The 53628-nt window shown below is 67.7% G+C and carries 62 protein-coding genes and 1 pseudogene; 39 read left to right on the top strand and 24 right to left on the bottom strand.

Annotated elements, in window-relative coordinates; all coding sequences use genetic code 11:
* Window positions 1-114: 114 nt before the first annotated feature.
* Complete coding sequence (locus HCA44_RS12815) at window positions 115-1515, top strand: guanine deaminase (RefSeq protein WP_169648962.1); 1401 nt, start codon at window positions 115-117, stop codon at window positions 1513-1515.
* 57 nt (window positions 1516-1572) lie between these two features.
* Window positions 1573-2886, top strand: a complete 1314-nt coding sequence (locus HCA44_RS12810) for an amidohydrolase family protein (protein ID WP_169648961.1) — start codon at window positions 1573-1575, stop codon at window positions 2884-2886.
* A gap of 70 nt (window positions 2887-2956) precedes the next feature.
* On the opposite strand, the gene HCA44_RS12805 is transcribed toward HCA44_RS12810, so the two are convergent.
* Complete coding sequence (locus HCA44_RS12805) at window positions 2957-4162, bottom strand: MFS transporter (protein ID WP_169648960.1); 1206 nt, start codon at window positions 4160-4162, stop codon at window positions 2957-2959.
* Between the two features lie 178 nt (window positions 4163-4340).
* Here HCA44_RS12805 and HCA44_RS12800 point away from each other — a divergent pair, with 178 nt between their 5' ends.
* Window positions 4341-5231, top strand: a complete 891-nt coding sequence (locus HCA44_RS12800; protein ID WP_169648959.1) for a LysR family transcriptional regulator — start codon at window positions 4341-4343, stop codon at window positions 5229-5231.
* Between the two features lie 232 nt (window positions 5232-5463).
* Complete coding sequence (gene mihF, locus HCA44_RS12795; protein WP_169648958.1) at window positions 5464-5775, top strand: integration host factor, actinobacterial type; 312 nt, start codon at window positions 5464-5466, stop codon at window positions 5773-5775.
* A gap of 121 nt (window positions 5776-5896) precedes the next feature.
* Here mihF and HCA44_RS12790 read toward each other — a convergent pair whose 3' ends face one another.
* Window positions 5897-6487 (bottom strand): TetR/AcrR family transcriptional regulator, encoded by a 591-nt coding sequence (locus HCA44_RS12790; RefSeq protein ID WP_169648957.1) that lies wholly within the window; start codon window positions 6485-6487, stop codon window positions 5897-5899.
* Window positions 6488-6576: 89 nt separating this feature from the next.
* Here HCA44_RS12790 and HCA44_RS12785 point away from each other — a divergent pair, with 89 nt between their 5' ends.
* The gene (locus tag HCA44_RS12785; RefSeq protein ID WP_169648956.1) at window positions 6577-7710 is read left to right on the top strand and encodes an acyl-CoA dehydrogenase family protein; all 1134 of its coding nucleotides are present in this window, start codon (window positions 6577-6579) and stop codon (window positions 7708-7710) included.
* Between the two features lie 48 nt (window positions 7711-7758).
* Here the strand turns inward: HCA44_RS12785 and HCA44_RS12780 are convergent, their stop codons facing one another.
* The 5 genes from HCA44_RS12780 to HCA44_RS12760 all read right to left on the bottom strand — a co-directional run bounded on the left by HCA44_RS12780 (window position 7759) and on the right by HCA44_RS12760 (window position 11484).
* Window positions 7759-8559 carry a mycofactocin-coupled SDR family oxidoreductase gene (locus HCA44_RS12780; protein ID WP_169648955.1) on the bottom strand — a complete coding sequence of 267 codons (801 nt, stop codon included), beginning with the start codon at window positions 8557-8559 and terminating at the stop codon, window positions 7759-7761.
* Window positions 8560-8732: 173 nt separating this feature from the next.
* Complete coding sequence (locus tag HCA44_RS12775) at window positions 8733-9422, bottom strand: CE1759 family FMN reductase (RefSeq protein WP_169648954.1); 690 nt, start codon at window positions 9420-9422, stop codon at window positions 8733-8735.
* Window positions 9423-9435: 13 nt separating this feature from the next.
* Window positions 9436-9867: a MarR family transcriptional regulator gene (locus HCA44_RS12770; protein WP_169648953.1), complete on the bottom strand. Its 432-nt coding sequence runs from the start codon at window positions 9865-9867 to the stop codon at window positions 9436-9438.
* Window positions 9867-11048 carry an LLM class flavin-dependent oxidoreductase gene (locus HCA44_RS12765; protein ID WP_169648952.1) on the bottom strand — a complete coding sequence of 394 codons (1182 nt, stop codon included), beginning with the start codon at window positions 11046-11048 and terminating at the stop codon, window positions 9867-9869. Before HCA44_RS12765 ends, HCA44_RS12770 begins: the two co-directional genes overlap by 1 nt.
* 211 nt (window positions 11049-11259) lie before the next feature.
* Window positions 11260-11484: a hypothetical protein gene (locus tag HCA44_RS12760; protein WP_169648951.1), complete on the bottom strand. Its 225-nt coding sequence runs from the start codon at window positions 11482-11484 to the stop codon at window positions 11260-11262.
* A 136-nt stretch (window positions 11485-11620) separates the two neighbouring features.
* Here HCA44_RS12760 and HCA44_RS12755 point away from each other — a divergent pair, with 136 nt between their 5' ends.
* Complete coding sequence (locus tag HCA44_RS12755; protein WP_169648950.1) at window positions 11621-12007, top strand: SMR family transporter; 387 nt, start codon at window positions 11621-11623, stop codon at window positions 12005-12007.
* A complete protein-coding gene (locus tag HCA44_RS12750; protein WP_169648949.1) occupies window positions 12004-12327 on the top strand; it encodes a multidrug efflux SMR transporter in 324 nt (107 codons plus the stop codon). The genes HCA44_RS12755 and HCA44_RS12750 overlap by 4 nt, the downstream gene beginning before the upstream one ends.
* Here HCA44_RS12750 and HCA44_RS12745 read toward each other — a convergent pair whose 3' ends face one another.
* Window positions 12328-13206 (bottom strand): sigma-70 family RNA polymerase sigma factor, encoded by an 879-nt coding sequence (locus HCA44_RS12745; RefSeq protein WP_169648948.1) that lies wholly within the window; start codon window positions 13204-13206, stop codon window positions 12328-12330.
* Window positions 13207-13296: 90 nt separating this feature from the next.
* Between HCA44_RS12745 and HCA44_RS12740 the strand changes: the two genes are divergently transcribed.
* The 3 genes from HCA44_RS12740 to HCA44_RS12730 all read left to right on the top strand — a co-directional run bounded on the left by HCA44_RS12740 (window position 13297) and on the right by HCA44_RS12730 (window position 16060).
* A complete protein-coding gene (locus HCA44_RS12740) occupies window positions 13297-13755 on the top strand; it encodes a carboxymuconolactone decarboxylase family protein (protein WP_169648947.1) in 459 nt (152 codons plus the stop codon).
* Window positions 13756-13839: 84 nt separating this feature from the next.
* Entirely contained in the window at window positions 13840-15198 is a 1359-nt protein-coding gene (locus tag HCA44_RS12735; RefSeq protein WP_169648946.1) for a cation:proton antiporter, read from the top strand.
* A 55-nt stretch (window positions 15199-15253) separates the two neighbouring features.
* Complete coding sequence (locus HCA44_RS12730; RefSeq protein WP_169648945.1) at window positions 15254-16060, top strand: NAD(P)H-binding protein; 807 nt, start codon at window positions 15254-15256, stop codon at window positions 16058-16060.
* An 11-nt stretch (window positions 16061-16071) separates the two neighbouring features.
* Here the strand turns inward: HCA44_RS12730 and HCA44_RS12725 are convergent, their stop codons facing one another.
* Window positions 16072-17424 (bottom strand): FAD-dependent oxidoreductase, encoded by a 1353-nt coding sequence (locus tag HCA44_RS12725; protein WP_169648944.1) that lies wholly within the window; start codon window positions 17422-17424, stop codon window positions 16072-16074.
* Between the two features lie 217 nt (window positions 17425-17641).
* Here HCA44_RS12725 and HCA44_RS12720 point away from each other — a divergent pair, with 217 nt between their 5' ends.
* Both HCA44_RS12720 and HCA44_RS12715 read left to right on the top strand, forming a co-directional pair.
* Window positions 17642-18469 (top strand): mycofactocin-coupled SDR family oxidoreductase, encoded by an 828-nt coding sequence (locus HCA44_RS12720; protein WP_169648943.1) that lies wholly within the window; start codon window positions 17642-17644, stop codon window positions 18467-18469.
* 59 nt (window positions 18470-18528) lie between these two features.
* A complete protein-coding gene (locus HCA44_RS12715) occupies window positions 18529-19197 on the top strand; it encodes a hypothetical protein (RefSeq protein WP_169648942.1) in 669 nt (222 codons plus the stop codon).
* Window positions 19198-19335: 138 nt separating this feature from the next.
* On the opposite strand, the gene HCA44_RS12710 is transcribed toward HCA44_RS12715, so the two are convergent.
* From HCA44_RS12710 to HCA44_RS12685, 6 genes are read right to left on the bottom strand one after another with little or no spacing between them, the layout of a single operon-like run.
* On the bottom strand, window positions 19336-19971 hold the full coding sequence (locus tag HCA44_RS12710; RefSeq protein ID WP_169648941.1) for a TetR/AcrR family transcriptional regulator: 636 nt from the start codon (window positions 19969-19971) through the stop codon (window positions 19336-19338).
* A 41-nt stretch (window positions 19972-20012) separates the two neighbouring features.
* Window positions 20013-21158: an acyl-CoA dehydrogenase family protein gene (locus HCA44_RS12705; protein WP_169648940.1), complete on the bottom strand. Its 1146-nt coding sequence runs from the start codon at window positions 21156-21158 to the stop codon at window positions 20013-20015.
* 13 nt (window positions 21159-21171) lie between these two features.
* Window positions 21172-22362, bottom strand: a complete 1191-nt coding sequence (locus HCA44_RS12700) for an acyl-CoA dehydrogenase family protein (protein WP_169648939.1) — start codon at window positions 22360-22362, stop codon at window positions 21172-21174.
* A 10-nt stretch (window positions 22363-22372) separates the two neighbouring features.
* Window positions 22373-24043 (bottom strand): AMP-binding protein, encoded by a 1671-nt coding sequence (locus HCA44_RS12695; RefSeq protein WP_169648938.1) that lies wholly within the window; start codon window positions 24041-24043, stop codon window positions 22373-22375.
* Between the two features lie 52 nt (window positions 24044-24095).
* On the bottom strand, window positions 24096-24833 hold the full coding sequence (locus tag HCA44_RS12690; RefSeq protein WP_169648937.1) for an SDR family oxidoreductase: 738 nt from the start codon (window positions 24831-24833) through the stop codon (window positions 24096-24098).
* 11 nt (window positions 24834-24844) lie between these two features.
* Complete coding sequence (locus HCA44_RS12685; protein ID WP_169648936.1) at window positions 24845-25639, bottom strand: enoyl-CoA hydratase-related protein; 795 nt, start codon at window positions 25637-25639, stop codon at window positions 24845-24847.
* A gap of 306 nt (window positions 25640-25945) precedes the next feature.
* Here HCA44_RS12685 and HCA44_RS20790 point away from each other — a divergent pair, with 306 nt between their 5' ends.
* The 4 genes from HCA44_RS20790 (at window position 25946) to HCA44_RS12665 (ending at window position 28072) form a co-directional block, all read left to right on the top strand.
* A complete protein-coding gene (locus tag HCA44_RS20790; RefSeq protein ID WP_206038084.1) occupies window positions 25946-26458 on the top strand; it encodes an excalibur calcium-binding domain-containing protein in 513 nt (170 codons plus the stop codon).
* Window positions 26459-26803: 345 nt separating this feature from the next.
* Window positions 26804-27400, top strand: a complete 597-nt coding sequence (locus tag HCA44_RS12675; RefSeq protein WP_169648935.1) for an excalibur calcium-binding domain-containing protein — start codon at window positions 26804-26806, stop codon at window positions 27398-27400.
* Window positions 27397-27675, top strand: a complete 279-nt coding sequence (locus tag HCA44_RS12670; protein ID WP_169648934.1) for a hypothetical protein — start codon at window positions 27397-27399, stop codon at window positions 27673-27675. Before HCA44_RS12675 ends, HCA44_RS12670 begins: the two co-directional genes overlap by 4 nt.
* 91 nt (window positions 27676-27766) lie before the next feature.
* Window positions 27767-28072, top strand: a complete 306-nt coding sequence (locus tag HCA44_RS12665) for a hypothetical protein (protein WP_169648933.1) — start codon at window positions 27767-27769, stop codon at window positions 28070-28072.
* Between the two features lie 18 nt (window positions 28073-28090).
* On the opposite strand, the gene HCA44_RS12660 is transcribed toward HCA44_RS12665, so the two are convergent.
* Both HCA44_RS12660 and HCA44_RS12655 read right to left on the bottom strand, forming a co-directional pair.
* Window positions 28091-28315 carry a hypothetical protein gene (locus HCA44_RS12660; protein ID WP_169648932.1) on the bottom strand — a complete coding sequence of 75 codons (225 nt, stop codon included), beginning with the start codon at window positions 28313-28315 and terminating at the stop codon, window positions 28091-28093.
* A 280-nt stretch (window positions 28316-28595) separates the two neighbouring features.
* Entirely contained in the window at window positions 28596-29177 is a 582-nt protein-coding gene (locus HCA44_RS12655; protein ID WP_169648931.1) for a hypothetical protein, read from the bottom strand.
* A 329-nt stretch (window positions 29178-29506) separates the two neighbouring features.
* On the opposite strand from HCA44_RS12655, the gene HCA44_RS12650 reads away from it, so the two are divergent.
* The 3 genes from HCA44_RS12650 to HCA44_RS12640 all read left to right on the top strand — a co-directional run bounded on the left by HCA44_RS12650 (window position 29507) and on the right by HCA44_RS12640 (window position 31551).
* A complete protein-coding gene (locus HCA44_RS12650) occupies window positions 29507-29941 on the top strand; it encodes an RDD family protein (protein ID WP_169648930.1) in 435 nt (144 codons plus the stop codon).
* Window positions 29942-30093: 152 nt separating this feature from the next.
* Complete coding sequence (locus HCA44_RS12645) at window positions 30094-30363, top strand: hypothetical protein (RefSeq protein ID WP_169648929.1); 270 nt, start codon at window positions 30094-30096, stop codon at window positions 30361-30363.
* Window positions 30364-31053: 690 nt separating this feature from the next.
* Entirely contained in the window at window positions 31054-31551 is a 498-nt protein-coding gene (locus HCA44_RS12640) for a hypothetical protein (protein ID WP_169648928.1), read from the top strand.
* 7 nt (window positions 31552-31558) lie between these two features.
* On the opposite strand, the gene HCA44_RS12635 is transcribed toward HCA44_RS12640, so the two are convergent.
* Window positions 31559-32221, bottom strand: a complete 663-nt coding sequence (locus HCA44_RS12635) for a hypothetical protein (protein ID WP_169648927.1) — start codon at window positions 32219-32221, stop codon at window positions 31559-31561.
* A gap of 223 nt (window positions 32222-32444) precedes the next feature.
* Here HCA44_RS12635 and HCA44_RS12630 point away from each other — a divergent pair, with 223 nt between their 5' ends.
* Genes HCA44_RS12630 through HCA44_RS12620 form a run of 3 tightly spaced genes read left to right on the top strand, consistent with a single transcriptional unit; the run spans window position 32445 to window position 33945 of the window.
* Window positions 32445-32840, top strand: coding sequence for a hypothetical protein (locus HCA44_RS12630; RefSeq protein WP_169648926.1), 396 nt, complete (start codon window positions 32445-32447; stop codon window positions 32838-32840).
* Window positions 32841-32857: 17 nt separating this feature from the next.
* Complete coding sequence (locus HCA44_RS12625; RefSeq protein WP_169648925.1) at window positions 32858-33394, top strand: DUF3558 family protein; 537 nt, start codon at window positions 32858-32860, stop codon at window positions 33392-33394.
* Window positions 33391-33945 (top strand): DUF3558 family protein, encoded by a 555-nt coding sequence (locus HCA44_RS12620; RefSeq protein WP_169648924.1) that lies wholly within the window; start codon window positions 33391-33393, stop codon window positions 33943-33945. The genes HCA44_RS12625 and HCA44_RS12620 overlap by 4 nt, the downstream gene beginning before the upstream one ends.
* Window positions 33946-33996: 51 nt before the next feature.
* Here the strand turns inward: HCA44_RS12620 and HCA44_RS12615 are convergent, their stop codons facing one another.
* Entirely contained in the window at window positions 33997-34830 is an 834-nt protein-coding gene (locus HCA44_RS12615; RefSeq protein WP_169648923.1) for a hypothetical protein, read from the bottom strand.
* 18 nt (window positions 34831-34848) lie between these two features.
* On the opposite strand from HCA44_RS12615, the gene HCA44_RS12610 reads away from it, so the two are divergent.
* The 9 genes from HCA44_RS12610 (at window position 34849) to HCA44_RS21265 (ending at window position 41428) form a co-directional block, all read left to right on the top strand.
* Window positions 34849-35244 carry a hypothetical protein gene (locus tag HCA44_RS12610; RefSeq protein ID WP_169648922.1) on the top strand — a complete coding sequence of 132 codons (396 nt, stop codon included), beginning with the start codon at window positions 34849-34851 and terminating at the stop codon, window positions 35242-35244.
* Window positions 35241-35798, top strand: a complete 558-nt coding sequence (locus HCA44_RS12605; RefSeq protein ID WP_169648921.1) for a DUF3558 family protein — start codon at window positions 35241-35243, stop codon at window positions 35796-35798. The genes HCA44_RS12610 and HCA44_RS12605 overlap by 4 nt, the downstream gene beginning before the upstream one ends.
* A gap of 20 nt (window positions 35799-35818) precedes the next feature.
* Complete coding sequence (locus HCA44_RS12600) at window positions 35819-36343, top strand: DUF3558 family protein (RefSeq protein WP_169648920.1); 525 nt, start codon at window positions 35819-35821, stop codon at window positions 36341-36343.
* Between the two features lie 153 nt (window positions 36344-36496).
* Complete coding sequence (locus tag HCA44_RS12595; RefSeq protein WP_169648919.1) at window positions 36497-37027, top strand: hypothetical protein; 531 nt, start codon at window positions 36497-36499, stop codon at window positions 37025-37027.
* 413 nt (window positions 37028-37440) lie between these two features.
* Window positions 37441-38352 carry a phosphate/phosphite/phosphonate ABC transporter substrate-binding protein gene (phnD, locus tag HCA44_RS12590; protein ID WP_169648918.1) on the top strand — a complete coding sequence of 304 codons (912 nt, stop codon included), beginning with the start codon at window positions 37441-37443 and terminating at the stop codon, window positions 38350-38352.
* A 22-nt stretch (window positions 38353-38374) separates the two neighbouring features.
* Window positions 38375-39196, top strand: a complete 822-nt coding sequence (locus HCA44_RS12585) for an ATP-binding cassette domain-containing protein (RefSeq protein WP_169648917.1) — start codon at window positions 38375-38377, stop codon at window positions 39194-39196.
* Window positions 39196-40056: a phosphonate ABC transporter, permease protein PhnE gene (phnE, locus tag HCA44_RS12580; protein WP_169648916.1), complete on the top strand. Its 861-nt coding sequence runs from the start codon at window positions 39196-39198 to the stop codon at window positions 40054-40056. The genes HCA44_RS12585 and phnE overlap by 1 nt, the downstream gene beginning before the upstream one ends.
* The gene (locus HCA44_RS12575) at window positions 40053-40826 is read left to right on the top strand and encodes a tyrosine-protein phosphatase (RefSeq protein WP_169648915.1); all 774 of its coding nucleotides are present in this window, start codon (window positions 40053-40055) and stop codon (window positions 40824-40826) included. Before phnE ends, HCA44_RS12575 begins: the two co-directional genes overlap by 4 nt.
* Window positions 40823-41428 carry a TetR/AcrR family transcriptional regulator gene (locus tag HCA44_RS21265; RefSeq protein ID WP_169648914.1) on the top strand — a complete coding sequence of 202 codons (606 nt, stop codon included), beginning with the start codon at window positions 40823-40825 and terminating at the stop codon, window positions 41426-41428. Before HCA44_RS12575 ends, HCA44_RS21265 begins: the two co-directional genes overlap by 4 nt.
* 18 nt (window positions 41429-41446) lie before the next feature.
* On the opposite strand, the gene HCA44_RS12565 is transcribed toward HCA44_RS21265, so the two are convergent.
* On the bottom strand, window positions 41447-41953 hold the full coding sequence (locus HCA44_RS12565) for a hypothetical protein (protein WP_169648913.1): 507 nt from the start codon (window positions 41951-41953) through the stop codon (window positions 41447-41449).
* Between the two features lie 163 nt (window positions 41954-42116).
* Between HCA44_RS12565 and HCA44_RS12560 the strand changes: the two genes are divergently transcribed.
* From HCA44_RS12560 to HCA44_RS12545, 4 genes are read left to right on the top strand one after another with little or no spacing between them, the layout of a single operon-like run.
* Window positions 42117-42638, top strand: a complete 522-nt coding sequence (locus HCA44_RS12560; RefSeq protein WP_169648912.1) for a YbaB/EbfC family nucleoid-associated protein — start codon at window positions 42117-42119, stop codon at window positions 42636-42638.
* Window positions 42635-42949: a type VII secretion target gene (locus tag HCA44_RS12555; protein WP_169648911.1), complete on the top strand. Its 315-nt coding sequence runs from the start codon at window positions 42635-42637 to the stop codon at window positions 42947-42949. Before HCA44_RS12560 ends, HCA44_RS12555 begins: the two co-directional genes overlap by 4 nt.
* On the top strand, window positions 42950-43870 hold the full coding sequence (locus HCA44_RS12550) for a hypothetical protein (protein WP_169648910.1): 921 nt from the start codon (window positions 42950-42952) through the stop codon (window positions 43868-43870).
* The gene (locus HCA44_RS12545; protein ID WP_169648909.1) at window positions 43867-44433 is read left to right on the top strand and encodes an RDD family protein; all 567 of its coding nucleotides are present in this window, start codon (window positions 43867-43869) and stop codon (window positions 44431-44433) included. Before HCA44_RS12550 ends, HCA44_RS12545 begins: the two co-directional genes overlap by 4 nt.
* A gap of 6 nt (window positions 44434-44439) precedes the next feature.
* On the opposite strand, the gene HCA44_RS12540 is transcribed toward HCA44_RS12545, so the two are convergent.
* Complete coding sequence (locus tag HCA44_RS12540; protein ID WP_169648908.1) at window positions 44440-45189, bottom strand: SGNH/GDSL hydrolase family protein; 750 nt, start codon at window positions 45187-45189, stop codon at window positions 44440-44442.
* Between the two features lie 534 nt (window positions 45190-45723).
* On the opposite strand from HCA44_RS12540, the gene HCA44_RS12535 reads away from it, so the two are divergent.
* Both HCA44_RS12535 and HCA44_RS12530 read left to right on the top strand, forming a co-directional pair.
* A complete protein-coding gene (locus tag HCA44_RS12535; RefSeq protein WP_169648907.1) occupies window positions 45724-47028 on the top strand; it encodes an HNH endonuclease signature motif containing protein in 1305 nt (434 codons plus the stop codon).
* Window positions 47029-47218: 190 nt separating this feature from the next.
* Window positions 47219-48487 (top strand): annotated as a pseudogene (locus tag HCA44_RS12530) (polysaccharide biosynthesis tyrosine autokinase); the annotation flags it as partial.
* 127 nt (window positions 48488-48614) lie between these two features.
* On the opposite strand, the gene HCA44_RS12525 reads toward HCA44_RS12530, so the two are convergent.
* From HCA44_RS12525 to HCA44_RS12515, 3 genes are all read right to left on the bottom strand, one after another.
* A complete protein-coding gene (locus tag HCA44_RS12525; RefSeq protein WP_169648906.1) occupies window positions 48615-49151 on the bottom strand; it encodes a protein tyrosine phosphatase in 537 nt (178 codons plus the stop codon).
* Window positions 49152-49322: 171 nt separating this feature from the next.
* Entirely contained in the window at window positions 49323-50657 is a 1335-nt protein-coding gene (locus HCA44_RS12520) for a phosphotransferase family protein (RefSeq protein ID WP_169648905.1), read from the bottom strand.
* Window positions 50654-51286: a TetR/AcrR family transcriptional regulator gene (locus HCA44_RS12515; protein ID WP_169648904.1), complete on the bottom strand. Its 633-nt coding sequence runs from the start codon at window positions 51284-51286 to the stop codon at window positions 50654-50656. The genes HCA44_RS12520 and HCA44_RS12515 overlap by 4 nt, the downstream gene beginning before the upstream one ends.
* Window positions 51287-51471: 185 nt before the next feature.
* Between HCA44_RS12515 and HCA44_RS12510 the strand changes: the two genes are divergently transcribed.
* The gene (locus tag HCA44_RS12510) at window positions 51472-52722 is read left to right on the top strand and encodes an acyl-CoA dehydrogenase family protein (RefSeq protein WP_169648903.1); all 1251 of its coding nucleotides are present in this window, start codon (window positions 51472-51474) and stop codon (window positions 52720-52722) included.
* Entirely contained in the window at window positions 52719-53561 is an 843-nt protein-coding gene (locus HCA44_RS12505) for an enoyl-CoA hydratase-related protein (protein WP_169648902.1), read from the top strand. Before HCA44_RS12510 ends, HCA44_RS12505 begins: the two co-directional genes overlap by 4 nt.
* Window positions 53562-53628: the final 67 nt, after the last annotated feature.

Raw genomic sequence — 53628 nt, 5'->3', positions numbered from 1 at the left:
GCCGTCTCCCCGTCGTCGCAGTCCCTGCCTCCACCGCTTCAGTATCCAGCGGGCGGCTGAGAACCTCCTGAGCACGCGCTGCGGCCTGGGCGCGGGTGTGCTTCACTGCCGCGAGTGAGTCGGGTTCAGCAGGTACACCGCGGTCATGTCTTCCACGTCGCGGGTGCGCCGTCGCTCGCCGATGCCGCGTCGTCACTCGTGTCGATTCCCGACGGCGCGCTCGTGGTCGACGAGGCAGGCGTCGTCGCCTGGTGTGGTCGGTTCGCGGACCTGCCCGACGCCCTCCGCACGGCCGATGTGCGCGACCACCGGCCCGGTTTCCTGTTGCCCGGTTTCGTCGACACCCACGTGCACTTTCCGCAGACCTTCTCGTACGACGCGTACGGCGGCGAGCAACTGCTCGAATGGCTCGACAGGTGCATCTTCCCGGCCGAGGCGCGGCTGCGCGACCCCGAGTTCGCGGAGCTCGCGGCGGGCGCCTTCTGCGATCGCCGGATCGCGGCGGGCACGACGTCGGCGATGGTGTTCGGGTCGGCGTTCCCGGACGCGCAGGACGCGCTGTTCCGGGAGACGCGGCGACGCGGGCTGCGGATCGTCAGCGGCCGCGGCATCCAGACCGACGGTCCCGAGGCCGCATCGGCGCTCGTGACGAGCGAGGACGACGCGCTCGCGCTGACCCGCGACGAGATCGACCGGTGGCACGCCGTCGACACGGGGGACCCGGCCACCGCGCGTCTCCAGGTGGCGGTGGTGCCGCGTTTCGCGCTGTCGGTCACCTCACGCACGCTGCGCGGGCTCGGCGAGCTGTACGACGACGTCCGTGGGCGCGGCGTGTACTTCCACACGCACCTGAGCGAGAACGATCGGCCCGGCACCGGCGAGATCGCGCAGACGACGCAGAAGTTCGGGTGCCGACGCTATCTCGACGCATACGACGGGCGGTTCCTGCCGGACTCGGCGCTCGGCGGCGCGAGTCTGCTCGGAAGGCGCAGCATCTTCGCGCACGCGGTGCACTGCTCCGACGGCGAACTCGCCAGGCTCGCCGCGACGGGGTCGTCGATCGCGCACTGCCCGACGTCGCAACAGTTCCTCGGTTCGGGCACGATGCCGTGGCGGCGCACCGCGCGCTCGGGCGTCACGATCGCGATCGGCACCGACGTCGGCGGCGGCGACGAATGGCTGATCCCGCAGGTGCTCGCCGATGCCTACAAGGTGCACATGTCCGAGCCTGCCGCCGTGGCCCTGCACCCGGCGCAGCTGTTGTTCTCCGGCACGCTCGCCGGTGCGCGGGCTCTCGACCAGGAATCGCGCATCGGCAACTTCGACGTCGGCAAGGACGCCGACTTCGTGGTCGTCGACCCCAGCCGCTGGCCACCGTTGGACGCTGCCCTCGACTACGGAATCCGTTCGTCGGATGCCGAACTCGCACGCGATCAGACGCTGTTCACCCTCCTCACCGCGATGCGCGAGCCGGCGATCGCCGAGGTGTACGTCGCGGGCTCGCTCGTGGCGTGAGCGCGTCCCGGCCGCATGCGCTGCGGGCGGCCGCTGCGTCGGCTAGCTTGACCGTTCATGCTGACCTTGCAGGGAGCGCTTGCCGTGTTCGCGGGCGACGGGCGCGAGTTCCCCGGTGCGCACCCCGGCGACGTCCACACCGGCGGCGGCCGTATCCAGGCCGAGCGGGCCGAGGGGTCTGCGGTGCTCGACGTGTCCGGGTGCGTCGTCACGCCGGGGCTGGTCAACGCGCACCATCATCTGTTCCAGACCGCGTTTCGCACCCTGCCCGACGCCAAGGGCGTGCCGATGGCGCAGTGGCTGCCGACGATGGCCGCCGCGTACTCCCGCGCCGGGGTCGATCCCGAGATCGGGAATGCCGCTGCGCGAGCGGGACTCGCGGAAGCACTGCTGTGCGGCGTGACGACGGTCGCCGACCATCACCTCACGTGGCCGGGCCTCACGCCGGCGGCGGGTGTCGAGTTCGCGGACGCGGTGCGCTCGGCCGCGGCGGAGCTCGGTGCGCGGCTCGTGTTCGTCCGCGGCAGCGCGAACGACGACCCGCAGATCGTGGGTGAGTCCGCCGAAGCGATTGCGGCGCAGTGGTTCGTACCCGAGGACGGTGGTGTCACGCTCGACGGCATGGTGCAGCTCGCGGTGGGGCCCGCGGGCGTGCACAGCGACCGGCGCGAGACCTTCGACGCGCTCGCCGACGTCGCGCGCCGGTACGGGTTGCGCAGACGTACGCAAGCGAACGAGCAGGTCGACGTCGCGGTCGCCGCGCAACGGTACGGTCGTCGTCCGATCGAGTTGCTCGACGAATGGGGCTGGCTCGCACCGGATGTCACGCTCGCGCACCTGTGCGCTGTCACCGACGGCGAGATCGCACGGCTCGCATCGGCGGGAGTGAGTGCCACCCACGCACCGGGTTGCGACCTGCCGATGGGGTGGGGTGTCGCCCCGGTCGGGGCACTGCTCGACGCGGGCGTGCCGGTCGGGATGGGGACGAGCGGCGGCGGCAGCAACGACGCCGGTCACCTGCTCGCGGACGGGCGCACCGCGATGCAGGTCGCGCCGCTCGCGGGGCGGGAGCTGCCGGCGCGCGACGTGCTCACGGCGCTCACGCGCGGTGGTGCGGTGGGCCTCGGCCGTCCCGAACTGGGCATCGTCGAGGTCGGCGCGGCCGCGGACCTGTGCGTGTGGGACGTCACCGGCGTCGCGGACGCGGGCGTCGCCGATCCCGTGGCGGGTCTGCTGTGGGCGTCGCCGGGCCGTCGGCCCCGACATGTGCTGGTGGGCGGCGAACTGGTGGTCCGCGACTACCGGCTCGTGACGGCCGACGAGCGTGCCGTCGCCACGCACCTGCGTGGCGTTCTGGCCGACCGCGGGTGAAACCGTCGCCGAGCGGGCTGTTTTCGGGAAAACCACTCGGGCGATGGTCGCGAAATCGCCCATTCGACGGCTACGAGCGCACCGCCCGCGCGGTACACGCGGCGACGACGGCGAGCGCGATCACGAACCACGCGAGCGCATTCCACCCGAAGGACTGGAACACGAGACCGCCGAGCCAGCCGATCACGCTCGACCCCGCATAGTAGAAGAGGTTGTAGAGCGACGTCGCCTGCGCGCGGCCGACCGTCGCACGCGCCCCGGTCCAGCCCGACGCGATCGAGTGGGCACCGAAGAATCCGAAGGTGAGGACGACGAGGCCGGCCAGCGCCGCGATCAGTGACGGGATCATCGTCACGAGGAGTCCGGCGATCATCACGGCGGTCGACGCGGCCAGCACGCGACCGCGTCCGACGCGCGTCGCGGCGTGCCCCGCGAGGCGCGACGACACGGTGCCCGCGAGGTACGCGAGGAAGATCAGGCTGATCACCGACTGTGGCAGCCCGAACGGCGCGCCTTCGAGTCGGAAGCCGAGATAGTTGTAGACGGCGACGAATCCGCCCATCAGCAGGAAACCCTGCGCGAAGAGCGCCAGCATCGCCGGATCGGACAGGTTGTGGCGCAGCCTCTCTCGCAGTGACGTCATCGGTTTGCCGGGGCGTACCGCGCGCGGCGCCGGGACGAGCGAGACGAACACGACGGCGGCGGCGAGTGCGACCAGCGAGACAGTGAGCGACCCGATCCGCCAGTTGCTGTGTTCGGCAACGGGTCCCGCGACGATGCGGCCGAGCAGCCCGCCGAGCGTCGTGCCGGACACGTACGTACCGGCAGCGAGGGCGGCGTGCCGCGCGTGCACTTCCTCGCTCAGGTAGGCCATCGCGATCGCCGGTAGGCCCCCGAGCGCGAGACCTTCGGCGAAGCGGATCCCGACGAGCATCGGCAGCGACGTACTGAGCGGAACGACGAGGCCGAGCACGGTGGCAGCGACGATCGAGGCCGTCATCGCGCGCACCCGGCCGATCCGGTCGGCGGCCACCGACCACGGGATGACGGCGACCGCGATGCCGACCGTCGCCGCCGACACCGCGAGGCTCGACTGCGACGGGCTCACGCCGAGACCGCTCGAGATGAGCGGCAGAATCCCCTGTACCGAGTACAACTGGGCAAATGTCGCAATCCCGGCGCACAGCAGCGCGACGAGGATGCGGCGGTACTCGCGCGACCCACGCGGGTGTCCGGTCCATTCGGCGACGCCCGTACGCGTCGCGGCTGCATCCATGCGGACGACCGTAAGGTTGCGCGATCCGGGGCAACCAATGACGTCGCGGGATGAGGTTATGCCTCACGTGCATGAATGCAGGTCGTCTGTGCTGCGGCGGTCTTGTTCTGTGAGCTTCTGCACCCACGGGCGCCACGGTTTCGTCCGATTCATGCGTCCGGCGCATAAGCTCGGGCGCATGGAGGTGCGCGATCTGCGATGGTTCCTGGTGCTCGCGGAGTACGAGCACGTCACCGACGCGGCCGCGGTGGTGTCGGTGGGGCAGCCGACGCTCTCCCGGGCGATCGGCCGGCTCGAGCGCGAGCTCGGCGTCGCGTTGTTCGATCGCGTGCACGGCCGGGTACGCCTGAACAAGTACGGCGAGGTGTTCCGTGCGCACGCGGTGCGTGCGGTGGGTGAGCTCGACAGTGCGAGCGAACGCATCGCCTCGCTCGTCGACCCCTCGACGGGGACGGTGGTGCTCGGCTTCACCCAGTCCTACGGCACATGGCTCGTCCCCGAGCTCGTCGCGGGCTACAAGGAGCTGGCACCCGGCGTCGACTTCGAACTGCACAGCGACGCGGCCGACCGCGTCGTCGACGACCTTCGGCACGACCGTGTCGACATCGCGTTCGTCAGCCCGCAACCCGCGGGCAACGATGTCGTGTGGGCCGAGCTCGCGGAAGAAGAGCTGTTCGTGCTGTTGCCGTCGTCGCACTCGCTCGCACGAAGGAGCGAGATCGCGCTCACCGACGTCGCGGCCGAGCGGTTCGTGGGCCTCAGCCCCGAGTACGGACTACGCCAGATCGCCGACCGGCTTTGTGCGGATGCGGGTTTCGCGCCGCACTGGACGACTACGTGTTCGGAACTGCCCACTCTTCGGGCGCTCGTCGCGGCCGGGCAGGGCATCAGTATCGTGCCTGCCGCGCACGGCGAACAGTCCTCGCGGGATACGGTTCTCGTCCGCATCGGCGGGGTGCGGGCACGACGGTCGATCGGCATGCTCACGACGGCCGGGCGTCCCTACCCGCCCGCAGTGCAACGTTTCCGCGACTACGTGCTCGCGCGGGCCGGGTCGGCAGCGAGGTGATCGCGCGGCACGCGGCGGCGGCGTCCCGGCTGTACCTCTGCGCGCGAACAGGGTAGAAAGATCGGGCAGGGCACCCGGCTCGGCGGCATGTACCTCTCGTGGGCGTCCGAATTCGCTACGAAAGTGCTCGTTGCCGCCGTTTCGCGACACTCCGATGCCGGTTTCCCCGCGATCGACCGATGTGGTCTACGTTCCCAGAGAAGACCGAACCCGTCACACGAGGAGCTTTGTAATGGCACTGCCGACTTTGACCCCGGAACAGCGCGCTGCCGCGCTCGAGAAAGCAGCCATCGCCCGGCGTACTCGCGCGGAGCTTCGCGACGAACTCAAGGCGGGCAACCAGTCGCTCGCCGACGTGCTCGAGCGTGCCGACAAGGACGAGCTGATCGGCAAGACGAAGGTGCTCTACGTGCTCGAGTCGCTGCCCAAGGTGGGCAAGATCAAGGCGCGCACGATCATCGAGGATCTGGGCATCGCCGAGACCCGCCGCCTGTCGGGTCTGGGCCCGCGTCAGCGCACGGATCTGCTGGCTCGCCTGTCCTGAGTCTTTCGACACCGCCGGTGTGGCGGGCCTTCGGGTCCGCGGCACCGGCGGTGTCGTGTGTGCAGGGTGACGCGAAAGATCTTGGTGTGACGGCGATCTTGTTCTGATCCCTGCGCAGCTGCTACGCGAAGATGCCGCGTGTGAGGATGCCGGCCAGTTCGCGGTACGCGTCGGCGTCCGCGAGCCCTGTCGAGGCGCGTACGCCGCGGGTCTGGATACGCGCCATCATCGTGGCCGTCAGGTCGGCCGCGAACGACGCGTCGACGTCGCGGAACTCGCCCGCGCGCACGCCGTCGTCGATCAGTGCCTCGACGCGCAGTGCGGCCAACCGCGTGTTCTGCTCGTAGACCTCGCGTGCGGGCGCGAACCCCGCGAGGTCGGTCATGAACTGTTCCGACGCGGGAGTGAGCGCGACGCCCACCGCGGTCAGGTACGCGGTGATACGGGCACGGGGGTCGTCCTCGCGTGCCACCGCCGCCTCGACGTCGTCGGTGGCACGCCGGAAGAAGTGCACGGTCGCGGCGCGGACCAGCTGTTCCTTGCTCCCCGCGAGCGTGTAGAGAGTCGACTTCGAGCAGCGCAGCCGCGACGCGATGCCGTCGAGCGTGAGGTGCGCGAACCCCTCGGCGAGCAGCAGCGCCACGAGGGCGTCGAACAACTCGGTACGACGCGACGTCGCGAATGCGCCGCGGGTGCTCTCGGGAGTCGCCATACGCTTGACAGTACTGCAGGCTGGTCGATAGTACTGTCGGACGTACGGCTCGTGCGGTGCGAGCCGGTCCGTGCGAGAAGAGGTCCCTGGTGCCCGTCGACCGTCTGTTGCCCACTCCCGAGGCGCGCGAGCTGATCGAGCTCACGCGCGACATCGCCGACAAGGTGCTCGCACCGATCGTCGACGAGTGCGAGAAGACCGAGACCTACCCGGACGGCGTGTTCGCGACGCTCGGCGACGCCGGCCTGCTGAGCCTGCCGTACCCCGAGGAGTGGGGCGGCGGCGGTCAGCCCTACGAGGTGTACCTGCAGGTGCTCGAGGAGATCGCCGCGCGATGGGCCGCGGTGGGCGTCGCGGTCAGCGTGCACAGCCTCTCGTGCCACCCGCTCATGACATTCGGCACCGAGGAGCAGAAGCAGCGGTGGTTGCCCGACATGCTCGGCGGCGCCACCATCGGCGCGTACAGCCTGTCCGAGCCGCAGGCCGGGTCCGACGCGGCCGCGCTCGCATGCCGTGCCCGCCGTGACGGCGACGATTACGTGATCGACGGGACGAAGGCGTGGATCACCCACGGTGGCGTCGCGGACTTCTACAACCTGTTCGCGCGTACCGGCGAAGGCTCCAAGGGCATTTCGTGCTTCCTCGTGCCGAAGGACACCGAGGGACTCGAGTTCGGCAAGCCCGAGGAGAAGATGGGTCTACGCGGCGTGCCCACCACGTCGGCGTTCTACGACGGCGCGCGTGTGCCTGTCGAACGGCGCGTCGGCGAAGAAGGGCAGGGTCTCCAGATCGCTTTCAGTGCACTCGATTCCGGTCGTCTCGGTATCGCCGCGGTCGCGACGGGCATCGCGCAGGCCGCGCTCGACGAGGCCGTCCGGTACGCACACGAGCGCGAGACCTTCGGCAAGAAGATCGCCGATCACCAGGGCCTCGGCTTCCTGCTGGCCGACATGGCGGCGGCCGTCGACTCGGCCCGCGCCACCTACCTCGACGCCGCCCGCCGACGCGACGCGGGCCTGCCGTACTCGCGTCACGCGTCGGTCGCGAAGCTCGTCGCGACCGACGCCGCGATGAAGGTCACGACCGACGCGGTGCAGGTGTTCGGCGGCTACGGGTACACCACCGACTTCCGTGTCGAGAGGTTCATGCGCGAAGCCAAGATCACCCAGATCTTCGAGGGCACCAACCAGATTCAGCGTTTGGTCATCAGCCGCGCCCTGTGAGCACTTAACGAGTCCCTGTACGCCTTTTTCACGCACAGGGTGGCGCGGTCAGCGGATCGTGGCGCCCGCGTCGACCGGGAACGCGGTTCCGGTCACGTAGCGGGCTTCGTCGGACGCGAGGAACATCAGCGCGTGGGTGACGTCGATGCTCTCGATCCGGGAGACGGGCAGGCTGTTCGTGAACACGGCGCCGAGGTCGGGCCGTCGGTCGAGCAGCGACGGCAGCACCGTCGAATGTCCTTGCGGCGTATCCACCCCGGTCGGGAGAACGAGGTTCACGCGCACGTTCCGGTCGGACAGTTCGAGTGCGAGCGAGCGGCACACCCCGACGAGGGCGTGTTTCGCGGCGACATACGGCAGGTAGAACGGCAGGCCGACGACGCTGCCCGTCGAGCCGGTGATCACGATGCTGCCGCCGCCGGCCGAGACGAGGTGCGGGATGGCGACGGCGCACGTGTTCCACACGCCGGTCAGGTTGACGTCGAGTGTCGTGTCCCAGATCTCGGGTGTGACCTCCTCGAGCGGTTGCACCGAGCAGATCGACGCGTTGGCGCTCACGATGTCGAGCCGCCCGAACCGTGCGACGCCCTCGTCGACGACGGCGCGCAGGGCGTCGCGGTCGCGGACGTCGCAGCGGGCCGCGTGGATCCGGCCGCCGACGGCGTCGACCTGCCGCACCGTCTCGGCGAGCCCGTCGCCGTCGCCCATCGGGTACGGCACGAAGTCGATCTGCTCGCAGATGTCGACCGCGATCACGTCGGCGCCTTCCTCTGCGAAACGTACCGCGTGGCAGCGTCCTTGACTCTGGGCCGCACCGGTGACGAACACGACCTTGCCGGAGAACCTCACACGCTTCCTCTCCCGCGAGCCGGGTGGGGAAAGTCGATCCGTGTCATCGAGGGCCTTCCGTCGTCGGTCCCGCGAGTCAACGTCCGTTCGGGCGCGTGTTCAACACCGCGTCCCGATGGGCGGGAGGCATTCCTCTCGTGAGTGATTCAGGCGTACGGAGACTCGTCAAGTGCTCACAGGGTGCCGCCGGCCGCGAGCCGCATCAGGTCGGTGTCGAGCGCGATGTCGTCGACGCCTTGCTCCGCGCGCGTCGCGTTGCCGCCGAAGGTGTGCTGGTAGCTGCCCCAGGACTGGTCGAGGATGCGGGTGCGCACGCGCGCCGTCATCATCGTCACGAGTTCGCCCGCGACGCGCTCGATGCGCTCCGACAGCGACGTGTGCCCCCAGTCGTCGGGCGCCGCGAACACGGACGTCGGTACCGGCATCGCCCGCATGTACGCGAACAGCGGCCGCAGTTGTTCGTCGGGCACGAGCGCGTGCCGCGCGGTGCCTGCCGTGGCGGCGAGCGCGATGGGCGTCGCGAGCAGCAGGTCGTTGTCGAGCACGTCGACGAACGACTTGAACAGCCCGCTCACGCCCGCCTTGTAGACGGGCGTGCTGACGACGACGCCGTCCGCGGCGGCAAGCGTGTCGATCGCCGCCTGCAGCTTCTCGCCGGCGAAACCAGACACGATCGCGCCCGCGATGTCGCCTGCGAGCGAGCGCAGTTCGATCACGTGGATGTCGACTTTCTCGTCCGCGTCGGCGGCGAGGTCACGCGTCTTCGCCGCGATCTTGTCGGCGAGCATGCGACTCGACGACGGGTCGCTCGTACCCGCGTTGACGACGACGAGGCGCATCGGCCCGGTCTCGGGTGTAGTCATGTCCGTCTCCAGTTCAGTTCGGTGCGGCGATGCGTTCGCACAGCTCCCGCAGCGTCTCGAGCTCGTCGGCCGTCAGGCCCGCGAGCGCGTCGTCCACTTCGCGGGCGTGCCTGCGGCCCAGTGTCTTCTGCACGGAGCGACCCTCGTCGGTCATGCACACGACGACGCCGCGTCCGTCGCCGGGCGCCGGCTTGCGCTCGAGCAGACCGCGCTCGGTGAGCCGGTCGACGAGCCGTGACAAGGCCGGCTGGCTCAGCAACACACTGCGGTTGAGCTTCGAAAGGCGAATGCCGTCAGGATGTTTCGCGACGGTGTAGAGGACGTCGTATTCGCGGATCGAGAACTCGCCCCAGATGTCGTCGTCCGTGAACCGCCGCGTGAGGGCGACCTGCGCGTGCAGGAGCGCCTCCCACGCGGCGTTCGCGGCCTTGACGGTGCCCGCCATCAGAGCGTCGGGTACTGGGCTGCGGATTCGCTGTCCTGGTAGGGCGACGAGCCCGTGACGTTGTCGCCGCGGTTCGCGTTCGGGCGGGGCTGACGCACCTCGCCGTCGCCGTACTTGGCGCGCACCAGGCTTTCGTGCGTCGGCGCGTCGGGTGTGCCGGGGGCCTTGTGCGCCTCGGTCTCCTTGCGCAGCACCGGCACCACCTCTTCGCCGAGCAGGTCGAGCTGCTTCAGCACCGTCTTCAGCGGCAGGCCGGAGTGGTCTTCGAGGAACAGCTGACGCTGGTAATCGCCGAATGTCTCACGGAAGGTGAGGGTCTTGTCGATGACTTCCTGAGGGCTGCCGACCGTCAGCGGCGTCGCCTTCGTGTACTCCTCGAGCGACGGGCCGCCGCCGTAGACGGGGGACTCGTCGAAGTACGGCCGGAACTCGTTCACGGCGTCCTGCGAGTTCTTCGCCATGTACACCTGGCCGCCGAGGCCGATGATCGCTTCCTGCTTGGTGCCGTGGCCGTAGTGCTCGTAGCGCTGACGGTAGAACTCGATGAGCCGCTTGAAGTGCTCCTTCGGCCAGAAGATGTTGTTGGCGAAGAAGCCGTTGCCGTAGTACGCGGCCTGTTCGGCGATCTCGGGGCTGCGGATCGAGCCGTGCCACACGAAAGGCGGCACGTCGTCGAGTGGACGCGGGATGGACGTGAAGCCCTGCAGCGGCGTGCGGAAGTTGCCTTCCCAGTCGACGACGTCTTCGCGCCACAACCGGTGCAGCAGGTTGTAGTTCTCGAGAGCGAGTTCGAGACCCTTGCGGATGTCCTGGCCGAACCACGGATACACGGGTGCGGTGTTGCCGCGGCCGAGCATGAGGTCCATGCGGCCGTTCGACAGGTGCTGGAGCATCGCGTACTCCTCGGCGAGCCGCACCGGATCGTTCGTCGTGATGAGGGTGGTCGACGTCGTGACGATCAGTTTTTCCGTCTTGGCCGCGATGTGCGAGAGCAGGGTCGTCGGCGACGACGAGAAGAACGGCGGGTTGTGGTGTTCCCCGATGGCGAAGACGTCGAGGCCCACTTCCTCGGCGTGCTCCGCGATCGTGACGATGTCCTTGATCCGCTCGGCCTCGCTCGGTGTGTAGCCCGTCACCGGGTCGCGCGTGACGTCGCTGACGGAGAAGATTCCGAACTGCATGAGCGTGTGCCTCCGTGTCGTGCTGTCGACGGCGCCGGGCGGGTGCGCGGCGCCTACACAGGGACACAACCATCATGCGTTTGCATGTATTCCCGCGGGTTTGCCCAGGCTGACCTGGGTGTCGGAGGATATGCGTACGCCCCGGGTCGCGCCGTCACCCCAGCGCGTTCGGTGCGTGGGTTGACGGCGCGCCCCCAGGGCTGGGGTGGGCTCACCAGGGCATCGGGACCCACCAGTTCCAGAACCAGAAGCCGTGGCCGTTCTGCTGAGGCTGCCATTGCTGATGGGGCTGGGGCTGCTGCGGGGCCTGCTGCTGGGCGGGAGCCGGCTGGTTCGGAACCGGCCCGGGATTCGCGCTTGCAACGCCCGCGCCGAGCCCGAGAGCTGCGACGCCGATCGTTCCGGCTGCGGCACCGCGCACCAAAAGCTTCTTCATGGGTGTCCCTTCGTTCCGGCGACCGGTCTTCCGGCCGCACAGAGAAGGCTGCGACCGAAACCTGTTCTGCACTTGATGTTTCGCTGGCAGTGCGCTGACAAGGACGCTGTACCGTCCGGCTGGTACAGTGCCGGGCATGCGTCGCATCCGCGCCTCCGGGACCACGAAGTGGGGGCTGCTCGCGCTCGCCATCGTGTGCGAGGTGACCGCCACCCTGTCGCTGCGGCAGAGCCTCGACCATCCGGCGTGGCTCGTGGTCGTCGTCACCGGCTACGCCGGCGCCTTCGTCGCGCTCGCGCTGGTGCTGCGTACGGGTGTCCCCATCGGCGTCGCGTACGGCGTGTGGGCCGCCATCGGTGTCGCGGCCACCGCCGTGCTCGCCGCCGTCCTGTTCGACGACCCGCTGACGGTGCAGATCGGCATCGGCATCGCCCTGGTCATCGTGGGTGTGCTGCTCGTCGAACTCGGCTCGCATCCCCCGGGGACGGAGCCTCTGGACGCGCCGGAGCGGGACGTGTCATGAGCTGGGTGTTCCTGATCGGCGCGATCCTGTTCGAGGTGTCCGGCACGCTCGCGATGCGCGCGTCCGAAGGTTTCCGCAAGAAGGCGTGGGTCGCGCCCGTCGCCGTGTCCTATCTCGTCGCGTTCGCGTGCCTCGCCGCGAGCCTCGGGCAGGGCATGCCGGTGGGCATCGCCTACGGCATCTGGGCCGCCGCGGGCGTCGCGCTCACCGCGGTGCTCGCGCGCATCCTCTTCCGCGACCCGCTCACCTGGGTGATGGGCCTCGGCATCGTCGTCATCATGGCCGGTGTGCTGGTCATCGAGACCGCCGCACAGCACTGATCACGCGTACGCGCACGACAGATCCCACTGCGCCAGCCGTTCGGGATCGGCCACGATGTTCATCGCGACGACCCGCCCGTCGGCGACCGCGAACGCGGCGACCGACGCCACCCGCCCGCCCTTGAAGGACACGACGCCGATGCCGTCGTTGAGGCGCAGCATGCGGGTGCGCTCGACGAACTGCTGGAATGTGACCGCGCCCCGCGCCGCCGCGTCGGCGCCGACGATGCGCCGCGGAAGCTCGTCGCGTGCGTTGTCGGTACGGATGACCATGTCCGGAGCGAGGACGCTCATCAACTCGTCGAGGTCGCCGCCGCGTGCCGCCGACAGGAAAGCGTCCACGACGCGGCGTTGTTCGGCGAGTGGTACCGGCGCGGGCGCGCCCGACTGCACGCGGGCGCGCGCCCGACTGGCGAGCTTGCGGGTCGCGGCGGGAGTGCGTTCGACGATCGGTGCGATCTCCTCGAACGGCATCGCGAACAGATCGTGCAGCACGAACACGAGCCGCTCGGTGGGCGAAAGAGTTTCCAGGACGACGAGCAGCGCGACGCTCACCGAATCGGCCTGCACCGCATCGTGTTCGGGTCCGTGCGTGTCGAGCGGTGCGAGGACCGGATCGGGCACGTGCACGTCGTCGAGCGACTGTTCCGGATGGGTGCGTCGAGTGCGCAGCATGTTCAGGCACACGCGCGAGGTGACCGTGGTGAGCCAGCCCGCGAGGTTCTCGACGCCGTCGACGCTCGCTGTCGACGCCCGCACCCACGCATCCTGTACCGCGTCCTCGGCATCCGCGAGGGAACCGAGCATGCGGTAGGCGACCGCACGAAGGTGATCGCGGTTCTGCTCGAACGTGCTGGTCAGCGGATCGGTTGTGCTCATCGGTCACATTTCCTCTCGCGGGGGTGTCGTAGTGGTGAACCGCACGAACCGTCGACGTGACAGTACGTCGACGCACCGACAGGAGGACCCATGTCTGCACGGATGACCAATCCCGCCCAACTGCTGCCCGACGCGATGACGGCGATCCCGCACCTGCTCGGTGCGGCCGAACAGGGCGGTTTGTCGAAGGAACTGCGCGAACTGGTGTGCCTGCGCGTCAGCCAGATCAACGGCTGCTCGGCGTGCGTGCACGCGCACGCGAAGACACTGCAGGCCGAGGGCGTGGCCGACGAGAAGATCTTCGGCGTCACGGCGTGGCACGAGTCGCCGTTCTTCGGCGAGGAGGAACGTGCGGCCCTGCGTCTCGCCGAGGCAGCGACCCGGCTCGCCGACGCGCCACGCGAAGCCGTGTCCGATGCGGTGTGGAACGAGGCGGCCGACCTGTTCGACGAGAAGGCGCTCGCGTCGCTCGTGCTCACGGTCGCGACCATCAACTTCTTCAACCGCATCAACGTGACGATCCAGGAGCCCGCGGGCACCGTGTGGTGAGTGCACGCCGAACGTGGCCTCCCCATCCGCGAGCCGCCGAATATAGCCTTGCCTGATTCGACAGGTGGGAAGGGTGGCACGCGGATGGAGACGGCGGTACCGGCGGCGTTGGCTGGCCATTCGTTGCTGGTGCTGCTCGTGCAGCTCGCGGTGCTTCTCGCCGCCGCGGTCGCGCTGGGCCGGCTCGCCGTGCGGGTCGGACTGCCCGCGATCACCGGAGAGTTGTTCGCGGGCGTCGTGCTCGGCCCGTCGCTGCTCGGGCAGTTGCGGCCCGGGATGCACGCCTGGCTGTTCCCGTCCGACACCGCGCAATTCCATCTGCTCGACGCGGTCACGCAGGTGGGGCTGTACCTGTTCGTCGGGCTCGCGGCCGCGCAACTCGACGTCGAGTTCCTCGGCAGGCACCGGCGCACCGTCGCGCTGGTGAGCGTGTGCGCGTTCGCGGTGCCACTCGCGCTCGGTATCGCCACCGGGACGGTGTTGCCCGATTCTCTCGCGGGCGAGGGCATTCCGACGCTCGTGTTCGCGCTGTTCCTCGGCACGGCGATGTCGGTGAGCGCCGTGCCCGTCATCGCCAAGACGCTCGCTGAGCTGAACCTGTTGCACCGCAATGTCGGTCAGCTCACCTTGATTTCGGGTGCCACCAACGACGCGATGGCGTGGATTCTGCTCGCCGTCACCGCCGCGGCGGCCGCGTCGGCGACGGCAGGCGGCTCCGGTGAGGGGTCTGCATCGCACGTCGCGGTGACGGTGGTCGCGATCGTGGGCGTCGCCGTCGCGGCCCTCGTGGTGCGCAAGCCGGTCGGCCAGCTGGTCACGGCCCTGCACAGCCGCGCCGACGACTCGCCGACGCTCGTGCTGCCCGTCGTCGTCGCGCTCGTCCTCGGGTGCGCGGCGGGCACCCAGGCGCTCGGTGTCGAGGCGGTGCTCGGCGCGTTCGCGGCCGGCTTCGTGCTCAGTTCGGTGCCCGCCGCCGCCCTCGCGCCGTTGCGCACCGTCGTGCTCGCGGTCTTCGCGCCGCTGTTCCTCGCGTCGGCGGGGCTGCGCGTCGACCTGTCGGTGTTCCGGCACGGCGAGATCCTCGTCGCCGCACTGGTCGTCCTCGTCGTCGCCGTGATCGGCAAGTTCGCCGGGGCCTACGCGGGCGCCCGGCTCGCTCGCATGCCGCGGTGGGAATCGTTCGCCCTCGGCGCGGGCCTCAACGCGCGCGGTGCGGTCGAGATCGTCATCGCCCTCATCGGTGTGAGCCTCGGTGTCCTCACCGACGAGTCGTACGCGATCATCGTGTTCGTCGCCGTCGCGACGTCCGTCATGGCCGCGCCGTTCCTGCGCGCCGCGATGAAACGCGTCGACGTCACCGTCCTCGAACAACAACGCCTCGAACTCATGGACGGCCCGAATGAACCCGCAGCCGACGACCGCAGCAGCGGCGAGCGGCACTGACTCCACCGGCGAGATTCACGGGCGCCGTCGCGCGCCCGTACGTAGGCTCGGCATCGTGACGATTCTGGTGACGGGCGCGACGGGAAACATCGGCCGAATGGTCGTCGACCATCTGCTCGCACGCGGTGCGACCGACGTGCGGGCACTGAGCAACAAACCCGACCGGGCACGCCTTCCCGACGGTGTGGCGGTGCACAAGGGTTACCTGCGCAATCTCGACAGTCTTGACGGGGTGTTCGACGGGATCGACTCGATGTATCTCGCTCCGACACCCGAGACCACAGCCGAGGTACTGGCGCTCGCGAAGGCGGCGGGCGTGCGCTACGTCGTGGACCTGTCGGGCGAACACGAGAGCCACTGGGGTGACGTGACCCGTGCGGTGGAGGACTCGGGTATCGCGTGGACCCATCTGTGGCCGGGTGAGTTCATGGAGAACAGCACCATGCTGGCCGAGCAGATCGCGAATCACGGTGTCGTGCGCGAGCCCTTTCCCGATGCCGCGGATCCGCTGATCACCATGAACGACATCGCCGAGGTGGCTGCGGCTCTCCTCCTCGACGGCGACGGCACCCACGTCGGGGAGGCGCTGACGCTCACCGGGCCCGAGTCGCTCAGCCGACGCGAGTTGGTGCGTCGCATCGGAACTGCACTGGGTCGTGATCTCGAGTTCCGGCAGGTCTCGGTGGCGGAGGGTATCGAGGCCCTCACGCCCGCGATGGGCGACTACGCGCGCTGGTACGTGGAGCTCAGAGAAGGTGGCGCGTACAGCCTGCCCGCCAACGACCTGGTGCAGCAGATCACCGGGCGCCCGGCCACGAGCATCGACGCGTGGCTGGCGACGCACGCCGACCAATTCCGCTGAGACGTAACGGATCAGCCTGCGAGGACTTCGTTGAAGGCCTCGGTGGTCGAGGGATGCGTGAAGATGGTGTCGCGCAGTTCGGTGGCAGTCACGTGATGCCGCATCGCAAGCGCCACCGTGTTGATCACCTCCTGCGAGTCCACACACAGCAGGGTCGCGCCGAGGATCTCGTCGGTTTCGGCGTCGACCACGGCCTTGATGATTCCCTCCGTGCGGCCCACGATCTTCGGGCGCGGCATCGTCGCGATGTCGGCCACCTTCTTCGCAGTCACCCGAACGGTTCGGCCGGCGTCACGTGCGGCCCGCTCGGTGAGTCCCACCTGGGACAGCGGGGGCGTCACGAACGTGGTGGTCGGCACCGCGACCCGATCGCTCACTCGACGCGTCCCGTCGCCGAGCAGGGTGTCGGCGACGATGCGGTAGTCGTCGAGCGAGAGATAGGTGAACTTCGGCCCGGTGTGGACATCGCCGATCGCGTAGATGTGGGGGGCGGACGTGCGGAGCTGGTCGTCGACGACGATCGCGCCACCCGGGTCGGTGTCCACACCCGCCGCGTCGAGCGCGAGACCGTCGGTCGCCGGAATCCGGCCGGTGGCGACGAGAACGGCGTCGGCGGTCCACGTCCGCTGAGTGCCACTCGACGACGCTGTCACGACGACGCGTTCGCCGTCGTCGTCGAAGCGCGTCACCTCGGTGCTCTCCACGATGTCCACCCCCGCGACGGTCAGGACGTCACGCAGGGCCTCCGCGACGTCCGCGTCGTCGTGGGGTGCGATCCGTGTGTGGTGGCTCAGCAGTGTCACCTGCGAGCCGAAATGCGCGAACAGGGAGGCGAATTCGAGACCGATCGGGCCGTCGCCGAGCACGACCAGATGTTTGGGGAGCGGGTCCACATGCTGGATCGTCGTCGAGTCGTGGATGCGGGGGCCGTCCGCACCGGGCACGGTCGAGCGCGCGGGCCGCGATCCGGTGTTGATCACGATCGTCTCGGCGGAAACCTCGACCGGGCCCTCTGCGGTGGCGACGGAGACGTGGGTGGGGCCGGTGAAGACCGCGCGACCGTCGAGCAGCGTGATGCCCGGTTCGCTGTCGAGCATGTCGTAGTTCTTTTTCCGCATCGCCGCGGTCAAGGCATCCCGTCGCTGCACCGCCGCGGAGAACGCGGCCACGGGAGTATCCGACGGCGACCGGGTTTCGCCGTCGTGCACGAGGGCCTTCGTGGGAACACAGCCGATGTTGATGCACGTGCCCCCGTACATGAGCGCCGACTCCTCGACGACGACCACACTGCGCCCCGCCTTCGCCAGTGCGCGTGCGAGTGTCTTGCCGCCTTTGCCCCATCCCACGATCAGGACGTCGGTCATCGATCCACCTCTCTCCGGTCGGCACCAACGTACCCGGCTGTTCGCTGCGGCACGCTCGGAAACGGGTTATGTGGCTGCGGGTTCCGACAATGCGGTGTGATGGGGAATGGGCCACGAAATCGGGCAAAACGGCGTCCGCGACACGGCTGCGGCCCTAGCCTCGAAGTCACGAGCGGCGTTGCTCCCGGCCTTCGCCGCGTGCACCTGAGGAGTCCCGATGGGCCAGCTCGACGGCAAGGTCGTTTTCGTCACCGGTGCGGCGCGAGGGCAGGGACGAAGTCACGCGGTGCGGCTCGCGCAGGAGGGCGCCGACGTGATCGCCGTCGACGTGTGCCGTCAGGTCGAGACGGTGCCGTATCCGACGGCCACGTCCGACGACCTCGAGGGCACCGTCCGGCAGGTGGAGGCGCTCGGCCGTCGCATCGTCGCGGCGGAGATCGACGTGCGCGACCTCGCGGGTCTGAAGAAGACGGTCGACGCGGCCGTGGACGAGCTGGGCCGGCTCGACATCGTGCTCGCGAACGCAGGGATCTCGGTGCCCGCCCCGACGCTGGAGATGTCCGAGGAAACCTGGTCGACGATGATCGACATCAACCTGACCGGCGTGTGGAAGACGTGCGCGGCGGCGGTGCCGCACGTCGTCGCGGGCGGTCGCGGCGGTTCGGTGGTGCTCACCAGTTCGCTTGCCGCGCTGAAAGCGAACGCCAACACGGCGCACTACACGGCCGCGAAAGCGGGACTGGTGGGGCTTATGCGGGTACTCGCGCTCGAACTCGCACCGCACAACATTCGCGTCAACACCGTGCATCCCACGGCCGTCGCCACCGAGATGATCCTCAACGAACCCACCTACAAGCTGTTCCGGCCGGACCTCGAATCGCCCACCCGCGCCGACTTCGAGGAAGCCGCATTCACCCTCAACAAGCTGCCCATCGCGGCACTCGAGGCATCCGACGTCACGGATGCGGTGCTGTATCTCGTCGGAGACAGCGGCCGGTACGTCACCGGCACGACACACGTCGTCGACGCGGGTGGTCAGCTCTGAGCGTCGGCGTCGGTTAGTCTTCCCGCGGCCGTACCGGCCGACGACAGGGGGAGGACGACATGATTCCGGAGCAGAAACTGGTCGACGAAGCGCGCGAGCGGGCGGTTCAGCTCGTGATGCCGGGCTTCACCACGTTCGACGACGTGCACGCGTCCGTCGCGGAGGTGTTCGTGGACGCGTCCCGCGACGAGGCGCTGCGGCACGCGTACCCGATCGCGCTCGGGGTGTGGGACGCGAAGCTCGCGACCGAGGCCGCGCACGTCGGCCAGGGCGACTACGACCGGCTGGTGGCCGCATTCGACGCCCTCGACGAGCGGGGCATCGTGACACGCATGAACTTCTCGTGCTGCGCCACATGCAGTTTCGAGGAGATCGACGACGAACGCACACCCGCGCAGCCGGACGAGTACGGCTACCCGTGGAAACACTGGGGGTACGCGTACTTTCACGGCCAGGACACGCAGGGTGTCGCGTCCCGCCCGGGTTCGCTGTGGCTCGCGTTCGGTGCGTTCGTGCCGCGTCGTGAGTTCGACGCCGCCGCCTACGACACGGCCCGCGCCGGCTCGCACGAGGCGAACGACCGGGTGTGGGCGCTCGCCGAGGAAGCGGCCGGCCGACTCGTCGTCGAGGCGCTCGAGGCACAGGGCCTGAGGGTCGAGTGGTCGGGCAGCCGCCGCGACCGCATTTCCGTCGTCGACCTCGACTGGCGTAAGCACGTGCCGCGCTGATCCCTCCCCGCCCCCGCCGGTCACGATGTGACACGAAGTGCATCGAACGCACTCGATGTGACATCGTGACCGCCCGAGTTCGCGGCTCTCGTCACCGAACACATCTGCTGAGAGCCGCGAGCGCAGCGGACAGTTCGACTATCCCGACCCGTACACCGTCCTGAGCACCAGCTCGAGTTGTGCGTCGATGTATTCGTCGATGGTGAAGCGTTCGGCGAAGTGCCAGTGTTTGAGCGCCCAGCCGTGGGCGAGCATCATGGCGTCGAACACGACGAGGTCGACGTCGAGGGCCTTCGACACCACACCGGCGTCGACGGCGGCGTCGAGTTCGCGGCGGATCGGCTCCGACGTCTCCACCTCGAGGGTCTTGATGCGTCCGCGGCCTTCGGCGTCGAGGGTGCGGGACTCGCGGTAGGTGAGGACGACGGCGTCGAGGTTTTCGTCGACGATCTGGAAGTAGCGGCGCAGGCCGGCGACGAACCGCTCGATCGGGTCGTCGCCTGCCGCGTCGATGGCGGGTTCGAGCTGGTCGCGGAACGCTTCGAGGATGTCGACGATGGTGGCTTGCAGCACGTCCTCTTTGCCGCCGAAGTACTTGTAGATGAGTCCGACGCTCACCTTGGCTTCGTCGGCGAGGGCCTGCATCGACATCTGGTGGAAGCCGGTGCGCTCCATGACGCGCACTGCGGCATTGAGCACCTGACGGCGCCGCGAGTTGGTGCGGGCCACCCGCACTGCTTCGTCGACGGGCAGGGCCTCACGCTCGACGGACATCACCGACCTCCTTCTTTCTGCCGCTCGGGTCACAGTACGCGTCAGATTCCGAGGTCTTTCGCGACGATCGTCTTCATGATCTCGGTGGTGCCGCCGTAGATCGTCTGGATGCGGGCGTCGACGAACGCCCGCGACACCGGGTACTCGCGCATGTAGCCGTAGCCGCCGTGCAGTTGCAGGCACCGGTCGGCGGTGCGGACCTGCAGTTCGGTGGCCCACCACTTGAGCTTCGCGGCGCGGGCGGCGGTGAGTTCGCCGCGCACGTGTTCGGCGATGCAGTCGTCGAGGAAGGTGCGGGCGATGTCGAGTTCGGTGGCGAGTTCGGCGAGCACGAACTGCGAGTTCTGGAAGCTCGCGACGGGCCGCCCGAACGCCTTGCGTTCGCGCACGTACTCGAGGGTCTTCTCGAACACGCCTTCCGCGGCGGCGACGGCACCGACGGCGAGCGAGAGCCGCTCCTGCGGCAGGTTGTGCACCAGCTGGTAGAAGCCGCGACCTTCGTCGCCGAGCCGGTTGGCGACGGGCACCCGCATGTCGGTGAAGGTGAGCTCGCTGGTGTCCTGCGCGTGCAGCCCGATCTTGTCGAGGTTGCGGCCGCGTGCGAAGCCGGGGGTGTCGGCGTGGACGACGAGCAGCGTGAGGCCCTTGTGCTTGTCGGTTCCGGTGCGGACGGCGACGACGAAAGTGGTGCCGTTCTGGCCGTTGGAGATGAACGTCTTGGAGCCGTTGACGACGTAGTCGTCGCCGTCGCGGACGGCGGTGGTGCGGATGCCGGTGAGGTCGCTGCCGGTGCCGGGTTCGGTCATCGCGATGCCGAGGATCGTGTCGCCGGTGACGGTGCCGGGCAGCCACCGCGCCTTCTGCTCGTCGTTCGCCATGTCCGTCAGGTAGGGCAGGACGACGTCGTTCTGCAGCGAGAAGGCGATCGCGGCGGACGCGGCGCCCGCACGGCTGACCTCGTCGACGACGATCGCGTGGTAGCGGAAGTCGTCGACGCCGGGCCCGCCGAACTGTTCGGGCACGGGGAACCCGAGCAGGCCCTGCTTCCCGGCTTCGGTGAACAGGGCCGAGTCGAGGCGGCCCGCCTGCTCCCACTCCTCGTGCAGCGGAAGGACTTTGTCGCGGACGAAAGCGCGGACGGCGTCGCGGAACTGGATGTGCTCGGGGTCGAGGACGAGCGAACTCATGGCGTGGCTCCTGTCAGCGGAAGGCGTTCTCGCCGGTGAATTTCTGGCCCAGCACGAGCTGATGCATCTCGGGGGTGCCTTCGTACGTGAGCACCGACTCGAGGTTCACCATGTGCCGGATGACGGGGTATTCGAGGGAGATGCCGTTGCCGCCGAGGATGGTTCGGGCGGTGCGGCAGATCTCGATCGCTTCGCGGGTGTTGTTGAGTTTGCCGAAGCTCACCTGTTCGGGCCGCAGCCCCACGGCGTCCTTGAGCCGGCCGAGGTGCACCGACACGAGCTGGCCTTTGTGCAGTTCGACGGCCATGTCGGTGAGTTTGGCCTGGGTGAGCTGGAATCCGGCGAGCGGTTTGCCGAATTGGACGCGCTGCATCGAGTAGTCGCGCGCGGCCTGCCACGCGCTCCGTGCGGCGCCCATCGCGCCCCACACGATGCCGTAGCGGGCTTCGGACAGGCTCGACAGCGGCGCCTTGAGCCCGATCGCGTCGGGCATGCGCAGCCGCTCCGGGATGCGGACGTCGTCGAGGACGATCTCGCCGGTCACCGACGCGCGCAGCGACAGCTTGTGGTGGATCGTGGGCGCCGAGAAGCCCGGTGTGTCGGTGGGGACGACGAATCCGCGGATGCCGTCGTCGGTGTTCGCCCACACGACCGCGACGTCGGCGATGGGGGCGTTGGTGATCCACATCTTGCGGCCGTTGAGGATCCAGTCGTCGCCGTCGCGTTTGGCGAAGGTCTTCATCGACGCGGGATCGGAGCCGGCGTCGGGTTCGGTGAGGCCGAAGCAGCCGATGGTCTCGCCCGCGGCCATGCCGGGCAGCCATTCCTGTTTCTGCTCTTCCGATCCGCAGTTCCAGAGGGAGAACATCGCGAGCGAGCCCTGCACGGACACGAGCGAGCGGATGCCCGAGTCGCACGCCTCGAGTTCGAGGCACGCGAGGCCGTAGTGCACGGCGGACGAGCCGCCGCACCCGTAGCCGTCGAGGTGCATGCCGAGGACACCCAGCTTGCCGAACTCGCGGGCCAGCTCGCGCGCGGTGGGCAGGTCGCCCGCCTCGAACCAGTCGGCGATGTGCGGGGTGACGTGTTCGGCGCAGAAGCCGCGCACCGAGTCGCGCACCGCGATCTCATCGTCGGAGTAGAGGGCGTCGATGTCGAGCGGGTCGAGAGCGTCGAACCGCCGCGGTTTTCCGGTCGTAGTCATGGTCTGATCCTCACGCGGTGGGGGAGGCGAGTGAACTCGGGGTGGTGAATCCGCCGGACGCCATCTCCTCGCGCGCCGACGCGCTCGCCTTGTAGTGCAGTTTCTTGCCGGTGGCCGAGACCGGCAGCGAGTCGACGAACCGGTAGGCGCGGGGCCGCTTGAACGTCGAGAGCATCGGGTGCCGACGGCAGTGCGCGTCGAGGGTGTCGGCGTCGCCGGTGCTCTCGGGGTCGGCCGGCACGATGTAGGCGACGACCAGCTGACCCCACTTGTCGTCGGGCACGCCGACCACGAGGCTGTCGGCGACCGACGGGTGCGCGTTGAGCGCCTCCTCCACCTGCACGGGGTGCACGTTCTCGCCGCCGGAGATGAGCATGTCGTCCTTGCGGCCGACGATCGTGACGAACTCGTTCTCGTCCCACGTCGCGAGGTCGCCGATGTGCAGCCACCCGTCGTGGTACTTCGCCTTCTCCTGCTCGGGCGAGTCGACATAGGCGAGAGCACCTTTGGGGGAGCGGATCGCGACCTCGCCGACGGTGGTGCCGTCGCGCGGCACCGTCTCGTGCGGGTGCGCGAGCCGGTCGCCGAACACCTCGAGTACGAGGACGTCGTCGTCGATGCACGCGCGGCCCGCGGTGCCCGCCATGTCCGGCAGGTCCGACGGCCGCAGGAAGGTGCTCCAGAAGCCTTCGGTGCTGCCGTAGCCGTTGAAGATCCGCGGGTTGAGCACCTGCTGATAACGCAGTGCCGCTTCGCGTTCGAGCGGTGCGCCCATTGTGACGATGCCGCGTAGACTCGACAAGTCTCGTGCCTTCGCCTCCTGCGCGGCGGCGAGCATCGCGAGGTTGGTGGGCGCGCCGATCAGGAACGTGATGCCGTACTCCTGCACCCAGTCGAGCGTCGTCTCGGGGTCGAAGGTGCGCATCGGCACGAGCGACGACCCCAGGTAGAAGGTCGGATTGGGGCCCGCGCAGTACAGGCCGCCGCGGTGGAACCACGGCGTCATGTTCAGCGTCGTGTCCTCGGGGGCGAGGGGGACGTGCATGATGACGTCGTGCGCACTGAGGATCTCGGCAGTGCTGTTGAGTGGCACACCTTTCGGCATGCCCGTCGTGCCCGACGTGAAGAGGCGGGTGGTCTCGTCCCACGCCGTGTGCGGCACCTCCGGCGGGGGAGTCGACGACGCCAGCTCGTCCCAGCGGAGTGACTGTGCGCCCGGTGCGGTGACGGGTTCGCCGTCACCGACCGCGACGAGCACGGCAGGGGTGTGCGACGCGCGCGCGAGCGCGTCCGACACCATCGGCGTCAGATCGGTGTCGTAGACGAACACCGTCGGGGTGTTCGCTTCGAGGATGAACGCCGTCTCGCCCGCCGCGAGACGGAAGTTCATCGGCGACCCGACGGCCGCCGCGGCCTGCGTCGCGAGATAGAGCTGCGCGAACTCGGGCCCGTTGAACAGCTGGTAGGCGACGACGTCGCCGGGGCGCACGCCGCGTTCGGCCAGGCCCGCGGCGATCGCATCGACGCGGTCGCCGAGCTGCCCGTACGTCCACGTCTCGCCCGTGTCGGGCGACGTCATCGCGACGCGGCCCCGGTACCGATGCGTGTTGCGGCGGAAACCGTTGATGTAGGTGAAGTCGTTCTCGAAGTAGGCGCGGTACGCGCGCGCGTCGTACGTCATTGTTCGACCCTGTCTGTGGGTATGAACGAAAGGGGGATGACGAGTCGGCCGGTCAGCCGGCCATCGTGAGGCCGCCGCTGACGCTGAGCACCTGACCGGTGATGAACGACGCGGCATCGGATGCGAAGAACACGACGGGCGCGGCCACTTCTTCCGGCTGCGCGAGTCGGCGGAACGGGATCGCCCGGGTGAGAGCCGCTTTCAGCTTCTCGTCCTGGGCCTGGAACAGCGGTGTGTCGGTCGGGCCGGGGCACACGCAGTTGACGGTGATCTGGTGGCGGGCCATCTCGCGGGCGAGCGACTTCGACAGTGCGATGACGCCGCCCTTCGCGCCCGCATAGATACTCTCGCCCGCGCTGCCGACGCGTCCGGCGTCGGACGCGAGGTTGACGATGCGACCGCCGCCCGCCTCGGTCATCGCAGGAAGGAACGCGCTGCACATGTGGACCGGGCCGAGATAGTTGATCGCGACGACCTTCTCGGCGAATTCGGTGGTGGCGTTGAGAAACTGGTCGGTGCGGTCCCACCCCGCCGCGTTGACGAGGATGTTCGGCGTGCCGACCTCGTTGGCCACCTGCTCGCGCAGTGCGTCGACGGCCGCGCGGTCCGCGACGTCGACCTGCATCGCGACGATGTGATCGGGGTCGACGGCCGCGGTGTTCTTCGCCGCCTCGAGGTCGAGATCGGCGGCGACGACGCGGTCGCCGCGCGCGGCGAGGGCAAGGGTGATCGCCTTGCCGATGCCGGACCCGGCGCCGGTGACGACGGCGATGTTCTGCTGCTCGGTCATGTCGGGTCTCCTTATGCGCGAACGAACTTGCCGAAGTTGGCCGGACGCTTCTCGGCGAAGGCGGCAGCGCCTTCTTCACCTTCGGGCGAGTGCGTGAACAGGTCGAGTGCGCTCATTGCGAGGTTGCTCAGGCCGGCCTGGTGGTCGGTGTCGGCGTTGAACGACTGCTTGAGGAAGCGCAGTGCCGTCGGGCTCTTCGCCGCGATCTCCTCGGCGACCGACTTCGCTTCCGTCAGAAGCTGATCGGCGTGAACGACCCAGTTGACGAGGCCCCAGCGTTCGGCGGTGGCGGCGTCGTACTGCCGGCACAGGAACCACATTTCGCGGGCGCGCTTCTCGCCGACGACGCGCGCGAGGTAGGCGGAGCCGAAGCCGGCGTCGAACGAGCCGACGCGCGGGCCTGCCTGACCGAACTTGGCGGTCTCGGACGCGATCGACAGGTCGCACAGCACGTGCAGCACGTGACCGCCGCCGACGGCGATGCCGTTGACCGCCGCGATGACCGGCTTGGGGATGTCGCGGATGAGCTTGTGCAGGTTGCCGATCTCGAACATGCCCGACTCGGTGGGGCCGTAGTCGCCGGTCTCGGCGCGCTGCTTGACGTCGCCGCCGGTGCAGAAGGCCTTCTCGCCTGCGCCGGTGAGGATGACGGCCTGAACCGAGTTGTCGGCCCACGCGGAGCGGAACGCCTTGATCAGCTCCTCGACCGTCTTACCGCGGAACGCGTTGTAGCGGTGCGGCCGGTTGATGGTGATGACGGCGGCGGCCTTGTCGACCTCGTAGGTGATGTCTTCGTACGTGCTCATCGTGGACTCCTCCAGACGGTGCTCGAACGAGCGGTGAGTGAATGTGTGTTCTGAATAGAATGAACGTACATTCACGCCGGAAGGGGTGTCAAGGGTCACAGCCGGGGAAAGTTCGGGTGCGCGGCCGTGGTGTGCTTCGGCGGAGTGACGCTCCGCCGCGATTTCTGTCATGCAGGATGCATGAAATGTGTTGACGCGCTGTGATACCCAGGCGATTCTGGGCTGATCCGGTTGTGAAACGCTGCGGCCTGTGGCGGCGATCATCGGGCTACAACCTTCACACTCTCGAGAAAACCGGAGAAGCCCATGAGCGGACACGATGTCCAGCCGGGTTCCAAGTCCCCACTCGGTCGGGGCAAGAAAATCGCGATCGGTGTCGGTGGCGCACTCGTCGGCCTGATGGCCATCGGTGCGGTCACGGGCAACGACGACGAGTCGACCCCCGCATCGGTCGAGACGGTCGTGAGCGCGACGTCTCCGGCGCCGACGCGGACCACGATCGTCGCGCCGGTCAAGGCGACCACGACCACTGCCGCCGCGACCACTACTACGACAGTGGCGGTCGTGGAGGTGCCCGTTGCGCCCACCTCGACATACATCGCCCCGGTGGTGTCGGAGGTCGCTCCCGCCCCGGCGCCAGCTCCTGCCCCGGCGCCTGCTCCGGCACCCGAACCGGAGTACGAGGCGCCGCACAGCTCCTCGGTCTACTATCAGAACTGCTCGGCAGTGCGCGCTGCCGGCGCGGCGCCGCTGTACCGGGGCGACCCCGGGTACAGCAGCAAGCTCGACAGGGACAACGACGGCGTCGCATGCGAATGACACCGGTCGCGATGCGCGCGGGGTACGAACATCAGCAGTACATGCAGGGCAACTCGGTCGGGCTCTACGGCAGGTACCAGCCGCCGCACGTGTGATCGAAGATCCGGGTGGGGCAGCGCGTCGCGATCAGCGCTCTCGCTGCTCCACCCGGATCGCGCGGTATCGGAAGGGCGGCGTACTCGACGCCGCCGACGCCCCGGGCGGCTGTTCCTCAGTGTCCCAGCTGTGCAAGATTCCTTGGCTCGGCATCGGGCCATTATGTCCGCTGAGCTGGGATGAAACGTTTCGACGACCCCCGGCGATCTAATGTGATGTACATCACTACCTAGTTCGTCGGAGAAGCCCATGAGCGGATACACGCCGCCGGGTCCCCAGCCTCCGCCTGATGGCGGCACGCCATCACTCGACCGGGGAAAGAAAATCGCGATCGCCGTCGGCGGTGGTGTCGTCGCGTTGGCGGCGATCACCGCGTTCTTGCCGGAGAGCGAGCCCACGCCGGTTCCGGCCGACGCAGAGCAATCGTCGACGCAGACGACTGCCCGCGCCCCGACCACGTCTCGCGCCGACCCGACCACGACACCCGAAGCAGCGACGACGACTCCCGAAGCCGCCGTCACCACGCCGCCCGCTGGGCAGCCCCCGCCGCCGCAATCGACGACGCCGTTCGTCGTGCCCAGCCCGCCCGAGATCCCGTCGACGTCGCCGTTGCCGCTGCCTACGATGCCGGACACGAGCTACCCGACGTACGAGGCGCCGACGTTCACGACACCCGAGCTGACGCCGTATGTGCCGCCACCGCCTGCACCGCCGTCGTCTGTCTATTACGAGAACTGCGATGCCGTGCGAGAAGCCGGCGCTGCACCGCTCTTCATCGGGCAAGACGGATACGACGCAAGCCTCGACCGAGACGGAGATGGGGTGGCCTGCGAATGGACCGGATGAAGCCTCCGAATCCTGGCCTCTGGTACCTGTGGTTCGGCCTGATTATCTTCGGATTGCTCGGCGTCATCGGATTTCTCGACGACGGCGACGTCGGCGGCGCCCTCTTCGCCCTGGTGTGGGCCGCAGCCTTCGGTTACCTGCTCTACCGGCACGGTCGAAAGACGAAGGAAGCCGCAGCCGCGCAACTCGCGGCACGCGCCGAACACGACCACTGGCGGTACGTCTGGGGCAACGGCACCGGACCGTACGGTCCGCCCCGGCCGCCTGCGGGGTAGTGGCGCCGCGTCGCGAGCGCTCAATGATGCGGCCGCTCGGCAGATTACGGGGCTCATCGGCTCGCTCGGACCGCGGGTGACGTTCATGTCGATGAGCAGCTCCGGCACGGAGGGTGACGGACTGTTGACGATCCTTCTCGCCGCGGTCGCGGCAGCTACGCTCGCCGGCTTGCTCATTCGCGGAAAGACGAAGCTCGGCGACCGATGGGCCCCGCCGATCGCGGGAGTGCTGGTGTCGATCATCGCGATCTACGACTTCAACGAGGTCGGCAATCGCAGCGTCGAGATCTTCGAACGCACCGCCTACGCGAGCCTTGGATGGGGGCTGGTGCTCACGCTCGTCGGTGGCGTCACCCTCGCCGTTTCGGGCGGGCTCGTCTTCACGGCTGCGAAGTAGGCCTTCGACACCCGGCAGTCAGACTGGCCGGTCCCACCCGAAGGCGCGGTGGCGGGCCTCGGCGCGCCGGGTGCGCCAGTCGTGTACGAGCCACATTTCGACGAGCTCGGCGGTGGTGTGCGCCTGTGTCGCCCAGCAGTACAGCGACAGCAACGCCGGGCCGACGCCCGGCGCCTTCGGCCACCCGGACCATTCGCGGAACGGGCCGCTGTCGACCGGCCTCGGTGAAGTACTACGCCGCAACCTCGCCAACGGGAGGCTTTGCTCTTCGGTCTCGCCTACACGACGCGCTCGAATCGTGCGAAGGAGCTGACGTCGTACCTGTGCAGCCCGAATCGAACGTGTTCGCGCTCGATCCGAAGCTGGTTGTCGGGGTTGTACGTCAGCAGGCCGTCATCGTCGGCCGCGACTGCCTCGACCCTGATGCATGGCGCTCGGCTGGTTGGTAGCACCGGGAGCCGGGTCGGTCGTAGAGACGTCGCCCCGGTCTGGCACCGCGGGCCTGGGAGCCGATCATCGGTTGCTACGAGACTTGCACGCTGAACGCAACGGCAAGGAGTACCACCGTTGCTACGCAGCAGAGTAGGGACACGATCGCGTACTTCAATGCCTGCGGATCATCGTCGAGGTACCGCGATCCGGACCGAACCGGTCGCCTGGTCCCAGGCGCCGCAGCTCTGTTGCGGACCGCAGTCTTGCGGCTTTGGAGATGCGTCACCACGCACAGAGCGAGGCCGAGTAGAAGCGCGACGGCTCCGATGCACACCAGCCACAGGCCCCAGCCGACAGAGCCAAGAATCTGACCCTCGGCATCGAACATTGCCTGGCCTCGGATCAGGTCGGTGATTCCACCTACCGCGCACAGGCTGCCCGCCAGGGCGGCGATGAGCAGCGGCAGTATGGAGTTCCATGCCGTGCGGAGCAGCAGTGAGGCGCCGGCCACGCACCCGGCGATCAGAATGATCTTGCCGTCGGGAGTATCGGTTCCGCTGACGGCAGCAGACGAGGGGGCCTGGACCACTCCCCACGGGCCGAGGCTGCCCACGATGATCGCGAGGCTCGCCAAGCAGGCGACGCTGAACCCCGCGATGTTCAGGGTGGACATCGGCGATCTGGGAACCGCTGTGGGTGCGCTCATCTCATCCTCCGGGGAGCCGTAGTTGCGAGGATCTTAACGGTTGGCGCAGACCCGTTTTCGGTAGATCAGCGGTCAGAATTGTCCGACCGTCGCGTGTTGGGGCCGCTACGATGACGCGCGGTCGAGGCCGTCGTCATCGTCAGGCTTGTCCCGAGGGTCGGGTCGCCGTGCCTCCGAAGGTTTGTTGCATTGGCGGGCGCGAGTGGGGGGCGCACGGCTCGTAGGTTTCGCCGGTTGCGCCGGTCGACACCGAACGGCGACCGAAGTCGGGATCGTATGCAGGGGGAGATGAGCCGATGAAGCTGAAGACGACGAGGCGGTCGCGACACGAACCGCAGATTCTTCCGCCCGACCCGGACCGTCGAATGATCGCGTTCCTCGTCGACCTCGTGATCCATGCGGCGGGGGCGGCGATCGGCTTCGGCGCCGTGTATCTGGCGATGGCAGACGCCGAGTCCGCCTCCTCCGTACCGATTAACACACTCTGGGGCGCGCTCGGCGGATGGATCGTCGCGTCCTTCGTTCATCGCTGCATCTATCAAGCCGTCTACCAACAGACAGTGGGGAAGCGGATCACCAGTCTGAGAGTGGTTCATCCCCGCACCGGCAGTCGAGTCGGGTTCTGGTACCTCGTAAGGAGTTGGGTCGTCGGGGTGGTCGTGCTGCCGATCGACGGCTGGACAGGTGACGGCCAGGTTGGGATGCCCGCCGTGACGCCTCGACGGATCTGAATCGTTGCGTCGCGGCGAGTGCTCCCCGCGGGAACGGGGCGAGACGTGGTGCAGCTGTCGGACCTGCGGGGCACCATCTACTCGGTGGTACGCGACAGGCGTTGCGCTGGATGCATCGGCACGCCACCGCTGTATGTGTATGAGAAACAAGCATGATGAGCGAACGTAGTCTCGAAGCGATCTTCCCGATGGTCGAGAACGGCGACCGCACAGTTGTTTTCATGCCTTCGCCGAATGGATGCTATGTGCGGGTCATGTGGGCCGTTACGCACGAGCCGGTGGGTTCCTTCCCGTCGATCGAGTCGGCGGTCGCCGCCGGCTTCGCAGCCGTCGGCGCGACCGTGGACGACGAACTGATCGCCGCCGAGACCGCGCGCGTCAGGCGCGCTTTCGCCAGTGGAGACGCCGACATGTGGGGATGAGTCCTGTTCCGACTCGCCGACCGAGTCGGCGAATCGATCTGGTCGGCGGTGTCGGATAAGCGTGCGCGGTTGCACTACGTGGCAGTTGGCGACGATGTCTCGACTTTGTTCCAAGCGCGTCGCTGAGACTGTGGTCGTGCCTACTCAGTAGCTCGATTCGCTACAACCCACTAGATAGGAAGGCCCGGTACGGATGCCCAAGAGTGCGAAGCGGCGTACCAAAGATTCGCGGCACCAGTCTGGAAACCGTCGGACTCGCGCTCAGCGACTTGATCTTGCAGCACCAGAGGTTGTGGCAGTGCGGGCAATCTTCACGCGCGCGCTGATTCCGTCGCGCGGACGTGTCGACAGCGGGATCGAGACCGCCCGCACATTCGCGCAACGGCGTACGAGTCCGAGCCAACCCGAACCAGGGAGTTCGATCGTCCGAGACGACACTGGCTTTTCTCGGCGACAGTCTCCCAGCACGCATCTTCGGCTCCAGTGCTAGACCATTCGCTATTCCCAGCGATGGCTGCGGCCGAAAACCTAACCACGGTTGTCCGTCTGGCCGAAGACATCGACAGGAACGGTCGGACTCGCTTGTTATCACTGGCGACGCTGTGTCGAGCGGCCCTTGAAGCTTCGAGCCGAGCCGTATGGGTACTGTCGCCGACAGACCGCGATGAGCGGCGTAATCGTGCGCTTCGTATGACGAAGTCGGAGGTGCAAGCTAAGAAGAGGTACGTCGCAAAGGGGAAGGCAGCTCTCGAATCGCAGAGTGCTCCGGGTTTCAGTGAACGTCTAGTGCATCTAACAGCTGACCTTGAGCAGGCAACAACGATCCTGAGCAGTCTGGCCGGGGTGACTGGTGTTCCGACAATCGAGCAACTCATCGAACAGGCGTCGGCATGGGTAGACAGATCGGCTGTGAATCCGCAGCACACGCCGATGGCGGAATTCGCCAAGCCAATGTACTCGATCTCGTCGGGTTTTGCGCACGGATACACGTGGACTACTCATTATGTGCGTGAGCCAAACGACCTCTTCGCAATCTTGGCTGACCTTCTCTACGCGTCGACTTCGATGCTTGGTGCTGCCGTCGTCCTCTATGAAGCCCAAGCCAGCGTCTCGAGCCGAATCGGCAAGGGCTGTCCCGATCATTTGCGCCCGGTTGCGGCCAGGTTTCATGAGCTATACGTCGACTAGACCACCTCTAACTGACTCGCCACCACGGGGCCCGTTCGAAACCACGCGTCGCCCGTGTCTCGGCACCCGTTGCGGTCGCCGCCGCGACGTAATCCGGGTGTGGGGCGTGGACGACGAGGTACTCGCCGTGGTCGGTGACGGACACGCGGCTGAACCGTTCGGCCCAACGCAGTCTCGCGAGGCTGTAGACGACGGCAGCTGCGCCGGGCACCAACAGCGTCACCGCGGCTTCGCCGTACTCGGTGTCGGCCAGCAGTACCGGCAGGCCGATCATCACGAAGAGGCTCACCGCCAACCGGAGAAACCCACGTCCACGATGTGCGCGCAGCCATCGGTGGCAGTCGTCGCAGCCGTGGATGGTCCGTCTCGTCTGGTGTGCCGTCGCCACCCGCTCGAGGAGTCGGCCGAGCCCCGCCCACTTGTTCGTCAGGTCGTGCCAGATCTGCCGGCGTGACGACCAACGATCGAATTCGGTCTCCGGCTTGGCATAGACGTAGAAGCGACGCGACCACGTTCCGGGCCTGCCGTGCGCGACACACACCGCCGGCGGGTCGACGGCCGGGAACCGCCGCAGCGTCGAGATCGGCTCCTTGCCCGCGAACCGGCCGAGTTCGCTCACCGTCCCGGCGCGCAGCGGAAACAACACGTCGACGGTTGCGGTCTCGGACATGAGAGGTATGGATAGCGGCCTGGCCGTGGGCTTGGCAAATTGATCCAGTCGGGAGCCGTCCTGCCGCGTCGAATGTGCAGGTCACGAGGTTTCTCGAGTCTCGGGGAGGTAGTCGCACCGTGCGTCTGGGGGCGGCTCCTGCCCGGCTTGATACCTTTGGACCGGTACCAGACGAGTCGTGGCGACGGTAAGGGTGGCCGCGTACGTACGCACGGGGGGACTGATGGCGGATTCGTGGGCGGCACTCGCCGAAGCAGCGATCGCGAGCGGGCAGCTCGATTTCGATCCCGACAAGATGGATGGGTGCATCAGGTATTGCGATGACTTCATCCAGGAGCTGACGCTCCTGCGTAAACGAGCTGACCTGGAACTGTATCGGGAGACGCTCGGGATCGGCGAGCCGGACATTCAGACCGCGCAAGCAATCGTGAAGAAGTTCCAGGAGAAGGCCCGCGGTGGTGACGGTATCCCGCAGGAAAGCTCTGCGGTGGGCTACATCGACTCACACATCGACTATGTAACCCAGATTCGCGATGCTCTGCAGAAGGTGCGCGACAACTACCAGACGACCGATGCGGATTCAGCAGCCAATCTTGGCGCAGTGGAGGTACAGCAGTGAGAACATATGCGCGAGGCGTGGCAGTTGTGGCATCGGCCGTGGCGTTGGTTTCCGGCGTGGCGGCGTGCGGAGGCTCAGAATCAGGCGCATCTGAATCCACGACGACAGTGGCGCCGATCCAGGTTTCGTATCATCCATGCGATCAGCTACCTCCCGACGTCATGTCCAGGTTGGGCTTTGACATGGCCGCTGCTTATCGGCAGGAGCGTACGGACCCGGTCTCGCTCGAATGTACGTTCGCGCATAGCAACCCCCGCTATGGGGCCAGCGTGGTTGCAATGGGTCAGGAGTTCGACGAGGTTGTTGGGGATCAGCGACTCGTCGAGAAGGAACGGACATCCATTGCGGGGCGCGATGTATCCGTTGCCGACTTCACCGGCGGCGTTTCTTGTCGCGCGAGCATCGACATTCCACCAGGCACGCTGCAGGTGTCGGTTGACTATCGAGAGAACTCTCCTCGTCCCGAAGATGAACTGAACAATGTCGACGAGGCATGCGCCGAGGCGATGAATATTGTTAATGCGCTGGGCCCGTACCTGCCTGAACGGCTGTGAGTCTGACCCGCACGCTCGCGTTGGTAGTAGGCACACTGTCGCTGGTCGCGGGCCTCGCCGCGTGTGGTGACACGGAATCCGATGTTGCGAACGAGACTACGAGTACACAGCCGATCGAGATTTCGTATCACCCGTGTGATGAATTGCCGCCGGACGTGATGGCAGGTTTCGGCTTGGACTTGTCGAAGGCGTACCGCGAAGAACGGATGGGACCAGTCTCTTTCAATTGCATAATCGCCCACAGGGCTCCGCGGTACGGGGCTGGCTTCTATGCCATGGGGCAAACCTTCGACGACGTAGTAGCCGACGAAAGGCTTGTCGAGAAGGAGCGATTGACAGTCGCGGGGCACACCACCTCGCTCGCCGACTTCACCTCCGGATTCTCGTGTATGGCCACCATCGATATCGCGCCGGAAGTGCTACAGGTGTCTGTCGACTATACGGAGAGAGAATCTCTCAGCGGAGAATGGCTCAGCACCGTCGATCAGGCCTGTGCCGAGGCGAAGAAGATTGTGAACGCACTTGGGCCATACCTGCCTGAACGGTTGTAAGCCCGTCGTATCAACCCTCGAAATGCATTGCCCTGCAACTGTGCCGATATCTCAACCGACTTTCCACCATGGCGGTCGTTCAGAGCCTTGTTCGGCCCGGGTATCGGCACCAGTTGTGCGTGCACCCACGACATAGTCCGGGTGTGGTGCGCGAAGTACGAGCCAGTCGCCGTCGTCGCTGACGGTTGCTCGAGTGAACTGATCGGCCCAGCGTGCCTTCGCTGCGCTGTAGGTGAAGAAAAACAATCCGACGAACATCAAGATCGACCCAAGGACCTGTAGCGAGGTGCCGCCGAGAATCAGCGGAAGGCCGATCATCAAGAAGATGCTCACCGCGAACCGGAGCAGCGCGCGTATGCGGTGGCCACGCAGCCACGCGCGGCAATCGCTGCAACCGTAGAACGTCCATTGCGTCGAGGGGGCGGTTCCGATTCTCTTGATGACACGCCCGAGTTCGGTCCAGGAAAACACCAGGTCATGGAGTATCTGGCGGCGCGGCGACTTGCGATCGTGTTCGGTTTCCGGCCTGGCATAGATGCGGAATCGCCGTGACCACGTGCCGGCCCTGCCGTGCGCGGCGCACAGCTCGGGTCCGTGCGCGGCCGGAAGCCGCATCAGCGTCGCAGCCGGTTCCTTGCCTGCCCATCGGCCGGGCTCACTCTCCGTTCCCGCACGCAGCGGAAACAGCACGTCGACGGTTCCGGGTTCTGGCACGAGAGGTATGCATAGCGCCCGCGGCGGGTGCTGGGCAAATCGCTGCGACGCCCGCGCAGCGTGCCCCATGAGCGGGAGGTGCGCGGCCATCTTGCGGCCGGTGGCGCCCGGGTTGATATCTTGGGGCGCGATACGGTACGGACGAGTCGTGGTGATGGCAGCGGTGGCCACGCACGCACGGGGGGACAGATGGCGGATTCGTGGGCAGCGCTAGCCGACGCAGCGATCGCAAGCGGACAACTCGACTTTGATCCCGAAAAGATGGACGGCTGCATCAGGTACTGCGATGACTTTGTCGACAAGCTCCAGCAACTCCGAAATCGGGCCTATCGGGAGCTCTACATGGAAAAGCTGGCAATCGGAGAGCCTGATATCGAGACCGCACAGGCGATCGTGAAGAAGTTCCAGGAAAAGGCCCGCGGTGGAGGGTCGATCGCGCAGGAGAGCTCGGCGGTCGGGTACATCGATTCGCATATCGAGTATGTGAGACAGATCCGCGATGCCCTGCAGAAGGTGCGTGACAACTACCAAGCGACCGACGATGAGTCGGCAACTAACCTCGGCGCAGTGGAGGTCCAACAGTGAATACGCGGCTGCGGGGAATAGTGATCGTGGCGGCAGCGTCGTCGCTGGCTGCGGGCCTCACCGCCTGTGGTGACTCGGCGTCTGATACATCGGAACCGACCACGAGTGCTCAAGAGGTGCAGATTTCCTACCATCCGTGCGACCAGTTGCCAGCAGAAGCGATGGGCGCCCTTGGATTGGACCTGTCCACGGCAGACAGGTACGAGCGGACTAACCCGGTATCGTTGGAATGCACTCTTGCGCATCGGGATCCGTCTTACGGCGTCGGGATCTATGCCCTCGCTCAGAGCTACGATGCTGCGATCGCTGACAGTCGGCTTCGCGAAAAGGAGAGCTTTACCGTCGCTGGCCGCGATGTCTCGATCGCGGAGTTCACGGACGGAGAGCTGTGCATGGCCAACATCGACATTCCGCCCGGAGTGCTCCAGGTCTCGGTGGACTACAAAGCACAATCCACGCGCCCCAACGAGGACCTCACCACAGTCGATCAAGCCTGTGCCGAGGCGAAGAACATCGTGAACGCACTCGGCCCGCACCTGCCGCAACGGTTGTGAGCGGAGTTCGGTATCTGGCCGTGACTGCAGCGGCGGCGTTGCTGGTGGCCGGTCTCACGGGGTGCGGCGACTCAGAGTCCGACGCCTCGGAGTCGACGACGACCGCCGAGCCGATTCAGATCTCGTATCATCCGTGCGATCAGTTGCCGATGTCGGTGATGGAAGACCTCGGCTTGCGGAATATGAGTCGCGACGAAAGAACCAATCCGGTATCGCTGGACTGCGTATTCGTGCATCGCAATCCTCGATTCGGTGCCGGCGTTCATGCTATGGGGCAATCGTTTGAGGATGTCGTCGGCGACCCGAGGCTCGTCGAGAAGGAACGAATGACGGTATCCGGGCGCACCGTGTCCGTCTCGGATTTCACGGCCGGTGTCTCTTGCATGGCCAGCATCGATATCGAGCCCGGGGTGCTGCAGATCGGTGTGGACTACAACGAGGGATCGAGCCGTCCTCAAGATGAACTGAACAACGTCGACGAGGCGTGCGCCGAGGCGAAGAAGATTGTGAACGCCGTCGGTCCGTATTTGCCTGACCGGCTGTGAGCCGTACTCGCAGGGCCGCATTGGTAGCAGGCGCATGTCGTTGGTCGGGGGTCTCACTGCTGTGGTGACATGGAATCCGATGCTGCAGACGAGCGGCAGCGGCGGCGGGAGACCAGCCGCAAGAACGTACCGACCTGATCGCTGCGGAGGTAGATGGTGGTTCGGGAAAACTCCCTCGAGTACGAGAGGCGTTCCTTCATCAACTTCCGAGCCTTCAGCTTCGGAGAGGGAAGCCATCATCGTAATCAATGGATCGACGTGAAGTGCTTTCGGATGCTCGATCGCGAGCTTGATGATCGGTCAATTTTGGCCGCGATGATCGGTCAGGTCGAGTTCCGCGACGATTACGTCGGCGGTGGTGCTGATCCCGCAGGAACCCGGCACGGACCCTACTGGCTGCACTCGATCACCCCTGACCAGTATCGACCGACTGACGGTGCAGACACGATCCAACTCCTCCGCCGGTGGACTGCGCCGTGCGGGGTCCTGCCCGATGCGTTCGAGGATGCGATAGAACGTGCGTTTCGTGTACTTGTGCGAGGCGCGGCCCGCGTGTACACGCTCGCGCAACTCCATGGACCATGGGTGCACGACTACGGAGACATTCACACCGAGTTTCATGAAATCGTCGTCATCGGCAGGAAACTCGGCCAAGTGGTTCTCGCTGTTGCTGCCGATGATTGAACTCGACGGCCTGGGTGATCCTGGTGATCCTGCTCCCGCGCCGTCGATATCGGCTGCCTTCCGGATTCGGAGGGCAACTGTGTCGAGCCGCACCGTCGGGACGGTGTCAGAGCTGGCGACCGCAGCGGCCGCGTCGTGAATCCGCACTGGTTTCGGCATCACATCGAATGAAACGGCGCGCCAATGCCGGTGTGGTGGCGCTGAAACGTGTGAACTCGACGGGAGCCCGATACGCCGTGGCGCTGCCCTCGGTTTCGGCGGGCATCGCGCCTCGTCACCGCTCGTTCACCAAGACTTTCGTTCTCGTATCACCGTTCTCGTAATTGCGCGTCACCTCGCTTCGGTCTGATGGTTCGTGCCCGCCCAGGATCGCCCTCGGGCAGGCCACGACCGCACCGAAAGGTCCCTCGCCCATGCGTACTCGCGTCCCCGCCGTTGCAGGCGCGCTCGCTGCTGCCTCCGCTGTGCTCCTGAGCGGATGTGCCGGCAGCGGATCCGCGTCCAGCGACGACGTCATCCGCTTCGCGACGCTGCCGCTCACCGACGATCCCAACGCCGCCACGCCCGTCGACACCATCGCCGACCTACTCGAAGCCGAGACCGGCTACCGCGTCGAGGTCACCGACGTCCCCAACTACTCGGCCGTCATCGAAGCGATCCGCGCCGGTCACGAAGACATCGGCATCATGAGCGGCTTCCCGTCGGCGCTCGCCGTGAACACCGGCGAAGTCGACTCGCTCGTCGCCTGGCCCGGCAACGACGATCCGGTGTCCACCTGCCTCGTGCTGAATTCGTCGCCACTGCACTCGCTCGCCGACATCACCGCCGACACCACCGTCGCCTTCGCCGACCCCGCATCGAGCTCCGGCTATTTCATGCCGGTCCACATGCTGCACGAAGCGGGTCTCGAGAAGGACACCGACTACACGGTGCTCGTGTCCGGCGGGCACGATCGGAGCCTCCTCGCACTGAAGAACGGTCAGGCCGACGTCGCGTGCACCTCGACGATATTCCCGGCGATGGCGGGGCAAGGCAACCCGATGTTCCCGTTCGAGGAAGGCGAGACGCGCTCGCTCGGCGACAGCATCTCGATGCCGGTGTCGTCGTCGATCCTCGGCAACCCCCGGATGAGCGACGACAAGCGCCGCGCCCTGATCGATGCGCTCCCCAAGGTGTTCTCCGCCGAGAACAAGGACGAGCTCGGCCTCTACGGCGAGGCGATCGGCGACGGCATCGAGCCCGTCGTCGAACCCGACCCGAGTCTGTTCCAGCCGTTCGTCGACGTCGCCGCCGTCGCGGACGTCGACATCTCCGACCTCGAATGATGCAGTCGGAAAGGACAAGATGATGAGCACACCGCTCGATATCCGCTCCACGGAACTGTCGCAGCGCATCGGCGCACCGGCACCCGCCGATGCGCGCGTGAGCGTACGTGGGCTGCGCGTCCGGTATGCGCCCGATGCGCCGTTCGTCCTCGACGGCGTCGACCTCGACGTACACGCGGGCGAGGTGGTGGCACTGCTCGGCTCGTCGGGCTCCGGCAAGTCGACACTGATGAAAGCCATGACAGGTTTCGCGCCGATCGTGTCCGGCACCGCCACGGTGGGCGACGTCGACGTCGCCCACGTGCGCGGCCGCCGGCTGCGGGCATTGCGCGCCCAGGTCGGCCAAGTGTTCCAGCAGTTCAACCTCATCGGCCGACTTCCGGTGCTCACCAACGTGCTCACCGGATCACTGCACGACGCGGGGCCGCTGAACCTGCTCGGCACTTTCCGCAGCGCGGACCGCGCGCGTGCACTGGAGCTGCTCGACCGAGTCGGCATCGCACACAAGGCGAACGACGAAGCCCGGTCGCTGTCCGGCGGCCAGCAGCAGCGCGTCGCCATCGCGCGCGCACTGATGCAGAACCCTCGCGTCATCCTCGCCGACGAGCCTGTCGCATCGCTCGACCCCGCGATGAGCCGCACCGTTCTCGAACTGCTGCAGTCCATCGCGCGCGACGAAGGGATACCCGTGCTCGTCAGCCTGCACGTCGTACCTCTCGCCCTCGCGCACTCCGACCGGATCGTCGGATTGCGCGCGGGTCGAGTCGAGATCGAAGGATGCACAGCCGATCTCGACGAGAGCGAGCTCGCGTCCGTCTACACCGATCCCGCTCGGAGGTCGTGATGGCCGTCCGGTACCAGCCCCGGGACAGCGTGGGGCGCAGCGGGCGCACGGACAGCGTCGACGGTCTGGATCCTGCCGAGCGCGACCGCCTCGGGCGTGCCTTCTCCGTCCCGCGCGCCCGCGTCGGCCTCGGCGCCGTGGTGGCCGTCGCACTGTTCCTGTGGTCGGCGAACGGCGCCCAGTTCGACTTCCTGCGACTCGGCGAAGGTGCCTCCAACATGGGCGAATTCGTCAGCCGCCTTTTTCCGCCGGACTTCGGGAAACTCCCGCTGATCGTCGAACTTCTCGTCGAAACCCTGCAGATGGCGATCGTCGGCACCGTCCTCGGTGCAGCACTGTCGCTCGTCGTCGCCTTCGGCGCCGCGAGCACCATCGCGCCTCGGTGGCTCTACTACCCGTCCCGATGGGCGATGAACGTCATCCGCTCGGTGCCCGACCTCGTGATCGCGCTGATGTTCGTCTCCGCGGTCGGTCTCGGACCGTTCGCAGGCATCCTCGCGATGACGATCGGCTCCATCGGATCGATCGGCAAGATCTTCGCCGAGGCGATGGAATCCGTCGACCGAGGCCCGATCGTCGCGATGAACGCCGTCGGCGCCTCCCAACGCCAGGTGATCCGCTACGGCATTCTGCCGCAAGCGATGCCGATGCTCACTAGCTACACCTTGCTGCTCTTCGAAGGCAACGTCCGCGGCGCCACCATCCTCGGACTCGTCGGTGCCGGAGGCATCGGCCTCGAACTCACCACAGCCATGAACCGATACGACTACGGCCATCTCAGCGCGATGGTCCTGTGCATCATCCTGCTCGTCACCGTCATCGACCAAACCAGCGCCGTCATCCGAAAGAAGATCACGTGACCCTCGACGTCCTCACCGAACTCACCCTCTCGCCGCCGGTCAACCTGCGTGACCTCGGCGGAATCGCGACCCGTACCGGCACCGTGCGGCCCGGCGTCGTGATCCGTGCCGACGACCTGTCGCTCGCCGACTCCGAGTCCGCCGCCCGGCTCGCCGACGACGGACTCACCGCCGTCGTGGACCTTCGCACCGCCGACGAGGTGCGGCTCACCGGTCGCGGGCCGCTCGGTGCGCTGCCCGTCACCTACCATCACGTGCCGTTCATCGCGTCGGTCGCGGCCACCACGCGCGACGTCGTCGGCGGGGCCGCGTTCGACCAGTCGCGGTTCGCGGCAATGTACATCGACATGTTCGAAAGCGCCGCGCCGAGGATCGTGACGGCACTGTCGATCATCGCGCACAGCCGCGGTACCGTCGCCTTCCACTGCGCCGCCGGGCAGGACCGCACCGGGGTGCTCGCGGCGTCGCTGCTCCTCGCGCTCGACGCCGAGAGCGACACCATCGTCGCGGATTACCTTGCCACCGGGCCCAATTCCGACGCCGTCATGGCGCGGACGCGTCAGGTGATCGCGCCGCTGCTCGCGCAAACTGGCGTCGACCTCGACGAACTGGGGCAGCGCGCCGGGAATGCCGAGTTCTCACCCGCGCCCATGCACGGACTGCTCACGTATCTCGACGAGACCTACACCGATCCGCTCGAGCCGCTGCGCCGCGCCGGGCTCACCGACGGCCTGCTCGCGAGCCTGCGCGAGCGGGCGATCGCCTCGTGACGGTCACCGTCGACCGGCGCGGCCCCGGACGGCCACGTGCCGAAGGGCACGACGAGAAGATCCTCGACGCCGTGCTCACCCTGATCGACAAGGACGAGCCGGTGACGGTGAAGGCGGTGGTGGAACTCAGCGGCCTCTCGCGCGCGGCGCTCTACCGCCGCTGGCCCAGCGTGACCGACCTCGTGGCCGCGGCCCTCGACCGCGGGCGCGTCCCCGTCGAGATCGATGCGTCCGGAGATCTCGAAGAGACGATCGTCGGACTGCTGTTCGCCGACCCGGACGCCACACGCGGGCGCGACTACAGCGAACGGCGCTTCCGTAAGCGGATCGCGCTCGTGATGGAGAACGCCGAACTGCAACGTGCGTACTGGTCGTCGCACGTCCGGCGGCGACGGCGAGCGATGGTCCACGCGCTGCACGTGGGGATGGAGCGCGGCGAATTGCGCGCCGACCTCGACGTCGACGCGAGCATCGACGCGATCAACGGGATCTTCTACTACCAACTCGTGGCGCGCGGCACGAGCCTCGACGACCCCGATACCGTGCGACGGTGCCGCACCGCGTTCGAGATCGTGTGGCGGGGAATGACCAGCGGCAGCTGACGGCCCCGTGCGCGGCGGCTACGCCCAGCCGAGCTTCTGCACGGCACCCATCAGTGCGGGTTCCGCACGCTGGCACCAGGTTTCGCCGTCGCTCAGCGGGTTCGCCTGTGCCGTCGGCGTGTCCGGGGTGGCGAGGAGCATGAGCGTCTTGTCCTCGTTCGGCGCCGGCACGTAGGCGGTGCAGAAGTCGCCGACACTGCCGTCGGCGAACGCGTCGATACCGGCGAGGGTGAGCTTGCTCTCCGGACGGAACCGGCTCGGGTCGGTCTTCGTGTTCTGCAGCGTGACGGTGAGGACCGTCTTGTCGGCGCCCTCCCACGCGCAGCTCGACGAGATCTTGTCGTTGCCGGCCTGCGGCTCGGCATCCGGGTTCGACGAGAAGACACCCACCTCGGCGGGACCGAGCAGCGCGCAGGGATCGCTCGTCGTGGCCGGTGCCGCCGCGTCGGAATCCGACCCGCACCCCGCCAGCGCGGCCACCACCGCGAGAGACAACACCGACACACTCGCCGCACGCACACGCATGGCCACCGACTCCTTCTCCGAACACACCGGGCGGAAAGGACGGTAGCTCGAGCCGCCGCGGTGCGGGCGGTCAGCTTCAGCGGCCGGGAGGGAACCGTTTCGACATGCAGCGCGTCAAACCTGATTGGTAACGTGCACGCTGCTTTGAAAAGGGGGGGTCCGTATGGCCGATCAGCACACCGAACAGCTCCGCGCCCAGAACGACGCACTCGAGCGACAGGTGGGGGAGATGCTTGCCCAGCTCGAGGACCAGCAGCGCGAGTTCGCCGACGCGCAGCGCCGCGTCGCCGAACTGCGCGTATGGGGCGAATCCGACGACCGCATGGTGCGGGTCCAGGTGGACGCGACGGGCACCGTGCTCGACGTCGTCGTCGCGCCCGAGGCGACGCGTCGGTCCACGCCCGAACTGCTCGGGTCCGCCATGACGCAGGCCGCGCGCCGCGCCGCCGACAGCGCGCGCACCCAGGCGAACGACGCGATGGCGTCGGTGCTGGCGATCGGCGACCGGATGCCCGATCTGCCCGACCTCGTCCCCGGCGCACCGAGCCTGCGCAGCATGTTCGACGACTTCCAGTTCGCGCAGCCCGACGGACCCGCGCAGTCGCCGTCGCCTTCGCCGTCGCCGGAGCCCGAGGCGGACGACGACTGGGGCCAGTCGTCCTTCCTGAAGGACCCGCTCCGATGAGCCAGCCGCTGTGGATCGACCCCGCGCACGTGCGCAGCGTCGCGCCGCACCTCGACCGGATCGCCGACCGCGCGGCCGCGGCCCTGCAGCAACTCGACGGCGTGCTCGCCGGCGAAGGCGAATGCTGGGGAGCCGACGAGACCGGCGCCAACATCGCCCAGATGTACGTGCCGCGCGCCGAGGCCAACCTGCGTGAGCTCGCCGCGACACCGCAGATCTTCGAACGGACCGGCGCCGCGCTGCGGCAGACCGCCGACTCGCTCGAAGCGCAGGACCAGGGCAACGCCGACGCACTGCGCTGGGGGTCGTAAATGGGCATCGAAATCCCCGGCGCCCTCCGCTGGGTGTCCGAGCACGTCGTCGGCCAGGACTGGCCCGACGCCGACGAGACGGCCATGGAACGCGTCGCCTCCGGCTGGCGCGAGAACGGCAACGAGTTCAGCGACATCCTCGAAGACGCCAAGACCCAGATCAACTCGGCACGCAACGGCATCGACGGCAGCCTCGACCCCGCGATCCAGCAGTACTGGGACCGAATAGACGCCGCCCTCGCCGCCGCCACCGAGCTGAGTTTCCAACTCTCCCAGGACATGGACGGTGCGGCCGAAGAAGTCCGCAACGCCAAACTGAAGATCATCCAGGCCCTCGTCGCCCTCGCCGCGCAGCTCGCCGCGATCGCGGCATGGGCCGTCGTCACCGCAGGCCTCGCCAGCCCCGCCGCCCTCGGCGCACAAGCCGCCACGAGGTTCGTGGTCCAGATGATCATGCGGTGGCTACAAACCGAGTTGGTGAAGAGGATTGCGGTTGGTGCTGCGAAGGGAGCGGGCAAGGGCGCGCTCGAAGCGGCTCTGCAGGAGGGTGCGCTGCAGTGGCTGGAGGAGCGGGACGGGCGCCGCGCGTCTTTCGATTTCGGCGACATCGCCGAAGCAGGTCTTCAAGGCGGCTTCAAGGGCGGTTTGGAGGGCGCTGTGGACGGTGCAATCGAAGGGCTCGGGCCTGCTGCGGACAACAGGTTGGTTCAGACCGTCAAAGACGAAACGGTGGGCAAGGCAGCAGACGCAGCTCAGGAGCATTTGGTCGGCAAACCGCGTGCTGCGGATGAGTTGAAGGAAGAGTTGGATCGACTGACCGGTGTAGATGGCGCTGGTGAAGTACTCGACAAAGCCATGGAGTTGGGGCCGAGGCTCGGACGGGCGACAGACCATGCAGAGGAGCGGGGGGTCGCGCGTTGAGCGCCGACGGCGAACGCGAGTACCGCTCGTTCATGGACATCAGGTACGGCGTCGACAAAATGCTCGAGGAGGCCGAGCGTCGGCAACGTGAACTCGACGCGCGGCCGATTCCGCATGGTGCGCGGCCCGACGAGCGTTATCCGTCGCCGCGCACCGCTCGTCGGATCGGTGCCTTCTTCGTCGACTGGGCTCTGCACCTCGCGGTGTTGTGTGTGATGGCGACGCTCATGTTCCGAATGGGCCCGGAGGGCATCGTTCTGCCGGTTGTCGGGTGGATCGCGGTGTCCTTCGTGCACCGTGTCGTCGTACAGTCGGTGACGCGCGCGACGCTCGGGAAGGCGATCTTCGGCCTTCGCATCGTCCGTCGCGAGGACGGGGGAGCGCCGGACTTCGGCTACCTCCTGAAGTGGTGGCTGCGGGGTGTTCCGGCGTCGCTGGTGGCATTTCGCGTCGGAGCCCGCGGCTTCGACTTCTACGACGAGGTCTTCGCCAAGCACCCGGTGTTCCCATGCTCGGTGCGCACGATCGATCTGAAGGAAACTGCCGACCCGCTGCGCGCGTGAGCGCGGTCAGCAGCCGCCGAGTACGCCGAGCGAATCGAGTTCCGCTCCGAGCTTCGCCGCGAACGTGCTGTGGCCCTGCTGGTTCGGGAGCACGCCGTTGTCGTCGTACTCGGTGGGCGCGAGCCATTCGGCAGTTGCGGGATCGACGAACGTGACACCCGCGGCCTCGGTCCCGGCCGCCACGGCGTCACGCGATGCCCGCACGGTCGCGGCGTTCACACCGGGTGCCGCAGCGGGACCGACTGCGACGATCTTCGTATCCGGCAGCGCACTCGTCAGCTGCGTGAAAAGCTCTGTCGCAGCCTGCTCTTGAGTAATGCCGCCGGGATCGATCGTGCTGCCCTGCACGATGACGACGTCCGGCTGCGCGGCGATCGCGTCCTCGACACGGTCCACGAACGGCGTCGTCGCATCGGTGGCCGTCGCTGGCACCGTGTATCCCGTGCCCGCTTGCCCGAGTACAGTCGTCGCCCAACAGCGCGCCTGACCGAGCAAATGCGCGTAGCCGCGCTCCGGCGAGTCGGCACCTGCACCTGCCGCATACGCATCGCCGATCACCACAGCGCGAACCTCGTCGGCGGCCGGAGCCACCGCCGTCGCCGAGTACGACGACACGTATTCGCTGTCGGGTACCGCACGATTCTGGACGTAGACGTACCCCACCACGATCGCGACCATCGACACCAACACGAAGGCCCAGAACGCAACGTTCTTCGGCTTCAGCTCGGTCGCACGCGGACCATTCGGATACGGCATTGCGCAATTATGCACGAGGCAAAGTCGGCTCCAGCACCGCGCTTGGATTGCCTTGACCTGGGTGAACCGTGTGGGCGCCGGGCAAGTGTCGCGGTATGTGTGTTTGTGGGTAGCGAAATTCGAGGGGCGTGACCTCGACCACAAAGTAGTGAGGTCACGGTCCGGTCACGCTAGGGTTGCCGACAGCACTGACCGCAGCTGACTCGACTCGCTGCGGTCAGTAGTCATTTCTGGGCCTGTGCTACCCGGTCATCTCCACGGCCGAGGTTTTCGGTTGATGCGACAGGCCGGTTCCGGCGGACTTCGACGCTGCTGCTCCGCGCCTGGGCGGATGCCCCAGCGAAACCGTCTCGGTCGTTCGAATTTCCTGTGGCCTCCTGTTCAGGCATTCGAACATCGTGTACTGCACCGGAACTGGGTATATGTGGCGCTATGGGCTGAGTGGCGACTTGTGCGGTTGTGCGGTGGGTGGGTGCGCGAAATTACTCGGTCGTGGCTATTGATTCGAATCTGTGTTCGAACTAGGCTTCGTTCATGGGGCTGGGGGATTCATTAGAGACGACGCGCGGTGAGCCGTGGCAGTTGAGCGACGGCGAGTTGCTCGCGGGGGTCATCGATGTTTCGCGCACGATCGCCGAATTACAGGCGACGCGTGTCGCGATGATGGGGGAGGTCGAGGTCCGCCGCGTGGCGGTCGACGCCGGGTATCGCGACAGTGCCGCGTGGTTGGCAGCGCACACGCTGTTGGAGATCGGGGAAGCACGCGCAATCGTGGGTCTCGCGGGGTCGTTGTTGCGGGAGCCGGAGATCGCAGAAACGGTTGCCTCGGTGGAGGTGTCGGCGAAGCATGCGCAGATCATGTGCGACTTCTTCGAACACCTTCCCGGTGGTTTTCCGAACGCTGTCGAGGAGCCGGAGGCTTTTGTCGAAGCGAAGCGGGAGTGCCGCGAGGCGTTCTTCCTGGCGTCGGGAGTTCGGGGTACGGTCCGCGGGATGCAGCGGGTGAAGGCGACCCTCGAGGCGACGTTCGAGACCGACGAGGCACCGCACAGCGAACGTGCCGACCTCAACCGGTTCGACCTCTCGCGCACCCTCAACGGCCGATACGCGCTGCGCGGTGACCTGGACGCCGAATCGGGGGAGATGCTGCAGGCGGCGTTGTCGAAACTGTCGGCACCGCGCCCCGCCGACGACGGGACCCGGGATCCACGACCACCGTCGCAGCGCCGCGCCGACGCCCTGGTCGAGGTGGGGCGCAGGTTCCTCGGCGCCGGGCTCACCGGTGACGAGGCCGGCGAACGCCCACACCTGACCGTCGTCATCCGGGAACGCGACCTGCGTGAGCAGGGCGTGGACGTGGGGTTGGGAGTCGGTGAGACGTCACGAGCCAGTGATGGCGTACGTGTGCCCTGGACACCGTGGGGTGGAACCTTGTCGATCGCGGCTGCCCGGAAGACCGCGTGTGATTCCGACGTGACGCCGGTGGTGGTCGACGAGGCAGGGGTGCCGCTCGCGATGGGCCGCACCACCCGCCTGGTCACCCAGTCCCAGCGTCGTGCACTGCGGGTACGGGACCGTGGCTGCGCCTTCCCGGGGTGCGGGGCACCGACCGGATGGACCGAAGCACATCACATCGTGCCGTGGATCGACGGTGGGCCCACCGATCTCGACAACCTAGTGTTGCTGTGCGGGCATCATCATCGATTCCTGCATCACAGCAAATGGAGAGTCGAGATCCACGAAGACGACAAGATGCCGTGGTTCACGCCACCACCCACACCACTCGGGCCGGGCGAACCACTCCCGGCACACCGTAATTCGATACCGCTGCTGGCCTAGCTGTACGGCCTGGCCGACAGGTGTGGAGCCGAGTGCACCCGCCCCGGGCGGGCGATTCGGCATGCCCTCACCCGCATCTCACCCGCACACCGGCACGTCGACAGTGACGGACGGGTCGTCGACGAGCGGCTGCACCGGAACGCGCGCCTCGTCCGGCTGCCCGCAGGCATGATCGACGCCGACACGATCCAACGAGATCTATCAGGGCAACCTGTTCTCGCAGCAGCGCGTCACCTCGTACACGCAGCTCATCACCGGCGAGACCCTCGCGCAGCGCACGATCGACAAGCTCGAGCTCGACGAGAGCGCCGCCGACCTCGCGTCGCACGTGAGTGCCAACTCGGCGCCGGACACGGTGCTCGTCAACCTGAAGGTGCAGGACCCGTCGCCCGAGCGGGCCCGCGACATCGCGAACGCGATGTCCGACGAGTTCGTCGTCATGGTGCGTGAGCTCGAGACTCCCGAGTTCGGCGGTGCGCCCGCCGCGCGTGTCGTCGTCGAACAGCGCGCGGACGCGCCGTCGACGCCCGTGTCGCCGAAGGTCAAGCGCAATCTCGCGCTCGGTTTCGCGGTCGGCCTGCTGCTCGGCATCGCGCTCGCCGTGCTGCGCGACCGCCTCGACAACACGGTCAAGGACCGGCGCACCGCCGAGGACGTCACCGGCGCCGCGATGATCGGCACCATTCCGTTCGACAAGGAACGCCAGGTCACCCAGTCGATCGACTTCGCGTCCGGCAACTCCGCGAGCGCCGAGTCGTTCCGCGAACTGCGCACCAACCTGCAGTTCCTCGAGGTCGACAACCCGCCGCGCGTCATCGTCGTCACCAGTTCGCTGCCCGAGGAAGGCAAGACGACCACCGCGATCAACCTCGCGCGCGTCCTCGCCGAGAGCGGCAAGAGCGTGTGCCTCGTCGAAGGCGACCTGCGCAAGCCGCGCGTGTCCAAGTACCTCGGCGTCGTCGGATCGGTCGGGCTGTCGAGCGTGCTCGCCGGTCGCGCGCGCCTCGACGAGGTGATGCAGCAGTCCGACGCCGGCACCATGCAGATCCTCGCGTCCGGGCCGATCCCGCCGAACCCGAGCGAGCTGCTCGGGTCGGACGCCGCGCGGCACGTCATCGCGTCGCTGCGGGAGCGGTTCGACTACGTGATCGTCGACGCGTCGCCGCTGCTGCCCGTCACCGACGCCGCGGTGCTGTCTGCGATGGCAGACGGGGCGCTGCTCATCGCGCGGCACGGCACCACGAGGAAGGACCAGCTCACGCGGGCCACCGGTAACCTCGCGGCTGTCGGGGCACGCGTACTCGGCACGATCATCACGATGACCCCGGCCCGGCGCAAGGGCGTCTACGAGTACAAGTACTACTACGAGTCGGACGCCGTGACGCCCCCCGCGCCCGCCCCGGTGCCTGCCGCCCGGCCGGTCGGCGAGGCGGTGCCGCGGCACCGCAGCGAGCCGTCCAGCTACGAACGCTGAGGCCGGTGGCACCCGCCGGGCTGCCGGTCACAATGTCACAGTGTGTGCGCTCGATGCACACGGTGCGACATCGTGACCGCTCCGGCGAGGTGTGACCGGGGGTGTCGGGCTTCTAGCTGGTGACGGGGGAGTCCGCCGTGAGCAGCGGCATCAACCGGCCCACGGTCTCGGCGATCTCGTCGCCGACCCCCACGAACACCTCTTCCTCCTGGCCGATCGGGTCGACGATGTCTTCGGGATCGCCGGTGTTGCGGTGTGCGGTGCGCGCCGACGCGAGCGAGTCGGGGTCGGTGGCATCGGAGGCTTCGACGAGGCGCAGCGCTTCGCGCAGGGTGAACGTGCGGTGCAGTGCCGACGGGGCCGTCTCCAGCACCTTCTCGCGCTGACGTTCGCTCATCGTGAGGACGAGATCGGCGGCGCCGACCATGTCCGCGGTCACCATGCGCGCGGTGAAGCCCTCGGGGTCTCCGCCCAGGCTCTCGAGCACCTGCGCGGCCGTCGGGTCCATCGCGTGGCCGACGACGGCCTGGACCCCGGCACTGCGTGCCTCGAACGATTCGGTCCCCGACTCCTGCGCGTATGCGACCGCGAGCCGCTCGGCGATGGGGGACCGGCAGATGTTGCCGGTACAGACGAATAGGACACGCATGCGTGCAACCCTAATTCCTGCGAGCAGGCGCGCACGAATTGCACCGAGATACCGGCCGCCCGGCCCGGTGTGGTAACAGTCACAGTTCGCGTCGTCGGGACGGCTCGCGCAGCATGCGTGGCGGCGGCTCCCGAGGCCGCGGTTTCGTGACGGAGCACAGGGTCGGCGCGGTCAGTAGCCCGGATGCGCGACGGCGAGCCGCGCCGCTACCGCATGCCGGATCGCGCGCGCGACGCGCGGATCGTCGGCCGAGCACGAACCTGCGCGCAGCCCGAGTGCGAGATCGGCCTCCGAGTCGAAACCTGCTTGCGTGACGAGATTTTCGTGCTGTCCGCGGAGAACGGGTCCGACCGTCGCCTCGCGGCGCACGACGTCGAGTACGCCCGATGCGACGCGCGCGAGATAGCGCCCCCGGGGATCGGGCTCGTCGCGGTCGCGGAGGAACGCACGTACCGCGTCGACGAGCTCGCTCAGCGCCGGTTGCCCGAACAGGTCGCCGGACGATTCTTCCGGCAGGTCGAGCGGTGGATCCTCGCCGTCCGCATCGTGGCCGAGCAGTGCGAGCAGGTCGTGTTCGCATTCGGCGATGCGCCTGCCGATCGCGAGCAGTTCCAGCGGGTTCGTCGCATCGGGCGCGCGGCCGCGCTGTGTCTGCATCCGGCACATCACGGCCCAGCGCAGCGTGCCGTAGACCTCCCACCAGTGCACGGCCTCGGCGTCGGGCGCGGTCCCGGATTCGTCGTGGTAGCCGCGGAACAACTCGTCTCGTGAGCCGAAACCCCCGACCGGATGAGGAGATCCGAACCGCCACGTCTTGACGCACAGCCAGCCCAGGTCTTCCATCGGGTCGCCGCGGTGGACGAGTTCCCAGTCGAGCACCGCGGTGATGCCGTCCTCGTCCACCAGGACGTTCCCGTTCCGGAAGTCACCGTGCACCACCGTGTCTCGCGACTCCGACGGCCGGTGCGCGCGCAGCCACGCGAACGCGATCTCGAGGACCGGAAGCGGCGGACCCGTCCGGGTGTACTCGTCGAACAGCTCCTGCACCTGGTCGCCGCCCGCCAGTCCGGGAAGCGCGGACGGGTCCATGCGGTGGATGCGCGCCGCGACCCGCCCCAGCTCGTACGGCAGCGTCGTGCGCACGCGGGCGTAGTGGTCGTCGCGCAGCAGCCGTTGTGGCAGCGCCTCGCCGTTCACCTTGTGCATCAACAGGTATGCCGAACCGATGTCGTCAGCGGTGCCCGGCGAGGCAACCTCGACGACCTGCGGTACCGGCACCCCCGCCGCGCCTGCCGCGCCGAAAGCTGCACCCTCGAGGGCGATGCGGGCGGGATCTTCGCTGCCGGGCGGGTCGCGGCGCAGCACCAGCGCGCGGTCGTCGGCGGTGAACGACCACGTCTCGCGGCTCGCCCCGCCGGTGAGCCGCGCGAGCCCCGACACCGTGCACGCATCGCCACTGAGCGCGCTGAGCCGACGCTCGAGCGCCTCCTGCAGGGCCGCGCTCACCGTGCGCCCAGGTAGCCGACCGCCGCCAGTGCGATCTCCTGGTAGCGCGCCGTCACCTCGTCGGCGCCGAGCGGGCCGTCGGCGCGGTACCACGTGGCGACGGCGGTGCACGCGGACACGACGAAGCGCGCCGCGTCGACCGGCGTGGGCGTCGTGAAGGCGCCCCGTCGGGCCCCGTCCGCGACCACTCGGTCGAACATGCGCTGCTGCACATCACGTTTCGTGACCACGACGGCCCGCGCGTGCGGCGTGAGGCTCCGCAGTTCCGAGTTGCCGAGCAGGCTCTCGCGTGGTGCCGCGGTATGCCTGCCGACGTGCACGCCGACGATCGCGCGCAGTCGGTCGGCCGGGTCGGTCCCGGCCCGCAGCAGTGCGTCCTCGGTGGCGGTCACCAGGTCGTCGAGTCCGCGATCGAGGATCAGCGCCAGCAGATCGTGCTTCGAGCCGAAGTAGTTGTAGAGCGAGCCGACCGAGACCCCCGCGGCCGACGCGATGTCGCGCACGGACGTGCCGTGGTAGCCCTTCGCGGCCATGGTCTCGACCGCGGCCGCGATGAGGGCCGCGGCGGTGGGGTCGTCCGTGGCGCGGACCACCGCCGACGGGGCGAGGGTAGTGGGTGCTGCGGGCATACTCCCCCCGTCCGGTCGTGGAGCGCTCATCCGGTGATGAACAGGCGTTCAGCGGTGGTGGCCGATGGTGGGTCTCCGTGTCGGCAAAGCGAACGGTAACACCCGAAGTGGTTGAAATCACAGCGTCGCGGCCTTAATGTCTCGCTCTGAACGATCGTTCACAGGCCCGACGGAGGGGAACGCCCATGGACCTCGACACGCCGGACATCCGGCAGTTGCTCGTCGACCTCGACGAGTTCATCGACGACGAGATCGTGCCACTGCAGGCGCAGGACGACAACGAGCGTTTCTTCGATCACCGGCGGGAGTGGGCCCGCACCGACTTCGAGGCGGGCGGGCTGCCGCGCGCCGAGTGGCACGAGTTGCTCGGCGAGATGCGCAGGCGTGCCGACAAGGCCGGGTTCCTGCGCCGCGACCTGCCGCGCGAGCTCGGCGGCGCCGACGCGAGCAATCTCGAGATGGCCGTCGTGCGTGAACACCTCGCGCACCGCGGGCTCGGCCTGCACAACGACCTGCAGGACGAGTCGTCGGTCGTCGGCAACTTCCCGGCAGTGCACCTGGTGTGGCAGTTCGGCACCGACGCGCAGAAGGACGAGTTCGCACAGGCCCTCGTCGCGGGCGACAAGCTCATGGGCTTCGGGCTCACCGAACCGGACCACGGCTCGGACGCGACATGGATGGAGACCACTGCGGTCCGCTCGGGTGGCGACTGGCTGCTGCGCGGCGCGAAGCGGTGGAACACCGGAATGCATGTCGCGACGCACGATCTCGTGTTCGCACGCACGTCCGGCAAGCCGGGCGACGCGCTCGGCATCACCGCGTTCGCCGTCCCCGTCGACGCGCCGGGGTTCTCGATCGACCAGTTCCGGTGGACGCTCAACATGCCCACCGATCACGCCGACGTGACACTGCGGGACGTCCGTGTCCCCGATACGGCGATCCTCGGCGAGGAAGGCAAGGGCCTGGTGCTCGCGCAGGCGTTCGTGCACGAGAACCGGATCCGGCAGGCGGCGTCGAGTCTCGGTGCCGCGCAGTACTGCATCGACCGGTCCGTCGAGTTCGCGCGCGAGCGCGTCACCTTCGGCCAGCCGCTCGCACACCGGCAGGCCGTGCAGTGGCCGCTCGTCGAGCTGCACACCGACGCCGCGATGATCCGGTCCCTCACCCGCGAGACCGCACGCGATCTCGACACCCGGGCGCACATGGAAGTGTCCGATCGCGTGTCCATGTGCAACTACCGTGCCAACCGGCTGGTGTGCGACGCGGCCGATCGCGCGATGCAGGTGCACGGCGGCATGGGCTACAGCAGGCACCTGCCGTTCGAGCACATCTACCGGCACCACCGGCGGTACCGCATCACGGAGGGCGCCGAGGAGATCCAGATCCGCAAGGTCGCCGGTCACCTGTTCGGTTTCACCGGAGGGCGTGCGTCGTGACCGCGGGCGGCGAGGATCAGGTCCTGCTCGAGCGCGACGGTGAGATCGCGATAGTGCGGTTGCACCGGCCCGACCGGTTGAACGCGTTCACCTACGAGATGTGCGATCGGCTCGTCGAGATCATGGACACGTGCGAGGCCGACGACACGATCCGCGCGATCGTGCTCACCGGTTCCGGGCGCGCATTCTGTGCAGGCGCCGATCTCGGCGGCGGCGGTGCGACATTCGTGCTCGAGGACGACCCGGACACGGGCGGTGCGCCTGCCGACCGCGGTGGCGTCGTCGCGCTGCGCTTCTACCGCTCCACCAAGCCGCTGATCGTGGCGGTCAACGGGCCCGCGGCAGGCGTCGGTGTCACGATGACGCTACCCGCCGACGTCCGTATCGCCGCCGACACCGCCCGATTCGGTTTCGTGTTCACCAAACGGGGCATCGTGCCCGAGGCATGCTCGTCGTGGTTCCTGCCGCGCCTGGTCGGCATCTCCACCGCACTGCGCTGGACGATGGGCGGGCACACCGTCTCCGCGGGCGAGGCGCTCGAGCACGGGCTCGTCGACGAGATCGTCCCCGCCGGCGACATCCTTGCGCGGGCGGTGGCGATCGCCCGCGACATGGTGGCCGAAACCGCGCCCGTCTCCGTCGCGCTCACGCGGCAGTTGATGTGGCGCATGCTCGGTGCGCCGTCGCCCGAGGACGCGCACCGGGCCGACTCGCTCGGCGTGTACGTGCGCGGGGCCTCGGCCGACGCGCGCGAGGGCGTCGAATCGTTCCTGGAGAAGCGCCCGGCGCAGTTCCCGGACCGGCTCTCCGACGGCCTGCCCGTCCTCTTCCCCCTGTGAGCACTTTGCGAGTCCAGGCACGCTGTTGAGTCTGGGTTGATGTGAGACACGAGATGTCTACCCAGAT

Origin of the sequence: Rhodococcus sp. HNM0569 (genome assembly GCF_012726205.1) — a bacterium.
In the GTDB taxonomy this organism is placed as follows: Bacteria; Actinomycetota; Actinomycetes; order Mycobacteriales; family Mycobacteriaceae; genus Rhodococcus_F.
Note: the sequence above shows the minus strand (reverse complement) of the source record. Positions and strands in the feature narration are given on the sequence as shown.

What these genes read in the sequence shown, in the direction of transcription:
- HCA44_RS12810 (WP_169648961.1), top strand. Translation starts at nt 1,573, where the DNA reads ATGCTGACCTTGCAGGGAGCGCTTGCCGTGTTCGCGGGCGACGGGCGC.
- HCA44_RS12805 (WP_169648960.1), bottom strand. Translation starts at nt 4,162, where the DNA reads ATGGATGCAGCCGCGACGCGTACGGGCGTCGCCGAATGGACCGGACAC.
- HCA44_RS12800 (WP_169648959.1), top strand. Translation starts at nt 4,341, where the DNA reads ATGGAGGTGCGCGATCTGCGATGGTTCCTGGTGCTCGCGGAGTACGAG.
- mihF (WP_169648958.1), top strand. Translation starts at nt 5,464, where the DNA reads ATGGCACTGCCGACTTTGACCCCGGAACAGCGCGCTGCCGCGCTCGAG.
- HCA44_RS12790 (WP_169648957.1), bottom strand. Translation starts at nt 6,487, where the DNA reads ATGGCGACTCCCGAGAGCACCCGCGGCGCATTCGCGACGTCGCGTCGT.
- HCA44_RS12775 (WP_169648954.1), bottom strand. Translation starts at nt 9,422, where the DNA reads ATGACTACACCCGAGACCGGGCCGATGCGCCTCGTCGTCGTCAACGCG.
- HCA44_RS12770 (WP_169648953.1), bottom strand. Translation starts at nt 9,867, where the DNA reads ATGGCGGGCACCGTCAAGGCCGCGAACGCCGCGTGGGAGGCGCTCCTG.
- HCA44_RS12765 (WP_169648952.1), bottom strand. Translation starts at nt 11,048, where the DNA reads ATGCAGTTCGGAATCTTCTCCGTCAGCGACGTCACGCGCGACCCGGTG.
- HCA44_RS12760 (WP_169648951.1), bottom strand. Translation starts at nt 11,484, where the DNA reads ATGAAGAAGCTTTTGGTGCGCGGTGCCGCAGCCGGAACGATCGGCGTC.
- HCA44_RS12755 (WP_169648950.1), top strand. Translation starts at nt 11,621, where the DNA reads ATGCGTCGCATCCGCGCCTCCGGGACCACGAAGTGGGGGCTGCTCGCG.
- HCA44_RS12750 (WP_169648949.1), top strand. Translation starts at nt 12,004, where the DNA reads ATGAGCTGGGTGTTCCTGATCGGCGCGATCCTGTTCGAGGTGTCCGGC.
- HCA44_RS12745 (WP_169648948.1), bottom strand. Translation starts at nt 13,206, where the DNA reads ATGAGCACAACCGATCCGCTGACCAGCACGTTCGAGCAGAACCGCGAT.
- HCA44_RS12740 (WP_169648947.1), top strand. Translation starts at nt 13,297, where the DNA reads ATGTCTGCACGGATGACCAATCCCGCCCAACTGCTGCCCGACGCGATG.
- HCA44_RS12735 (WP_169648946.1), top strand. Translation starts at nt 13,840, where the DNA reads ATGGAGACGGCGGTACCGGCGGCGTTGGCTGGCCATTCGTTGCTGGTG.
- HCA44_RS12725 (WP_169648944.1), bottom strand. Translation starts at nt 17,424, where the DNA reads ATGACCGACGTCCTGATCGTGGGATGGGGCAAAGGCGGCAAGACACTC.
- HCA44_RS12720 (WP_169648943.1), top strand. Translation starts at nt 17,642, where the DNA reads ATGGGCCAGCTCGACGGCAAGGTCGTTTTCGTCACCGGTGCGGCGCGA.
- HCA44_RS12715 (WP_169648942.1), top strand. Translation starts at nt 18,529, where the DNA reads ATGATTCCGGAGCAGAAACTGGTCGACGAAGCGCGCGAGCGGGCGGTT.
- HCA44_RS12710 (WP_169648941.1), bottom strand. Translation starts at nt 19,971, where the DNA reads ATGTCCGTCGAGCGTGAGGCCCTGCCCGTCGACGAAGCAGTGCGGGTG.
- HCA44_RS12705 (WP_169648940.1), bottom strand. Translation starts at nt 21,158, where the DNA reads ATGAGTTCGCTCGTCCTCGACCCCGAGCACATCCAGTTCCGCGACGCC.
- HCA44_RS12700 (WP_169648939.1), bottom strand. Translation starts at nt 22,362, where the DNA reads ATGACTACGACCGGAAAACCGCGGCGGTTCGACGCTCTCGACCCGCTC.
- HCA44_RS12695 (WP_169648938.1), bottom strand. Translation starts at nt 24,043, where the DNA reads ATGACGTACGACGCGCGCGCGTACCGCGCCTACTTCGAGAACGACTTC.
- HCA44_RS12690 (WP_169648937.1), bottom strand. Translation starts at nt 24,833, where the DNA reads ATGACCGAGCAGCAGAACATCGCCGTCGTCACCGGCGCCGGGTCCGGC.
- HCA44_RS12685 (WP_169648936.1), bottom strand. Translation starts at nt 25,639, where the DNA reads ATGAGCACGTACGAAGACATCACCTACGAGGTCGACAAGGCCGCCGCC.
- HCA44_RS20790 (WP_206038084.1), top strand. Translation starts at nt 25,946, where the DNA reads ATGAGCGGACACGATGTCCAGCCGGGTTCCAAGTCCCCACTCGGTCGG.
- HCA44_RS12675 (WP_169648935.1), top strand. Translation starts at nt 26,804, where the DNA reads ATGAGCGGATACACGCCGCCGGGTCCCCAGCCTCCGCCTGATGGCGGC.
- HCA44_RS12670 (WP_169648934.1), top strand. Translation starts at nt 27,397, where the DNA reads ATGAAGCCTCCGAATCCTGGCCTCTGGTACCTGTGGTTCGGCCTGATT.
- HCA44_RS12665 (WP_169648933.1), top strand. Translation starts at nt 27,767, where the DNA reads ATGAGCAGCTCCGGCACGGAGGGTGACGGACTGTTGACGATCCTTCTC.
- HCA44_RS12655 (WP_169648931.1), bottom strand. Translation starts at nt 29,177, where the DNA reads ATGTCCACCCTGAACATCGCGGGGTTCAGCGTCGCCTGCTTGGCGAGC.
- HCA44_RS12650 (WP_169648930.1), top strand. Translation starts at nt 29,507, where the DNA reads ATGAAGCTGAAGACGACGAGGCGGTCGCGACACGAACCGCAGATTCTT.
- HCA44_RS12645 (WP_169648929.1), top strand. Translation starts at nt 30,094, where the DNA reads ATGATGAGCGAACGTAGTCTCGAAGCGATCTTCCCGATGGTCGAGAAC.
- HCA44_RS12640 (WP_169648928.1), top strand. Translation starts at nt 31,054, where the DNA reads ATGACGAAGTCGGAGGTGCAAGCTAAGAAGAGGTACGTCGCAAAGGGG.
- HCA44_RS12635 (WP_169648927.1), bottom strand. Translation starts at nt 32,221, where the DNA reads ATGTCCGAGACCGCAACCGTCGACGTGTTGTTTCCGCTGCGCGCCGGG.
- HCA44_RS12630 (WP_169648926.1), top strand. Translation starts at nt 32,445, where the DNA reads ATGGCGGATTCGTGGGCGGCACTCGCCGAAGCAGCGATCGCGAGCGGG.
- HCA44_RS12610 (WP_169648922.1), top strand. Translation starts at nt 34,849, where the DNA reads ATGGCGGATTCGTGGGCAGCGCTAGCCGACGCAGCGATCGCAAGCGGA.
- HCA44_RS12595 (WP_169648919.1), top strand. Translation starts at nt 36,497, where the DNA reads ATGGTGGTTCGGGAAAACTCCCTCGAGTACGAGAGGCGTTCCTTCATC.
- phnD (WP_169648918.1), top strand. Translation starts at nt 37,441, where the DNA reads ATGCGTACTCGCGTCCCCGCCGTTGCAGGCGCGCTCGCTGCTGCCTCC.
- HCA44_RS12585 (WP_169648917.1), top strand. Translation starts at nt 38,375, where the DNA reads ATGAGCACACCGCTCGATATCCGCTCCACGGAACTGTCGCAGCGCATC.
- phnE (WP_169648916.1), top strand. Translation starts at nt 39,196, where the DNA reads ATGGCCGTCCGGTACCAGCCCCGGGACAGCGTGGGGCGCAGCGGGCGC.
- HCA44_RS12565 (WP_169648913.1), bottom strand. Translation starts at nt 41,953, where the DNA reads ATGCGTGTGCGTGCGGCGAGTGTGTCGGTGTTGTCTCTCGCGGTGGTG.
- HCA44_RS12560 (WP_169648912.1), top strand. Translation starts at nt 42,117, where the DNA reads ATGGCCGATCAGCACACCGAACAGCTCCGCGCCCAGAACGACGCACTC.
- HCA44_RS12555 (WP_169648911.1), top strand. Translation starts at nt 42,635, where the DNA reads ATGAGCCAGCCGCTGTGGATCGACCCCGCGCACGTGCGCAGCGTCGCG.
- HCA44_RS12550 (WP_169648910.1), top strand. Translation starts at nt 42,950, where the DNA reads ATGGGCATCGAAATCCCCGGCGCCCTCCGCTGGGTGTCCGAGCACGTC.
- HCA44_RS12540 (WP_169648908.1), bottom strand. Translation starts at nt 45,189, where the DNA reads ATGCCGTATCCGAATGGTCCGCGTGCGACCGAGCTGAAGCCGAAGAAC.
- HCA44_RS12535 (WP_169648907.1), top strand. Translation starts at nt 45,724, where the DNA reads ATGGGGCTGGGGGATTCATTAGAGACGACGCGCGGTGAGCCGTGGCAG.
- HCA44_RS12525 (WP_169648906.1), bottom strand. Translation starts at nt 49,151, where the DNA reads ATGCGTGTCCTATTCGTCTGTACCGGCAACATCTGCCGGTCCCCCATC.
- HCA44_RS12515 (WP_169648904.1), bottom strand. Translation starts at nt 51,286, where the DNA reads ATGCCCGCAGCACCCACTACCCTCGCCCCGTCGGCGGTGGTCCGCGCC.
- HCA44_RS12510 (WP_169648903.1), top strand. Translation starts at nt 51,472, where the DNA reads ATGGACCTCGACACGCCGGACATCCGGCAGTTGCTCGTCGACCTCGAC.